58 protein-coding genes and 1 other RNA gene (2 of these 59 cut by a window edge) are annotated in these 57,671 nt (G+C 35.0%); 31 read left to right on the top strand and 28 right to left on the bottom strand.

What is annotated here, in order from left to right:
* The 10 genes from DNG35_RS01985 to DNG35_RS01940 form a co-directional block, all read right to left on the bottom strand.
* Positions 1–137 carry the 5' portion of a DUF2975 domain-containing protein gene (locus DNG35_RS01985; protein WP_199489084.1) on the bottom strand. 349 nt of this gene lie to the left of the window's left edge, so the window shows 137 of its 486 coding nt (coding positions 1–137); it begins with the start codon at positions 135–137; its stop codon lies off the left edge, out of view.
* 89 nt (positions 138–226) lie between these two features.
* Positions 227–685, bottom strand: a complete 459-nt coding sequence (locus tag DNG35_RS01980; protein ID WP_111126081.1) for a hypothetical protein — start codon at positions 683–685, stop codon at positions 227–229.
* A 4-nt stretch (positions 686–689) separates the two neighbouring features.
* A complete protein-coding gene (locus tag DNG35_RS01975; RefSeq protein ID WP_111126080.1) occupies positions 690–1,190 on the bottom strand; it encodes a DUF1572 domain-containing protein in 501 nt (166 codons plus the stop codon).
* Positions 1,191–1,302: 112 nt separating this feature from the next.
* On the bottom strand, positions 1,303–2,007 hold the full coding sequence (locus DNG35_RS01970; protein ID WP_111126079.1) for a CPBP family intramembrane glutamic endopeptidase: 705 nt from the start codon (positions 2,005–2,007) through the stop codon (positions 1,303–1,305).
* A gap of 172 nt (positions 2,008–2,179) precedes the next feature.
* Entirely contained in the window at positions 2,180–2,704 is a 525-nt protein-coding gene (locus DNG35_RS01965) for a hypothetical protein (protein ID WP_111126078.1), read from the bottom strand.
* 12 nt (positions 2,705–2,716) lie between these two features.
* The gene (locus tag DNG35_RS01960; protein WP_111126077.1) at positions 2,717–3,310 is read right to left on the bottom strand and encodes a hypothetical protein; all 594 of its coding nucleotides are present in this window, start codon (positions 3,308–3,310) and stop codon (positions 2,717–2,719) included.
* A gap of 151 nt (positions 3,311–3,461) precedes the next feature.
* A complete protein-coding gene (locus tag DNG35_RS01955; RefSeq protein ID WP_111126076.1) occupies positions 3,462–3,905 on the bottom strand; it encodes a DUF4262 domain-containing protein in 444 nt (147 codons plus the stop codon).
* Positions 3,906–3,951: 46 nt separating this feature from the next.
* Positions 3,952–4,743, bottom strand: a complete 792-nt coding sequence (locus tag DNG35_RS01950) for a TerC family protein (RefSeq protein WP_111126075.1) — start codon at positions 4,741–4,743, stop codon at positions 3,952–3,954.
* Positions 4,743–5,111 carry a DNA topoisomerase IV gene (locus tag DNG35_RS01945; RefSeq protein WP_111126074.1) on the bottom strand — a complete coding sequence of 123 codons (369 nt, stop codon included), beginning with the start codon at positions 5,109–5,111 and terminating at the stop codon, positions 4,743–4,745. Before DNG35_RS01945 ends, DNG35_RS01950 begins: the two co-directional genes overlap by 1 nt.
* Positions 5,112–5,144: 33 nt before the next feature.
* The gene (locus tag DNG35_RS01940) at positions 5,145–5,546 is read right to left on the bottom strand and encodes a helix-turn-helix transcriptional regulator (protein ID WP_111126073.1); all 402 of its coding nucleotides are present in this window, start codon (positions 5,544–5,546) and stop codon (positions 5,145–5,147) included.
* 266 nt (positions 5,547–5,812) lie between these two features.
* On the opposite strand from DNG35_RS01940, the gene DNG35_RS01935 reads away from it, so the two are divergent.
* Both DNG35_RS01935 and DNG35_RS01930 read left to right on the top strand, forming a co-directional pair.
* A complete protein-coding gene (locus DNG35_RS01935; RefSeq protein ID WP_111126072.1) occupies positions 5,813–6,958 on the top strand; it encodes a M14 family zinc carboxypeptidase in 1,146 nt (381 codons plus the stop codon).
* A 72-nt stretch (positions 6,959–7,030) separates the two neighbouring features.
* Positions 7,031–7,510: an Lrp/AsnC family transcriptional regulator gene (locus DNG35_RS01930; protein ID WP_111126071.1), complete on the top strand. Its 480-nt coding sequence runs from the start codon at positions 7,031–7,033 to the stop codon at positions 7,508–7,510.
* Between the two features lie 138 nt (positions 7,511–7,648).
* On the opposite strand, the gene DNG35_RS01925 is transcribed toward DNG35_RS01930, so the two are convergent.
* The 4 genes from DNG35_RS01925 to gcvT all read right to left on the bottom strand — a co-directional run bounded on the left by DNG35_RS01925 (position 7,649) and on the right by gcvT (position 10,667).
* Positions 7,649–8,359 carry a YebC/PmpR family DNA-binding transcriptional regulator gene (locus DNG35_RS01925; protein WP_111126070.1) on the bottom strand — a complete coding sequence of 237 codons (711 nt, stop codon included), beginning with the start codon at positions 8,357–8,359 and terminating at the stop codon, positions 7,649–7,651.
* Between the two features lie 45 nt (positions 8,360–8,404).
* Positions 8,405–8,692: a 4a-hydroxytetrahydrobiopterin dehydratase gene (locus DNG35_RS01920; protein ID WP_111126069.1), complete on the bottom strand. Its 288-nt coding sequence runs from the start codon at positions 8,690–8,692 to the stop codon at positions 8,405–8,407.
* A 1-nt stretch (position 8,693) separates the two neighbouring features.
* Complete coding sequence (locus tag DNG35_RS01915; protein ID WP_111126068.1) at positions 8,694–9,509, bottom strand: sugar nucleotide-binding protein; 816 nt, start codon at positions 9,507–9,509, stop codon at positions 8,694–8,696.
* Between the two features lie 75 nt (positions 9,510–9,584).
* Entirely contained in the window at positions 9,585–10,667 is a 1,083-nt protein-coding gene (gene gcvT / locus DNG35_RS01910; RefSeq protein ID WP_111126067.1) for a glycine cleavage system aminomethyltransferase GcvT, read from the bottom strand.
* A gap of 113 nt (positions 10,668–10,780) precedes the next feature.
* On the opposite strand from gcvT, the gene DNG35_RS01905 reads away from it, so the two are divergent.
* Entirely contained in the window at positions 10,781–12,337 is a 1,557-nt protein-coding gene (locus DNG35_RS01905; protein ID WP_111126066.1) for an NAD(P)H-hydrate dehydratase, read from the top strand.
* A gap of 15 nt (positions 12,338–12,352) precedes the next feature.
* A complete protein-coding gene (hutH, locus tag DNG35_RS01900) occupies positions 12,353–13,864 on the top strand; it encodes a histidine ammonia-lyase (RefSeq protein WP_111126065.1) in 1,512 nt (503 codons plus the stop codon).
* A gap of 74 nt (positions 13,865–13,938) precedes the next feature.
* Here hutH and DNG35_RS01895 read toward each other — a convergent pair whose 3' ends face one another.
* Complete coding sequence (locus DNG35_RS01895; RefSeq protein ID WP_111126064.1) at positions 13,939–16,512, bottom strand: ATP-dependent Clp protease ATP-binding subunit; 2,574 nt, start codon at positions 16,510–16,512, stop codon at positions 13,939–13,941.
* Positions 16,513–16,746: 234 nt separating this feature from the next.
* Between DNG35_RS01895 and gyrA the strand changes: the two genes are divergently transcribed.
* Together gyrA and DNG35_RS01885 are read left to right on the top strand one after the other, a co-directional pair.
* Positions 16,747–19,245 (top strand): DNA gyrase subunit A, encoded by a 2,499-nt coding sequence (gene gyrA / locus DNG35_RS01890; protein WP_111126063.1) that lies wholly within the window; start codon positions 16,747–16,749, stop codon positions 19,243–19,245.
* Positions 19,246–19,265: 20 nt separating this feature from the next.
* Entirely contained in the window at positions 19,266–20,504 is a 1,239-nt protein-coding gene (locus DNG35_RS01885) for a lipopolysaccharide assembly protein LapB (RefSeq protein ID WP_111126062.1), read from the top strand.
* A gap of 53 nt (positions 20,505–20,557) precedes the next feature.
* Here the strand turns inward: DNG35_RS01885 and DNG35_RS01880 are convergent, their stop codons facing one another.
* Positions 20,558–21,157: an ACP phosphodiesterase gene (locus DNG35_RS01880; RefSeq protein ID WP_111126214.1), complete on the bottom strand. Its 600-nt coding sequence runs from the start codon at positions 21,155–21,157 to the stop codon at positions 20,558–20,560.
* Positions 21,158–21,248: 91 nt separating this feature from the next.
* Here DNG35_RS01880 and glmM point away from each other — a divergent pair, with 91 nt between their 5' ends.
* Positions 21,249–22,637, top strand: a complete 1,389-nt coding sequence (gene glmM / locus DNG35_RS01875; protein WP_111126061.1) for a phosphoglucosamine mutase — start codon at positions 21,249–21,251, stop codon at positions 22,635–22,637.
* Here the strand turns inward: glmM and DNG35_RS01870 are convergent.
* Positions 22,634–23,509, bottom strand: a complete 876-nt coding sequence (locus DNG35_RS01870; RefSeq protein ID WP_111126060.1) for a lysophospholipid acyltransferase family protein — start codon at positions 23,507–23,509, stop codon at positions 22,634–22,636. The genes glmM and DNG35_RS01870 overlap by 4 nt on opposite strands.
* Positions 23,510–23,568: 59 nt before the next feature.
* Here DNG35_RS01870 and DNG35_RS01865 point away from each other — a divergent pair, with 59 nt between their 5' ends.
* Positions 23,569–24,216, top strand: a complete 648-nt coding sequence (locus DNG35_RS01865; protein WP_111126059.1) for a rhomboid family intramembrane serine protease — start codon at positions 23,569–23,571, stop codon at positions 24,214–24,216.
* 45 nt (positions 24,217–24,261) lie between these two features.
* On the top strand, positions 24,262–24,954 hold the full coding sequence (locus DNG35_RS01860) for an SIMPL domain-containing protein (protein ID WP_111126058.1): 693 nt from the start codon (positions 24,262–24,264) through the stop codon (positions 24,952–24,954).
* A 69-nt stretch (positions 24,955–25,023) separates the two neighbouring features.
* On the opposite strand, the gene DNG35_RS01855 is transcribed toward DNG35_RS01860, so the two are convergent.
* Positions 25,024–26,130: a TlpA disulfide reductase family protein gene (locus DNG35_RS01855; RefSeq protein WP_111126057.1), complete on the bottom strand. Its 1,107-nt coding sequence runs from the start codon at positions 26,128–26,130 to the stop codon at positions 25,024–25,026.
* A gap of 145 nt (positions 26,131–26,275) precedes the next feature.
* Here DNG35_RS01855 and DNG35_RS01850 point away from each other — a divergent pair, with 145 nt between their 5' ends.
* The 4 genes from DNG35_RS01850 to DNG35_RS01835 all read left to right on the top strand — a co-directional run bounded on the left by DNG35_RS01850 (position 26,276) and on the right by DNG35_RS01835 (position 30,557).
* Entirely contained in the window at positions 26,276–28,663 is a 2,388-nt protein-coding gene (locus tag DNG35_RS01850; RefSeq protein WP_111126056.1) for a GAF domain-containing protein, read from the top strand.
* Positions 28,664–28,760: 97 nt separating this feature from the next.
* Positions 28,761–29,363: an SET domain-containing protein gene (locus tag DNG35_RS01845; RefSeq protein ID WP_111126055.1), complete on the top strand. Its 603-nt coding sequence runs from the start codon at positions 28,761–28,763 to the stop codon at positions 29,361–29,363.
* A 39-nt stretch (positions 29,364–29,402) separates the two neighbouring features.
* On the top strand, positions 29,403–29,897 hold the full coding sequence (locus DNG35_RS01840) for a TlpA disulfide reductase family protein (RefSeq protein WP_111126054.1): 495 nt from the start codon (positions 29,403–29,405) through the stop codon (positions 29,895–29,897).
* Between the two features lie 18 nt (positions 29,898–29,915).
* Positions 29,916–30,557: a thioredoxin family protein gene (locus tag DNG35_RS01835; RefSeq protein ID WP_111126053.1), complete on the top strand. Its 642-nt coding sequence runs from the start codon at positions 29,916–29,918 to the stop codon at positions 30,555–30,557.
* A 66-nt stretch (positions 30,558–30,623) separates the two neighbouring features.
* Here the strand turns inward: DNG35_RS01835 and DNG35_RS01830 are convergent, their stop codons facing one another.
* Positions 30,624–31,808, bottom strand: a complete 1,185-nt coding sequence (locus DNG35_RS01830) for a Pycsar system effector family protein (RefSeq protein ID WP_111126052.1) — start codon at positions 31,806–31,808, stop codon at positions 30,624–30,626.
* A 54-nt stretch (positions 31,809–31,862) separates the two neighbouring features.
* Here DNG35_RS01830 and DNG35_RS01825 point away from each other — a divergent pair, with 54 nt between their 5' ends.
* Complete coding sequence (locus DNG35_RS01825) at positions 31,863–35,612, top strand: metallophosphoesterase (protein ID WP_111126051.1); 3,750 nt, start codon at positions 31,863–31,865, stop codon at positions 35,610–35,612.
* 25 nt (positions 35,613–35,637) lie between these two features.
* Complete coding sequence (locus DNG35_RS01820) at positions 35,638–36,162, top strand: GNAT family N-acetyltransferase (RefSeq protein WP_111126050.1); 525 nt, start codon at positions 35,638–35,640, stop codon at positions 36,160–36,162.
* Between the two features lie 36 nt (positions 36,163–36,198).
* Here DNG35_RS01820 and DNG35_RS01815 read toward each other — a convergent pair whose 3' ends face one another.
* The 3 genes from DNG35_RS01815 to dnaN form a co-directional block, all read right to left on the bottom strand.
* On the bottom strand, positions 36,199–37,152 hold the full coding sequence (locus tag DNG35_RS01815) for a mechanosensitive ion channel family protein (RefSeq protein ID WP_233494433.1): 954 nt from the start codon (positions 37,150–37,152) through the stop codon (positions 36,199–36,201).
* A gap of 12 nt (positions 37,153–37,164) precedes the next feature.
* Positions 37,165–37,662, bottom strand: a complete 498-nt coding sequence (locus DNG35_RS01810) for a Dps family protein (RefSeq protein WP_111126049.1) — start codon at positions 37,660–37,662, stop codon at positions 37,165–37,167.
* Positions 37,663–37,841: 179 nt separating this feature from the next.
* Entirely contained in the window at positions 37,842–38,960 is a 1,119-nt protein-coding gene (gene dnaN / locus DNG35_RS01805) for a DNA polymerase III subunit beta (protein WP_111126048.1), read from the bottom strand.
* Between the two features lie 220 nt (positions 38,961–39,180).
* Between dnaN and pyrR the strand changes: the two genes are divergently transcribed.
* The 13 genes from pyrR to DNG35_RS01740 all read left to right on the top strand — a co-directional run bounded on the left by pyrR (position 39,181) and on the right by DNG35_RS01740 (position 49,884).
* A complete protein-coding gene (gene pyrR, locus DNG35_RS01800) occupies positions 39,181–39,720 on the top strand; it encodes a bifunctional pyr operon transcriptional regulator/uracil phosphoribosyltransferase PyrR (protein ID WP_111126047.1) in 540 nt (179 codons plus the stop codon).
* A 9-nt stretch (positions 39,721–39,729) separates the two neighbouring features.
* The gene (locus DNG35_RS01795) at positions 39,730–40,662 is read left to right on the top strand and encodes an aspartate carbamoyltransferase catalytic subunit (RefSeq protein ID WP_111126046.1); all 933 of its coding nucleotides are present in this window, start codon (positions 39,730–39,732) and stop codon (positions 40,660–40,662) included.
* 122 nt (positions 40,663–40,784) lie between these two features.
* Complete coding sequence (locus DNG35_RS01790; protein WP_111126045.1) at positions 40,785–41,123, top strand: ribonuclease Z; 339 nt, start codon at positions 40,785–40,787, stop codon at positions 41,121–41,123.
* Between the two features lie 10 nt (positions 41,124–41,133).
* Positions 41,134–42,042: a ribonuclease Z gene (locus DNG35_RS01785; protein WP_111126044.1), complete on the top strand. Its 909-nt coding sequence runs from the start codon at positions 41,134–41,136 to the stop codon at positions 42,040–42,042.
* A 59-nt stretch (positions 42,043–42,101) separates the two neighbouring features.
* Positions 42,102–42,740, top strand: a complete 639-nt coding sequence (gene pdxH, locus DNG35_RS01780) for a pyridoxamine 5'-phosphate oxidase (protein ID WP_111126043.1) — start codon at positions 42,102–42,104, stop codon at positions 42,738–42,740.
* A gap of 11 nt (positions 42,741–42,751) precedes the next feature.
* Entirely contained in the window at positions 42,752–43,240 is a 489-nt protein-coding gene (locus tag DNG35_RS01775) for a histidine phosphatase family protein (protein WP_111126042.1), read from the top strand.
* Positions 43,234–45,336 carry a polyphosphate kinase 1 gene (ppk1, locus tag DNG35_RS01770; protein ID WP_111126041.1) on the top strand — a complete coding sequence of 701 codons (2,103 nt, stop codon included), beginning with the start codon at positions 43,234–43,236 and terminating at the stop codon, positions 45,334–45,336. The genes DNG35_RS01775 and ppk1 overlap by 7 nt, the downstream gene beginning before the upstream one ends.
* A gap of 10 nt (positions 45,337–45,346) precedes the next feature.
* Positions 45,347–46,246 (top strand): Ppx/GppA phosphatase family protein, encoded by a 900-nt coding sequence (locus tag DNG35_RS01765; RefSeq protein WP_111126040.1) that lies wholly within the window; start codon positions 45,347–45,349, stop codon positions 46,244–46,246.
* A 12-nt stretch (positions 46,247–46,258) separates the two neighbouring features.
* Positions 46,259–46,651, top strand: a complete 393-nt coding sequence (locus DNG35_RS01760) for a DUF1801 domain-containing protein (protein ID WP_111126039.1) — start codon at positions 46,259–46,261, stop codon at positions 46,649–46,651.
* A gap of 14 nt (positions 46,652–46,665) precedes the next feature.
* On the top strand, positions 46,666–47,478 hold the full coding sequence (locus DNG35_RS01755; protein ID WP_199489083.1) for a helix-turn-helix domain-containing protein: 813 nt from the start codon (positions 46,666–46,668) through the stop codon (positions 47,476–47,478).
* Positions 47,479–47,615: 137 nt separating this feature from the next.
* Entirely contained in the window at positions 47,616–47,996 is a 381-nt protein-coding gene (locus DNG35_RS01750; protein ID WP_111126211.1) for a VOC family protein, read from the top strand.
* 230 nt (positions 47,997–48,226) lie between these two features.
* Entirely contained in the window at positions 48,227–49,312 is a 1,086-nt protein-coding gene (locus tag DNG35_RS01745) for a hypothetical protein (protein WP_111126038.1), read from the top strand.
* 74 nt (positions 49,313–49,386) lie between these two features.
* Positions 49,387–49,884 carry a TlpA disulfide reductase family protein gene (locus DNG35_RS01740; RefSeq protein WP_111126037.1) on the top strand — a complete coding sequence of 166 codons (498 nt, stop codon included), beginning with the start codon at positions 49,387–49,389 and terminating at the stop codon, positions 49,882–49,884.
* 1 nt (position 49,885) lies between these two features.
* Here DNG35_RS01740 and DNG35_RS01735 read toward each other — a convergent pair whose 3' ends face one another.
* Genes DNG35_RS01735 through DNG35_RS01725 form a run of 3 tightly spaced genes read right to left on the bottom strand, consistent with a single transcriptional unit; the run spans position 49,886 to position 53,035 of the window.
* On the bottom strand, positions 49,886–50,467 hold the full coding sequence (locus DNG35_RS01735; protein ID WP_111126210.1) for a tRNA-(ms[2]io[6]A)-hydroxylase: 582 nt from the start codon (positions 50,465–50,467) through the stop codon (positions 49,886–49,888).
* Positions 50,467–52,203, bottom strand: a complete 1,737-nt coding sequence (locus tag DNG35_RS01730) for a DNA polymerase III subunit gamma/tau (RefSeq protein ID WP_111126036.1) — start codon at positions 52,201–52,203, stop codon at positions 50,467–50,469. The genes DNG35_RS01735 and DNG35_RS01730 overlap by 1 nt, the downstream gene beginning before the upstream one ends.
* Before the next feature lie 40 nt (positions 52,204–52,243).
* Positions 52,244–53,035 (bottom strand): family 16 glycosylhydrolase, encoded by a 792-nt coding sequence (locus tag DNG35_RS01725; RefSeq protein WP_111126209.1) that lies wholly within the window; start codon positions 53,033–53,035, stop codon positions 52,244–52,246.
* A 122-nt stretch (positions 53,036–53,157) separates the two neighbouring features.
* Here DNG35_RS01725 and rnpB point away from each other — a divergent pair.
* Together rnpB and DNG35_RS01715 are read left to right on the top strand one after the other, a co-directional pair.
* Positions 53,158–53,476: RNase P RNA component class A (gene rnpB, locus DNG35_RS01720), an RNA gene on the top strand.
* A 14-nt stretch (positions 53,477–53,490) separates the two neighbouring features.
* A complete protein-coding gene (locus tag DNG35_RS01715) occupies positions 53,491–55,473 on the top strand; it encodes an O-antigen ligase family protein (protein WP_111126035.1) in 1,983 nt (660 codons plus the stop codon).
* A gap of 1 nt (position 55,474) precedes the next feature.
* Here DNG35_RS01715 and rsmD read toward each other — a convergent pair whose 3' ends face one another.
* Genes rsmD through DNG35_RS01700 form a run of 3 tightly spaced genes read right to left on the bottom strand, consistent with a single transcriptional unit; the run spans position 55,475 to position 57,466 of the window.
* Positions 55,475–56,017: a 16S rRNA (guanine(966)-N(2))-methyltransferase RsmD gene (rsmD, locus tag DNG35_RS01710; protein ID WP_111126034.1), complete on the bottom strand. Its 543-nt coding sequence runs from the start codon at positions 56,015–56,017 to the stop codon at positions 55,475–55,477.
* Entirely contained in the window at positions 56,014–56,811 is a 798-nt protein-coding gene (locus DNG35_RS01705) for a DUF3822 family protein (RefSeq protein ID WP_158524863.1), read from the bottom strand. The genes rsmD and DNG35_RS01705 overlap by 4 nt, the downstream gene beginning before the upstream one ends.
* 1 nt (position 56,812) lies before the next feature.
* Positions 56,813–57,466 (bottom strand): hypothetical protein, encoded by a 654-nt coding sequence (locus DNG35_RS01700; RefSeq protein WP_111126032.1) that lies wholly within the window; start codon positions 57,464–57,466, stop codon positions 56,813–56,815.
* A gap of 110 nt (positions 57,467–57,576) precedes the next feature.
* Between DNG35_RS01700 and DNG35_RS01695 the strand changes: the two genes are divergently transcribed.
* A protein-coding gene (locus tag DNG35_RS01695; RefSeq protein ID WP_111126031.1) for an ATP-dependent RecD-like DNA helicase crosses the window boundary here: on the top strand, positions 57,577–57,671 show its beginning. 1,327 nt of this gene lie beyond the right edge of the window; only the first 95 of its 1,422 coding nucleotides appear in the window; its start codon is at positions 57,577–57,579; the stop codon falls past the right edge of the window.

The following is a 57,671-nucleotide window of genomic DNA, read 5'->3' as shown; positions in this document are numbered from 1 at the left end:
GCACCTACATCATCAGAGGTGATGATAAGGTAGGATAATAGTCCACAAACACCAATCGCCGCAATTGCGATCAACACAATAGTAGCTTTCAAGAATAGGGTAGATCCACGTCGGATTAAATTTGAATTTGTCTTCATTTGATAGGTTTTAAAATTACTCTACAAATATAATTTATTTATTGAAAAACAATAAATAAATATTAAAAAACAATAAATATTTTTTATTTCTAGTTAATTTTATTTTCTGGTATTGTGTCTTTTTTAATTGCATTGTAAATGTAATCAGGTATTTTTTTCTTTGTCTTATTTATCTCATTTTGGAAATGGTTTTTTAAAAACTCTTTTTCCTTATCATTCAGATTATCAAGAATTCCAACTCTGCCATAAAAACTTATATTTTCATCATCTTTATGTACTAAAACGATTAATGGGTATCCCTTTTTTGCTTCAAACATTTCCAAGTCTTTTTCAATTCCAGTTTTTGGATTTGGTCGGTCTAAAAAGTAGGTGAAACTGATATTTTTTTCAGTCGGACTGTCGAAGGGGTCATTTGTCGGATTCGCATAATTAATAATTCCTTGAACTTCATAAAAGTCGGATTCATTAAAGTCCGAATATTCCTTTTCAGATTTACAGGAAATAAGCCCGTAACTTAATACAATTAATATGTTTAGTGTTTTTCTCATATTATTATAGCAGTTTCGTAAAACCGTTAGTGACGGTATTATAGTTCATAAATTTCTTTATCAATACAATTTGTCCTAAATGATAATAACTGTGTTCTATCATTCCATCAATGTTACGCAAATAACTTCCGTATTTTTTCTCAACGAAATCTTCATAAAGCTGTTTCTCACTCAGCCCTTCAATTAGTTCGGCAAGTTTTTCTGTATCATTGTAAAATCTGGTTTGAAATTTCTCCCATTCTGTTTGGGGGTTAATAGAGGGAAAGTCAAAACTATATTTATCTTTAATTTCGAGTTTTCCGGTTGTAAATACGTTTGTTATCCCGGCAATATAATAATGGATATGTTGTGCTAGAACTGAAATTGTATTCAGCGATTGGTATTTTTTGGTTGCCATTTTCCAATCTAAACCCTCCAATTGGTTTTTAAAATTGGTATTTGCAATCCAAGTCCCGTTTAATATTACTTCTCGAAGACGGTTTGCTAGTTGTTTACTCTTTGTCATTTTAAATTCTGTTTAGACATATTTCATCAAAAGGCGCTGCAAATTAGTGATTTCCTTTAGCTAAGCAACTAATCACTTATTATTTAGGTGTTTATAATGTTAAGCAAGGATTTTATTCAGCTGTTGTTCTCAGTTGGGTTTCTTTGTTTACAAAATATCTAATGAAAATTAGCACTAAAATAGGAACAATAATTAATCCGCTCATAAAATTTAGTGATGAAACCCAACCGGTTAATTCGCTTCCGTCTTTTTGAATTAGTAACAAATTGCCTAATGGACCATTTGAAAATATGGTGTTGTAAACAAAATTCCAACCCAAATGAAGTCCAAAAGGTAGCATGATTGATTTTGTTTTTGAAAAAGCCCAAGCCCAAGCATAACCCATAAGGCCAGTTCCGATAAATATTAAAATCATGGCCGTTATGTTACCTAAAACTCCGTATGAGAACCAATGATAAATTCCGAATGCGATTGCAGAAATCAAGGTACTTTTTTTCGAACCTATTTTCTGGATGAGGATATATAACAAGGCTCCACGAAAAATAAGCTCTTCTGTCAATACAGATTTAAAGTCCCACCAAAATGATTTCAGTATCGTTTTGCAGGTAATATCATTATTTAAGGTCCAAGTAGAGGATTTGAGGTATGATTCTAAAAATTGAACAAGAATACAAAGTACGCTAGTGATTAAAAATCCGATTAAGAATTGTTTTAACCTTTTGTTAATAGGAAGAAATCCTAATGCTAAAATATTCTTTTTTTCAATCAGAAATAAAAGCAACCACGAAATGGCAATTGCTACTAAAATCCCTATCATCTATTTGGTTGGTTTATGGTCTGCTATAACCGTCAATTACAAATTTAAAGATAATGTTTTTAGTAAATCAAAGACGTTTGCAATTCTGCCTGATAGCTTGAGCTAGGATGCGGGCGTAGTTTCCGACACGGTAATTGGAGTTATATATTATAGTGTGTTCGTACTTTTTTCTTCATCTAATTGTTTTTCGTATTCCAGGGTACATTTTTCCATTGAAAATAGTACTTTCTTCTTCTGGATGAAAATAATAGATTTTCTTTTTTTTCGAATCTTTTATTACATAGCAATTATCAAATAAGATTATTCCATTGTTTTTATTCCGCCAATATTCCGATTTTGGAAACCATTCTGGGGTAATATCTTTCACTAATTCAATTTGTGAGTGAAAAATTTTAATGTATGTGTTGTCAATATAATGATCCGCTTTAAAAATAGACTTATATCGTTCTTCATCTTTGTAATCAAAAACTCCAAATACGCATTTAGTACCTAAATATGATACATTTTTGATGTTATAAGCATCTGCTTTTATCAATTCGACTGGAAACCAACCCATCAATCTTGTGTTTTCAATCTTACTGAATTCATTATAATTGTTATATTCTTGTAAATAATATCCGTTGTTACAAGACGTAAATAATGATAAAAAGGATATTCCTAAAAGAGGTAAAATTAGATTGAAATTATTTAAGCTCATTAAGCTACTTTTTTATTCTATTATTTTTATAAATGAAGGAAATTTTTCTGAATACACAATATTAATTTTTCTTCCTTTAATTTTATTCACAACAATTCCATTGCCTGTTATTTTAAAGTTTTTACTCTGATTATTATTATCCCAATCTGAATACTCAATTAATAGGCCTTTATTAATTAATTTTTGCCCATTATTAAATTGAATGAGATAGAAGTCTTCCTTTCCAGCTTTAGACAAATCAATTCTAACGAAATCAATTATAATTCCTGTTGTTATTTTTGAGTCAGAATTTATAAAGTAATTTCTCAAATTGTAATTTAAATATTTTCCACTTTTTTCAAGTCCAATCATCATTAAGAGTATTAATCCTAATGAGAAAATATTCTTTAAATAGTATAAAATCCGATTAATAGGCTTTTGCTTGAAGTTTTTAATTGGCTTTCGGTTCCATTTTTCCCATAGAGGAAATAACAAGGTTGAAAGTCCGAGTAAAAATAGAAAGAGTGAACAGTATTTAATAAGTTCCCAATATTCTAGATTATGGTTAAAAAGCGATTTTAAAATAAGTCCAATAACCAATAAAATAACCCCAATAGTAATATTCATTTTTTTCAAAGCAGTAAAATGATCTTTTATAACCGTCAATTACGAATTTAAAGATAGAGCTTTTTAGTGAATTAAAGACGTTTGTACTTCTGCCCCGATAGCTTGAGGGAGGACGCAGTAATTGCGGTTATATATCGTTGTGTGCAGTTTTTCATTCTCCTAAAATTTCTTGATCATAGTTATACTCCGATTCATTTGGAAAAAAACCATTTAAGTCAGGAAATATTAACTGTAAATATTTAAATACCGAATTCTCATAAAATTTAAACGAACTCAATGTGTGTTCAGTCAGTTTATTATTTTCCACTTCAATGAAGTAAACAGGAAAGCGGTCAATTAAATCATTTATTTTTTGATTCAGCGGTACTTTTTTAAATTTAAATCTCTCTGCATAATTCACAATCAATTCAGTAGTGAGTCCATTTGGAAGTCCAGAAATGAAAAGTTCAGGAATCCCAAAACTTTTATAGATACCTGTTGAGTATCCAAAAGGGGTGAATCCAGTTTCCTCCAATACATAAGTAATATGAAATCCAAATTTTTCAATATTTGTATTAACTTTTTTAAAATATTTTTCTTTTCTCTCGTCGGTCATTCTTTAGCTTTCTCTATTTGGCTACAACTTCAGTATCAAAGCCTCTTTACACCGTCGCTTTCTTTCTTAATTTCATATTTAAGAATTCTACAAGAAGCGAAAACGCAATCGCAAAATATAAATAACCCTTAGGAATCGCACCGATATGTTGGTTAAAAATAACCGTTTCCGACAAGTGAGCGGCTTCGGTAATGAGCATAAAACCAATTAAAATCAAGAAAGATAAGGCCAATAACTGCATCGATGGGTGTTTGTTGATAAACTCTCGAATCGGGTTGGCAAAAGCCATCATAATAATAATCGAAACCACTACGGCAATAATCATCAAAATAAGCGCATCATTGTGATTGTCTCCAATTCCGTTGGTCATACCTATTGCGGTTAGAATAGAGTCGATAGAGAAGATAAAATCGATCAAAATAATTTGCCCGATAGCACTCGACAACGAAGTAGAAGCGTTTTTTTTGAGTTCTTTTTCTTCTTGTCCAGGCGTATCTATTTTGTGGTTGATTTCAGAAGTACTCTTGTAGAGGAGAAAAAGACCTCCAGCAAACAAAATCAAGGCTTGCCAACTCATTGCAAAGCTAATCCATGAGTTATTTACTTCCCAAAAAGGTTCTTTAAGACTTACCAACCAAGATACCAAAAACAACAGAATAATACGTTGTACCATGGCGAGAAGAAGTCCCCAATTGGTAGCTTTTTTTTGTTGTTCTTTAGGTAGTTTGTTCGCAATTATAGAGATAAAGACAATATTATCGATACCTAATACGATTTCTAAAAAAGTAAGGGTGAGTAAGGCTACCCAAGCATCTGGAGAGGTTAAAATTTCAAACATTATTTTGTTTTTTTAGCAGTTCCTTTTTGTTTTTTTGTTCCACCAACCATAGAAAACTCAAAAGTATACGTTTCTTTTTCGGTGGTTAATATTTTGATGTGTACGGGTTTTTCTTCGGCTCTGTTTTCTGGATTCAAATTCGTCAAAATATACTCACACTCGTTGATCCAACGTATCGAAGAAGTGTCAACTTTTTGTTGAAAATATTCAATTTCGATACTATCATTTCTGACAAAAGTGGTTTTTGCCAATTCACCATTCAAATAGGTTTCGAACTCAAAAGTACCTGTTTTAAAATGTTCGCAATTGCGTTCTGGGGCATAGCAACTTACAAAAGCGATAAAAACAACAGCGTATAAAATTCTCATCTGTAAAAAATATAAACACAAAAATAAGAAAGTTTAGTTGTCATACACCTCAAAATTTCCATCTTCATAAAGTAAAATGATTTTTTTTAGCTTTCGCGAAATATTTTCCTTGGAAGACTCCTTCGGAATTTGAATTTCTGGTGTTGGTCGACTAGGAGTTGCCGAATTCTGAATTGGAGTTTCTGAAATTATCTCTTCCTGAAAATTTGAAGTAGGGAAGTTGCCTTTTCCGTAAACCAACCAGTTAAAATTTACTTCGGGAAATTGCTCTAATATTTTCATGATAAAATCTAAACTCGGTTTATTTCTTCCCGAAATAATATGCGAAATCGAAGAGCGACCTACCTCTATTTTTTCTGCAAAAGAGGTAGCGTTGAGTTCATAATAATCTAAAATTTTGTCGATTCGTTTTGTAAAATCTTTTGAGTTTAACATTGTAAACAATTTAAAGCACTATTGCTATTTTACAAATGTAAAAAGAATATTTTAGATTCCAAAAAGCAATATATTAGCAAACTTTCACTTTAAATAAATACATTTAAAATATTGAAAACATATAATTTAAGTATTTTACAATTGAAGCATGGAAATATTCCGCAATAAACGTTCACAAGTTGAAAACAATTATTTACAGATGTAAACATTTGATTGAAAAATATTGTTTACAAATGTAATTTTATGATTGTTTACTTTTGTAAAACATGGAACATTCATTAGAAATCTCACTACATCAAAATTTTAAAGAAGCCCAGCTTGCTGGCAGGTATTTACCCATCGAAGTTTTAGAAAGTTTGGTCATAAACCTACCTTCAGTATTCGAAGTTCGAGAGCTTGGAAAATCTGTGGAGGGCAGAAATATTTATACTGTAAAAGTTGGCTCTGGTAAAACCAAGATTTTAGTCTGGTCGCAAATGCACGGAAACGAATCGACAACCACCAAAGCTGTTTTCGATTTTTTCAACTTTTTGGCAAATGCAGAGGAAGCAAAAGAAATCCTAGATCACACTACTTTTTTGGTCATTCCTTACCTTAATCCTGATGGTATAAAAGCGTATACCCGCGAAAATGCTAACGTTATCGATCTAAACCGTGATGCGCGGGATTTATCGCAGCCAGAGAGTATACTCTTTAAGCAAGTTTATGAAGGCTTTCAACCTGAATATGCCTTCAATTTACACGATCAGCGAACGATTTACGGAACAAAGAATTATAACAAAACTTCGAGTTTATCGTTTTTGGCTCCGGCGTATAATTCTGATAGGGAAATCAACAAAAATAGGGAAGAAGCAATGCAAATTATTGCCTTGATGAACCAAAAACTATCTAAATACATTCCTGAACAAATTGGTCGATACGACGATGGTTTTAACCTGAATTGTGTTGGTGATACGTTGCAAAGCCTAAACATTCCTACCATTTTGTTTGAAGCGGGACATTTTCCAGAAGATTATGATCGGGAAGAAACCAGAAAGCTCATTTTTATGGCACTTTACCATAGTGTAAAAGGAATTATGGGTGAAACACAGTATAATTTTTCTATCGAAGACTATTACTTGATTCCTGAAATAGAGAAATCTTTTGTAGATGTTGTTTTGAGAAATCTTGCTATTGGAAATAAAATAGTGGATGTTGCTGTACTTTATCAAGAAAAATTAGTTGGCAATAGAATTGAATTTTTACCGTTTATTGAAAAGATAGAAACTAATATCTCGTTGTTTGGTCACCGGGAAATCGATTTTACCCATAAAAAAATAGAAAATGCTGTGGCAGATTTTAAGGTTGGAAACCTATTAAATTCGGTGAAGACAGAAACTGAAATATTTAGTTTAAAATTAACAAATTATTAATTTATTTCAATCAAAATAGCGAAAGATTGTACTATTTTTGCATAATTTTCAATAAATAACATAAAGACCACTATGGCAAAGTATAAATTAGATGACATCGATCACCAAATTTTAGACATTTTAATAGACAACACCAGAACTCCGTTTACAGACATCGCCAAAAAATTGAATATTTCTGCTGGAACCGTTCACGTTAGGGTAAAGAAGATGGAAGAGGCGGGAATAATTACCGGTTCTACACTTTCGGTAGATTATAAAAAATTAGGGTATGCGTTTATCGCTTATGTAGGTATATTTTTACAGAAAACTTCACAAACCAAGTTTGTTTTAGAGCGCATCAATGAGATTCCTTATGTAACGGTTGCACACGTAACAACTGGAAAATTCAATATTTTCTGTAAAATTAGAGCAAAAGATACCGATCACGCCAAGCAGGTCATTTTTGATATTGATGATATAGAAGGCGTTTACCGTACCGAAACGATGATTTCTTTAGAAGAGTCGCTCAACGACAAAAAACGTCTGATGCATTCTATTTTTAAGGATATGTAATCAAATAAGTATAATGAACAAAAAAAGCCCGAGATATTCGGGCTTTTTTTGTCTTATTTTGGAAAGTCAATATTTGATGGAAACAGGTATGCAGAAATTCACCCATTGTTGGCATAATTTCTATAAGTAACTGTTTTTTTAATCCTCTAAATTGTGAAAGACATTTTGAACGTCATCATCATCTTCAATTTTTTCGAGTAACTTTTCTACATCTTCTTTCTCAGCTTCAGAAAGTTTTTTGGTTACGGTAGGAATTCGTTCAAAACCAGAAGAAATAATTTCGATGTTACGGTCTTCCAACTCTTTCTGAATGGCACCAAAACTCTCGAAAGGAGCGTAGATTAGAATACCATCTTCGTCTTCAAAAACCTCTTCTGCACCAAAATCTATCATTTCTAATTCTAACTCTTCTGGATCTATGCCTTCGCCGTTGATTTTAAAGTTACAGGTATGGTCAAACATAAACTCTACGGAGCCTGAAGTGCCTAAACTACCATCACATTTGTTAAAATAAGATCGGATGTTGGCAACGGTTCTCGTATTGTTATCGGTAGCGGTTTCAATTAGAATTGCGATGCCGTGTGGCGCATATCCTTCAAACAAAACTTCTTTATAATCACCTTGAGACTTATCACTCGCTCTTTTAATGGCTCTCTCGATGTTGTCTTTGGGCATATTTACTGCTTTGGCGTTTTGTATCACCGCTCGCAGTTTAGAATTGGCATCGGGATCGGGACCTCCTTCTTTTACAGCCATTACTATATCTTTTCCTATTCGCGTAAACGCTTTAGACATTGCTGCCCAGCGTTTCATCTTTCTTGCTTTTCTAAATTCAAAAGCTCTTCCCATTAGTTGTTTTTTAATTTTTTAATAAACAAAAATAATAAAATCAAATTATTTGTTGTCGATAATTTTATCGATTGCTTTTGCCAAATCGAAATCTTTTTGGGTAATACCATTGGCATCGTGTGTAGAGAGCGAAATTTCTACTTCGTTAAACACATTTTTCCAGTCGGGATGATGATTTAAGGCTTCGGCTTCAATGGCAATTTGCGTCATTACCGCAAAGGCTTCTTTAAAATCTTTCAACTTAAACTTAGCGTGAAGTACCTCGTTTTTATATTCCCAATTTTCTAACTTTTCCAGTTTTTGTAGAATTTCCTTTTCGCTTAGCTTTTTCATATCATACAATTAAATCGTCTATAATTTCTTGAACAGTATACTGTAAATTTTTCGGTAATTTGTTGTATTTGGGCAACAAAGCAATATACCTGTCTTCGTTAGCATCAAATACGTTTTTGAAAATTACATGATTCAAATCAAATTTTCTACAGATTTCATAAATAAAATCTTTGTGGTGGGTAAGATCATTGCTGCCGAGATGAAAAATCCCACTTTTAGCACGATTGATTATATAGTGTATTTGTTGCGTCAAGCGCGAAATATCACAAAAATTCATCACCACATTTGGGAAAACTTCAATTGCCGACTTAGCTTCGTAAGAACTTGTGATTTCTTGAAACCTCGGCGAATTATTTCCGAAAACCATCGGTAGTCTCACTAAAACATATTTTTCATCAGAAAGACTTAATAAAGCATTTTCTATTTTAATTTTAAATTTTCCATAATTACTGGTCGAAAAAGTTTTATCATATTCATACGAAGGATAGTTGGTAAAGGCATCAAATACATTGGCCGAAGAAAAATAAATGATTTTACTGGTTCTTTTCTTCACATATTTAATGATTTGCTGCATCGCAAAAAGTTCGGCATCAAAATCACAGCGAATAGCCGTAATGATGACATTAGGTTTGAGTTGCTCTAATAAAATAGAAATGTTTTCTCTTTCGGCATCCCATTGATGGAATTGCTGGTTTTTCTCATAAATTTGGTTGTCTTGGCAAAAAGTAGCGTGTACCTCAAAATAGGGAAGCAGCTCTTTGTAAAGAGCATTTCCTATAAAACCGCTTCCGCCTAATATGAGAATTCTGTTTGCCAAATTTCTATTTTATTAAAAACAAAAAACTAGTACTCGGGTAAAGTACTAGTTTTATAACAAATTATCGTATTAATTTCACTTTTTGTAAAAGGGCAACTTCACCACTTTAGCAGCGATTTGCTTATTTCTTATGGCTACAAAAACTTCTGTGTCAATGTCTTTATACGCTGTTTTTACATAACCTAAACCAATTGCTTTTCCGGTGCTTGGTGACATAGTTCCCGAAGTAACGTGGCCAATTTCTTCACCTTCAGCATTGTTGATTTTATAATCCTTTCGGGGAATTCCTTTTTCGGTGAGTTCAAAAGCAACCAACTTTCTTTTTGGCCCTTCCTTTTTTTCCTTTTTCAGGTTTTCTGAATTGATAAAGTCTTTAGTAAACTTGGTTACCCAACCCAAACCAGCTTCGATAGGAGAGGTAGTGTCATCTATATCATTTCCGTAGAGGCAATAACCCATTTCCAAGCGTAAGGTATCTCTAGCGGCTAGACCAATCGGTTTGATGCCAAAACTTTCTCCGGCTTTCATTATTTTGTTCCAAACTTGTTCGGCATCTTCGTTTTTACAGTAGATTTCAAAACCTCCACTTCCGGTATAACCCGTTGCAGAAATAATTACTTTTTCAGCGTCAGCGAACTTGTCTACTTCAAAATGATAAAATTTGATTGCCGATAAATCAACCTCGGTGAGTGATTGCATAGCTTCAACCGCTTTTGGGCCTTGTACTGCAAAAAGAGAATAGTTGTCTGAAAGATCCCTCAAATCGGCTCCAAAAGTATTGTTTTCAGAAATCCAGTTCCAATCTTTTTCGATATTAGAAGCGTTTACAACCAAAAGATATTTTTCTTTGTTTATTCGGTAAACAATCAGATCGTCTACAATGCCATCGGTTTGGTTAGGCATACAGGTGTATTGTGCTTGACCGTCAACCAATTTAGAGGCGTCATTAGAAGTCACTTTTTGAATTAAATCTAAAGCCTTGGGACCCGAAACTAAAAATTCGCCCATATGCGAAACATCAAAAACACCAACACCATTTCTAACGGTTTCGTGTTCTGCATTTACGCCTTCATAAGAAACAGGCATTAGAAATCCTGCAAAAGGTATCATCTTTGCTCCTAAGGCTTGATGAATAGCTGTAAGTTGAGTGTTTTTCATCGTCGATTTTAAATTTTGCCAAAGGTAAAGTTTTGAATCTATTTTGCCAAGTTGAATGCGAGTTTAAAATAATTCTAATGAAAGAATAGTATCTTTGCGGAAAACAAATTTTTATGAAAATATTTTCAGCCAAACAATTACTTGAAGCTGATAAGATTACCCAAAAAAATCAGAAGATTACTTCTTTAGAATTGATGGAGCGTGCTTCTCAGAAGATTTTTTCAGAAATCAATCACCGTTTAAATGGGGCTCAGATTCCGATTAAAGTTTTTTGCGGAATCGGAAATAATGGAGGTGATGGGTTGGTAGTTGCCCGAAAACTCATCAATCAAGGTTATAAAGACGTGAAGGTTTTTATCGTTAATTATAGTGATAAACGTAGCAAAGGTTTTTTAGAAAACTATAGTGCAATAAAAGATATTACTAAAGATTGGCCGGTTTTATTGGCAGAAGGAGATGATTTTCCCGAAATCACACCCAATGATTTTGTAGTGGATGCTATTTTTGGAATAGGCTTGAACAGACCTTTGCCTAAATGGGTTTCCAATCTTATTGATCATATTAATAAATCACAAGCTTTTGTGGTTGCTATCGATATGCCTTCAGGAATGATGGCAAACGATAGAATGGACAATCAATCGATAATAGAAGCTAATTACACCTTGACTTTTCAGGCGCCAAAGTTGGCTTTTTTCTTGCCAGAAACAGCTCCTTTTGCCGGAAATGTACAAGTCATCGATATTGGTATCGATCAACAATATATAGCCGAGACCCAACCCGAAGCAACGATTATCGGCAAAGAGCAAGTACTTAATTTATACCAGCCCAGAACAAAATTTAGCCACAAAGGTAGTTTTGGTCATCTGCTAATGATTGGCGGAAGCTACGGAATGATGGGAAGTATCACTTTAGCAACCAAAGCTGGTTATAGAATTGGTACAGGAAAAGTTACTGCGGTTGTTCCAAAATGTGGTTATCAGATAGTGCAGACCAATGTTCCGGAAGCCTTGGTAAAAACTTCAGAAGATGGGCAAATTCTCACTTCCGTGGATTTGGAAATTGAACAAAACCAAACCGTTTGTTTTGGCCCAGGAGCAGGAACTGATGCAAAAACCATCCAATTTTTTGATGAAGTTTTAGGAAAAACCAAAAAGTCGATGCTTATCGATGCAGACGGGATTAATATGCTGGGTATAAATAAAGATTTGATTCAGAAAATTCCACATCAATCGGTATTAACGCCGCACCCGAAAGAGTTGGAACAACTTATCGGACCCTGGAAAAATGATTTCGAAAAGATAATGAAAACCAAAGAGTTTTCTACAAAATACAATTTAGTTGTGGTGATAAAAGATGCTTACACCATAACTGTTGCAGGCGAAAATTTATTTATCAACGTAAATGGAAACCCTGGCTTAGCAACCGCTGGAAGCGGCGATGTACTTTCGGGAATTATTGCAGGGCTAATGGCGCAAAATTACGACCCGACAGTTGCAGCTGTTTTTGGAGTTTACCTCCACGCCAACACTGCAGATATTATCATCAACCAACATATGCCAGAATATGTGATTGCTAGTGATTTGATAGATTATTTAGGACTTTCACTACGAAGCGTTTTCGAAAAACCAAAGCAACAACCTCAACAAGCCCAACAACCATCAGAAAATTAAAAAAAGCTAATTTAAATGAAAAATATACATTATATCAGTCGAGATATTTTAGATATCCAAACTATAAATACGATTATAACCAACCATTATACAATCGAATTAAGTGAAGAAGCTAGAGTAAACATCAATAGTGCAAGAAAGTATTTGGACGACAAAATTGCTAACTCAGATACGCCATTTTACGGAATAAATACAGGTTTTGGCTCACTATATAATGTAAAAATCAACAGACAAGAGTTAGCTCAATTACAAGAGAATTTGGTGATTTCCCATGCTTGTGGTGTTGGCGAAAAAGTTGATGATACGATTGTGAAAATTATGCTATTGCTGAAAATTCAATCTTTAAGTTATGGAAATTCAGGAGTTGACTTAGCTACGGTAGAACGGTTGGTCGATTTTTTTAATCATGATATTTTACCAGTAGTTTATAGTCAAGGTTCACTAGGCGCTTCAGGTGATTTGGCACCGTTAGCTCATTTGTCTTTACCGCTTTTAGGTAGAGGGGAAGTGATTTATAAAGGAAAAAGAGTAGAGGCAAAAAAAGTTTTAAAAGAGAGGAACTGGGAGGCTCTAACTTTAAAATCTAAAGAAGGTTTAGCTCTACTTAATGGAACCCAATTTATGAGCGCTCATGCGGTTTTTGCGTTAATAGAAACTTATAAATTATTTTATCTTGCAGATGCTATAGGTGCAGTTTCTGTCGATGCATTTGATTGCAATTTGTCACCTTTCGACCCGTTGGTACACGAAATAAGACCACATCGCGGACAAATAAGCACGGCGCAAAGAATAATGGAATTTTTGCAAGGAAGTGAAATTGCAAAACAAGTAAAAGAGCATGTGCAAGACCCGTACTCGTTTAGGTGTATTCCGCAAGTTCATGGTGCTTCTAAAGATGCCTTGGATTTTGTTTGCAAAACCGTTAAAACGGAAATTAATAGTGTGACCGACAATCCAAATATCTTTATAGATGAAGATAAAATTATTTCAGCAGGAAACTTTCACGGGCAACCTTTGGCATTAGCCTTAGATTATTTAGCTATTGCTGTCGCGGAAATAGGAAATATTTCAGAAAGAAGGACTTTCCAATTGGTCTCAGGATTACGAAAACTTCCTATGTTTTTAGTAGATAACCCAGGTTTAAATAGCGGATTTATGATTCCGCAATATACCGCAGCAAGTATTGTGAGTCAGAACAAACAGTTGTGTTCACCCGCGAGTGTCGACTCCATTGTGTCGTCAAATGGGCAAGAAGACCACGTGAGTATGGGTGCAAATGCAGCTACCAAGCTCATAAAAGTGGTTGAAAATTTAAAATCTATTTTAGCAATAGAATTATTCAACGCATCGCAAGCAATTAAATACAGAGAGCCCTTAAAATCCTCTGAATTTATTGAGAGTTTTGTTAATGCTTTTAGGGCAGAAGTGCCATTTGTCGAAAAAGACAAACTGATGGCTGATGAGATCCACAAAGCCATTGATTTTCTTAATCGCTTTTCGATAGACGAAGAGCTTTTGTATGAGTAGAAAATAATAAAAAAAAACCTCAGAAAATTTTCTGAGGTTTTTATCTAACTATCTATACTTTTAATTATCTAAATCTAAGATTCTTCTTCCTCTTTTTTAGGAGGTGTTCCTTTTTTGATCTCCACCACCAATTCGGTTCTGTCTTTATTCAAATCCATTTTAACGGTATCACCTTCTTCAAGTTTAGAAGTAATGATTTCTTCCGCTAAAGCGTCCTCAATATACTTCTGAATAGCTCTTTTGAGAGGTCTTGCGCCATATTCAGCATCAAAACCTTTATCGGCAATAAAGTCCTTTGCGTCTTTGGTTAAAGTGAGGTTGTAACCTAAATCATCAATTCTGTCAAAAAGCTTTTCGAGTTCGATATCAATAATTTTATGAATATCCTCTTTATCAAGCGGATTGAATATTACGACATCGTCTATACGGTTTAAGAATTCTGGAGCAAAAGCTTTTTTCAAAGCATTTTCAATCACACCCTTAGAGTATTCGTCAGCTTGTGTTTTTTTGGCTTGTGTTCCAAAACCAACACCTTGACCAAACTCTTTTAGCTTACGCGAACCAATATTCGAAGTCATAATAATAATCGTATTTCTAAAATCGATCTTACGACCTAAACTATCGTTTAAGTAACCATCATCTAAAACCTGAAGCAACATATTGAAAACGTCAGGATGTGCTTTTTCCACCTCATCTAATAAAACTACTGCGTAAGGTTTGCGTCTTACTTTTTCGGTCAGTTGGCCGCCTTCTTCATAGCCTACATAACCTGGAGGCGCACCAATCAATCTCGATACGGCAAACTTTTCCATATATTCACTCATATCGATGCGAATGAGTGTATCTTCGTTATCAAATAATTCTTTTGCTAACACTTTAGCTAACTGTGTTTTACCAACACCGGTTTGACCTAAAAATATAAACGAACCAATCGGTTTATTTGGGTCTTTTAATCCAGCTCTATTGCGTTGAATTGCTTTCACAACCTTGCCTACTGCTTCGTCTTGCCCAATTACCTTTCCTTTGATATTGGTAGGTAGTTCGGCTAACTTATTGCTTTCGGTTTGTGCAATTCGGTTAACAGGAATACCTGTCATCATCGAAACCACATCGGCCACATGATCATCGGTTACTACAATTTTATGCTGTTTAGACTCTTCTTCCCATTTTTCTTGGGCAATGCTCAGTTCTTTCTCAATATTTTTTTCATCATCGCGAAGTTTAGCCGCTTCTTCGTATTTCTGTTTTTTAACCACCGTGTTTTTGGTTTCGCGAACTTCCTCCAGTTTTTTCTCTAAATCTAAAATCTTTTTAGGAACATTGATATTGGTGATATGTACACGCGAGCCAGCTTCGTCTAAAGCGTCAATGGCTTTATCAGGTAAAAAGCGTTCGGTCATATAACGATTGGTCAACTTTACACAAGCTTCTATCGCTTCGTCAGTATAATCTACGTTGTGATGATTTTCGTATTTTTCTTTGATATTGTTGAGGATTTCAATTGTTTCGGTAACACTTGTCGGCTCAACAATAACTTTTTGAAATCTTCTTTCCAGTGCACCATCTTTTTCGATATGCTGTCTGTACTCGTCTAATGTTGTGGCGCCAATACATTGTAATTCGCCACGAGCGAGCGCAGGCTTAAACATATTGCTGGCGTCTAAACTGCCTGTTGCTCCACCTGCACCAACAATGGTGTGAATTTCGTCGATGAACAAAATGATATCATCATTTTTTTCGAGTTCGTTCATTACCGCTTTCATGCGTTCTTCAAACTGGCCGCGATACTTGGTGCCTGCAACCAAACTAGCCAAGTCAAGAGTAACGACTCGTTTATCGAAAAGAATTCGAGAAACCTTGCGCTGTACAATTCTCAAGGCTAAGCCTTCGGCGATGGCACTTTTCCCAACGCCAGGTTCACCAATAAGCAAAGGGTTGTTTTTTTTCCTTCTGCTTAAAATTTGTGAAACCCGCTCAATTTCCTTCTCACGACCAACTACAGGATCTAACTTACCTTCATCGGCCAATGTTGTAAGATCTCTACCAAAGTTATCTAAAACAGGTGTTTTCGATTTTTTGTTTGCTTTTCCCGAACCAGGTTTATTTCCACCGAAAGGGTTGTTTTTTGAACTATCACCAGCAGTAGCATCTTCATCAGAAAAAGAAGACTCTGAGGTTGGTGACTCTAAATAGTCGTTATCTTGTATAATCATCGATTTGAATTCGTCTTTTACATTGTCATAATCTACTTTAAGTTTATGAAAGAGCTTAGTGGTAGGGTCGTTTTCATTTCTTAAAATACACAGCAGTAAGTGTGCGGTGTTGATTGACGAAGATTGAAAAAGTTTTGCTTCTAAAAAAGTAGTTTTAAGTGCTCTTTCAGCTTGTCTTGTAAGGTGTAGGTTTTTTTTGGTGTTCGATTGCATCGCATTTTCAGGATTTGCCGGACTTAAAATCTCGACTTTCCTACGCAAGTGATCCAAATCTACATTTAAAGTTTCTAATATATCTATAGCTTTTCCGCTACCATCGCGTAAAAGACCTAAAACTAAATGTTCTGTGCCAATAAAATCGTGCCCCAACCTAAGCGCTTCTTCCTTGCTGTAGGTTATGACATCTTTTACTCTTGGCGAAAAATTATCATCCATATAAATCTCCTCTTTTTAAGGATTAAAGGTTTCAAAAACCATACCTTATTCTTTACTCCTTGCTAATTGACAAAATAATACTGAAAAATCAAAATTTATGAGGTTTATTTTGTTAACGAAATAAATGTAAAAAATTGTTAATAAAAATATAGCTAAAAAACGTGAAGCTAACCGTGAAATAAGCCCAAAATGCTTAAATTGCCACGTTAGAATTATTATATAAAAAAAATATTTATGGCGGAAGGAGAAAAGTTAATTCCTATCAATATAGAAGATGAGATGAAATCGGCTTATATCGATTATTCGATGTCGGTCATTGTGTCACGTGCCTTACCCGATGTGCGTGATGGTCTAAAGCCTGTTCACCGTAGAGTTTTATTCGGTATGTACGAATTAGGTGTTTTATCTAATAGAGCGTATAAAAAATCTGCAAGAATTGTAGGAGAGGTTCTTGGTAAGTATCACCCGCATGGTGATACTTCGGTTTACGATACGATGGTAAGAATGGCCCAAGAATGGAGTTTGAGGTATATGTTGGTTGATGGGCAAGGTAACTTTGGATCTATCGATGGAGATAGTCCAGCAGCCATGCGTTATACCGAAGCAAGAATGCGTAAGCTTAGTGAAGAAATGCTTGCTGATATTGATAAAGAAACGGTAGACCATAAACTTAATTTTGACGATTCGCTTCAGGAGCCAACGGTTTTACCTACTCGAATTCCTAATTTATTGGTAAATGGGGCAAGTGGTATTGCGGTAGGTATGGCGACCAATATGCCGCCACATAATTTATCTGAAGTAGTAGACGGAACTGTGGCTTACATCGATAATCATGATATCGAAGTAGATGAACTGATACAGCATATAAAAGCACCAGATTTCCCTACAGGGGGAATTATTTATGGTTACGATGGCGTAAGAGAAGCCTTTAAAACGGGTCGTGGGCGTGTTGTGATGCGTGCTAAAGCTTCTTTTGAAGAAGTAGACGGTAGAGAATGTATTATCGTTACCGAAATTCCTTATCAGGTGAATAAAGCCGATATGATTAAGAAGACGGCTGATTTGGTGAACGAAAAGAAAATTGAAGGAATTTCACTTATCCGTGACGAATCTGACAGAAATGGAATGCGTATTGTTTATATCTTAAAAAGAGATGCGATTCCTAATATTGTGTTGAACATGCTATACAAGCATACTGCTTTGCAATCTTCTTTTAGTGTCAACAATATTGCTTTGGTAAAAGGTAGACCAGAAATGCTCAATCTAAAAGATATGATTGTGCATTTTGTAGATCACCGTCACGAAGTTGTAGTTAGAAGAACAGAATACGAGCTTAAAAAAGCAGAAGAAAGAGCGCATATTCTAGAAGGTTTAATTATTGCTTCCGATAATATCGATGAAGTGATTGCGCTCATTAGAGCTTCGAGTAATGCTGATGAAGCTCGCCAAAAACTTATCGATAGATTTGAGCTTTCTGAAGTTCAGTCGAAAGCCATTGTAGAAATGCGTTTAAGACAGCTTACAGGTCTTGAGCAGGATAAACTACGTGCAGAGTACGAAGAGCTAATGAAGACGATTGAAGACTTGAAGGATATTCTTGCAAGCAAAGAGCGTAGAATGACCATCATCAAAGAAGAGCTTCTCGAGGTAAAAGAAAAATACGGTGATGAGCGTCGTTCAGAAATAAATTTTGCAGGAGGAGATTTAAGTATTGAAGATATGATCCCAGATGAGCAAGTAGTTATTTCTATTTCACATGCAGGTTATATCAAAAGAACTCCTCTTACCGAATATAAAACACAAAATAGAGGAGGAGTTGGCTCAAAAGCATCAACGACACGTAATGAAGATTTCTTAGAATACCTTTTTGTAGGTACCAATCACCAATACATGTTGTTCTTTACCCAAGAAGGAAAGTGCTATTGGATGCGTGTGTACGAAATTCCTGAAGGAACCAAAACCTCTAAAGGTAGGGCAATTATCAATTTGATAAATATAGATCCAAACGATAAGGTAAAAGCATTTATCTGTACCGAAGATTTAAAAAACGAAGAGTATATCAATAGCCATTATGTAATTATGGCAACTAAAAAAGGTCAGGTAAAGAAAACTTCTTTAGAAAGATATTCTCGTCCGCGTGTAAACGGTATTAATGCAATTACTATAAAAGACGGTGATGAGTTGTTGTCTGCCAAACTTACGACAGGAGATAGTCAGGTAATGTTGGCGCTTAAAAGCGGAAAATGTATTCGTTTTGAAGAAAGCAAAACACGACCTATGGGAAGAAACGCCTCAGGTGTTCGTGGGATAACATTGGCCAGCGAAAAAGATGAAGTGATAGGCTTAGTTTCTGTGAATGACACCGAAACAGATATATTGGTAGTATCAGAAAACGGTTACGGTAAACGTTCGAGTTTAGATGATTATCGAATTACTAACCGTGGTGGAAAAGGTGTAAAAACCATTTCGATTACTCCAAAAACAGGGCAGTTAGTTGCCATTAAAAATGTTTCCGATAAGGACGACTTAATGATCATCAATAAATCGGGTATCGCCATAAGAATTGCAGTTGAAAACCTTAGAGTAATGGGTAGAGCAACGCAAGGTGTTCGATTAATTAATTTAAAAGGTGACGACTCTATAGCTGCTGTAGCCAAAGTTCTAAATGAAGATGAAGATGCTGAAGATCAGATTAACGATGGCACGGATGTTGTTTCAAACGAGGAAGAATAAAAACTAAACATTTATAAAAAATGAAAACAAAACTTTTTACCATAGCTATTGCGTTGAGTTCAGTTGTTGCAATGGCTCAAAAAAAAGAAATTAAAAATGCCGAAAAAGCTATTGAAGATGGTAATTATGCAGAAGCCAAAGCGCTGCTCAACAGTGTAGAAAGTATGATTGCTGGAGAAAAAGAAAAAGTACAAGCAGATTTTTATTATGTCAAAGGGATAGCCCTTGTTGGTAATAACAATAAAAACAACCAAGAAATTATTGCGGGGGCAGAAGCTTTAAATAAAGCGGCCGCTTTAGGGCATGATGAAGCTCAGAATAAAATTGATGATTTAGTTATTGATGTCTATAATTCTGCAGTACAAAATAGTAAAGCAAAAAGATTTAAAGAAGCTTCAGATGAACTATATATATCATACCAATTAGATAAAAAGGATACTTTAAAATTGTTTTTAGCTGCTGGAACAGCTCTAAACGCTAAAGAGTATGATAAATCTTTGGAGTATTATCAAGAGTTAAATAGGTTAGGGTATGATGGTAGAAAATTAGTTTACACAGCTGTTAATAAAACAACTCAAGAAGTTGAAAGTTTTGCGACAGCTAATCAGCGCGATGTGTATATTAGAGTAGGCAGTCACTCAAACCCAAGTGTAGAAAGGGAGGAGTCTAAACGTCCAGAAATTGTAAAAAATATAGCAATCATCTATTTTCAAAAAGGAGATAATGATAAAGCATTTGATGCAATACAGCAAGCAAGAAAACAAAACCCTAAAGATATTGGATTGATGTTAGCTGAAGCTGAAATTTACTCTAGAGCAAATGATTTAGAGAAGTATAATTCAATCTTACAAGAAATTATAAAATTAGAGCCTAATAATGCTGATTTATATTATAATTTAGGAATTTCTACTTCAAAATCTGGAGATAATGAAGCCGCTGCAAAATTTTATAAAAAAGCTATAGAGATTAATCCAGAGCACACAGATGCATACATTAATTTAGCTTCTATTGTTTTAGCAAAAGAAAAACCAATTATAGAAGAGATGAATAATCTAGGGATGTCTGCTGCTGATAACAAACGTTATGAGGCTTTACAAAATGAAAGAAAAGAAATCTACCGATCTTCATTAGAATATCTGGAAGCTGCAAAGAAAAGAAGCAAGGAAGGAACTGATAGCTATAAAGGTGTTGTACAAACTTTATATCAAATTTATAGTTTCTTAGGAGAGGAAGAAAAAGCCAAAGCTTTAAAAAATTAAAAATCAAAAAAGAAAATTATATCCCATAAAAAATCCGCTAAAAGGCGGATTTTTTATACTGTACCAATATCTATTTGGTACAACTCCTCTTTCGAGAAAGCCTGTAACTCTTCAAAAAAAGCAATAAACTCTTCTTCGTATTTGGCGTAATTTTCCCGAAGTGAATTTACCGATTTATCCAATTGGGTTCTACCTTTTACACGACTGTTCATTTGAAAAAGAATATGCTCAATACCTTCAATTTTAGCGTAACTCAACAGCCAATTATACTCCATCATAATCGGGTAAAACCGTTGCACACGTTTTGGTAAAATGTCATGATTACGCTTTAATGAACTGTAAAATTCTTGCACATATGCGTCAAGCGGAATAGCACTATAGTTTTTCCAATTTTTTGCTAAAAAATGATCGTAAAAAATATCTACAATCACGGTGCTGTAATGTCTGAACTCATCAAAGAGGCGATGAGCACTTTTATAAACTATCGGATGCGAGTCGGTATAATAATCTATTTTTCGATGCAAGAGAATACCTTTTTGCATTTCCAGCGGAAAGCGACTAAAGTCCTTTCCTTTGATAGAATCGGCAGCAAAATTTCCAATTTCGACCAGTTTTCTTCCTTGAGAGAGGTAAATGTGTGCGAGGTAATTCATCTTCAACGAAGTTAAACTTTCTGTGAAGTTTTTCCAACAAATTTGTTTCAAAACCGAATGCGTGTATCTTTGTTATCAAAACAGACTAACAATGACACTAATCAAATCTATTTCAGGAATCAGGGGAACTATCGGCGGAAAAGTAGGCGACAATCTTACGCCAATCGATGCTGTGAAATTTGCTTCGGCTTACGGAGCCTGGCTCAAGCAACAGCGTGACAAAGAAAACTACCGTGTGGTGGTTGGCCGTGACGCCCGTATTTCTGGAGAGATGATTCAACAACTGGTGATGCAAACTTTGGTGGGAATGGGCATTCACGTCATCGATTTAGGTTTGTCAACCACCCCAACGGTTGAGGTTGCCGTGCCTCTAGAACATGCTGACGGCGGGATCATTCTTACCGCAAGCCACAATCCCAAACAGTGGAACGCTTTAAAATTGCTTAATGCCAAGGGAGAGTTTCTTAATGGTGAAGATGGAGCAAAAATCCTCAAAATTGCCAGTAGTAACGCTATCGCTTTTGCGGAAGTAGATGATCTTGGAAAAATCACAGTAAACGACGCTTATATCGATTTACATATCGATGAGATTATGGAACTCGATTTGGTAGAAGCCGATAAAATAAAAAACGCCAACTTTAAAGTGGTTGTTGATGGTGTCAACTCTACAGGAGGAATCGCAGTACCTAGAATTCTACAAAGATTAGGTGTAGATTGTATCAAATTGTATTGTGAACCTACAGGGCATTTTCCGCACAACCCAGAACCTTTAAAGGAGCATCTAACCGACATTTGCGAAAAAGTAAAAACAGAAAATGCAGACTTGGGTATTGTGGTCGATCCCGACGTCGATCGTTTGGCATTTATCGACGAAAACGGAAATATGTTTGGTGAAGAATATACCTTAGTCGCCGTTGCCGATTATGTGCTATCTAAAAGAAAAGGAAATACAGTCAGTAATCTTTCTTCGTCAAGAGCTTTAAGGGATGTGACCCAAAAACACGGCGGAAGTTACCAAGCGAGCGCGGTAGGTGAAGTCAATGTGGTGCAACTGATGAAAGATACCAATGCTGTGATTGGAGGTGAAGGAAATGGCGGAATTATTTATCCTGAATTACATTACGGAAGAGATAGTTTGGTAGGGATTGCCTTATTTTTATCACATTTAGCAGAAAAAAGCATTTTGGTATCCCAATTAAGAGACGAATACCCAAGCTATTTTATGAGTAAAAATAAAATAGAATTGACTCCAGAACTAAATGTCGATGAGATTTTAAAAAGAGTAGAAGAGAAGTACCAAAACGAAGAAGTATCAACAGTTGACGGTGTAAAAATAGATTTCCTGGAAAATTGGGTGCATTTAAGAAAATCGAATACCGAACCGATTATTAGAATTTATACCGAAGCTAAATCTCAAGAAGAAGCAGACCATCTTGCACAAGAAATGATAAAGGAAATAAAATCGATTGCAGGAATCTAAATTCTTTTATGCTTCCAACGTTTGTGTGTCCATAAATAATACTCAGGATTGGCTCTAATCTGTGCTTCGAGTAATTCGTAATATTTATCGGTAATCTTAAAATCTTCAACCTCTTTCGGATGTTCGGTAAGTGTAATCATTTCGGCTTCGTAGTAACCGCGCTTTATCTTATTAATTTTCAGGTAAGTAACGGGTAGATCAAACTTTTTGGCCAAAAACTCGGGTCCTACAAAAACAGGCACTTCATACCCAAAAAAAGGATAAGTATGTTTGCTGTCTTTAAGTCTGGGTGATTGGTCGGCAATAAAAGCATAAGTTGCTTTGATGTTGTTTCTTTTGTGAAGTAAGAGGGTTTTTGCCACTTCTTTCATCGGAATCATTTCACTGTTATTTTTAGACCGTATATCACGTATCATTTTGTCAAAATACGGATTGCTAATGGGTTTATAAACCGCATAACTTCTATAAGACAAATCATAGAAATTCATGGCGTTTGTCCATTCGTAAGTCGCGTAATGAGCAAAAAGAGCGATGTAATTTCTATCTAAGTTTTCTAGCCTTCGAGCTTCTTCCGGATTTTTAAAGTAAAATCTCTTTTTAAATTCCGTATCACTTATCGACATCGGTTTGATCATTTCTAAAAACATATCGCAAAAATGCTGATATGACTTTTTTTCGATTCTTTTTATCTCTTTTTCGGACTTTTCGGGAAAAGCCAATTTAAGATTGTTGCGTACAACCTCTCTTCTGTAGCGGACTATATGATAAACTAAAAAATAGACAACATCAGAAATTAGGTAGAGTATAGAAAACGGAAGTTTAGAGATTATCCATAAAAATGGGTAAGCGAGGTAAAAAATTAATTTCTGCATTCAGTGACTAAATTTCCGCAAAGATAAGGTATATTTGGAAGTAAATCAAAGTAAAAATAATGGGCAACATCGCAATGGTAACCATCGTCATTATCGCCATCACAAGTATCATTTCTTACAAAGGCTTTCAGGATTTATCCTTTTTCGAGAAATTTAAGTTTAACATTAGGGGAATTCAAAACAAAGAACACATCAGGTATTTAAGTTCAGGTTTTTTGCATGTCGATATTTCACATTTGTTTGTGAATATGCTTACGCTTTACTTTTTTGCAAATGTGGTGATTCGAGATATTAGTGTTTTGGGTTTTTTGGTGGTATATGTAGGCAGTTTACTGATAGGTAATCTTTTTGCGTATTTCTTTCATAAAGACGAACCACAGTACAGTGCTGTTGGAGCAAGTGGAGCTGTGATGGGCATTTTATATTCGGCAATTTTATTACGACCCGATATGACTTTGGGTTTGTTTTTTGTGATACCAATTCCTGCTTATATATTCGGAGTCGGTTACTTGTTATACACCATTTACGGCATGAAAAGCAGAACAGATAACATCGGGCATGATGCACATTTTGGTGGCGCGATGGGCGGTTATTTATTGACGATACTGCTTCAACCTAGAGTTTTAACCGAAAGTTTGATGATGGTATTTTTATTATTAATACCTATTGTCGTCTTATTTTTTCTTAAAAAATTCGATAAAATATAAACTTTGGTATTTTTATTGAATTACTTCTCTAAAATTTAAAAAACTATGAAAAAACTAATTGTATTATTAAGTGTAATTATGACAGGATTATCTAGTACCAACCTTAGTGCTCAAGAAGTAGGAACTGTTTCAGTAAGTGGAGAAGGAATTGTAAATGTAGTTCCCGATCAAGTAATCATAAGAGCAAGAGTAGAACACGAAGGTTCAACCGCCCAAGAAGTAAAACAACAGGTAGATACTGATGTTCAAAAAATATTTCAATACCTAAAAAAGAATGGTATAGATGATAAACATGTAAAAACAGAATACCTCAATCTAAACAAACAATATAATTACCAAACGAAGCAATCGCGTTACCATGCAAATCAATCGATAAGCATCAAATTGGTAAATATTAAAGATTATGAGAAAATTATTGCTGGTTTGATGGAATCGGGTCTAAATCGTTTAGACGGTATTAGTTTCACCTCCTCTAAAGAGAAAGAATTGTTAGCGGAAGCGAGAAAAAAAGCCATGCTTGACGCCAAACAAAAAGCAACGGAATACGCATCTGCTTTAGGACAAAAGATAGGAAAAGCGGTGAGTATATATGAAGATATGAACGCTGGTGGTCATTACCCAATGTATAAAACCTCGATGATGAATGCAGAAGCAGATGGTGCAGGAGGCCCGACAATAGCTTTGGGAGAAATGCAGATTTCTACAAAAATAAATGTAAAGTTTGCCCTTTTAGATTAAAAATAAACAAGCTTATAAAAACAAAAATCCGCTATATGCGGATTTTTTTATGCGTGAAAATTTGAATTCTTAATCTAACAATTCAGCAATTTTATCTTCCAAAGCCTTACCTCTGAGGTTTTTGGCGATAATCACACCATTTTCATCCAGAATAAAGGTAGCAGGAATAGAACGAACGTTGTATAGTTTTGCGATAGGATCATTCCAGAATTGTAAATTAGAAACGTGTTGCCAAGTAAGTTTGTCGTCTTCTATAGCTTGTATCCATCTATCTTTTTGGTTAGCTTTATCTAAAGAAACCCCTAAAATATTTAAGCCTTTATCATGGTATTTATTATACAGTCTTACCACATTTGGGTTCTCTATTCTACAGGGCTTACACCAAGATGCCCAAAAATCGATAATAGTTACTTTTCCTAAAGCATTTTCTAAAGCTAGTTCTTTACCTTCTGGCGTTTTAGCTGAAAAACTAGGTGCTTTAGAACCAATTGCTGTGGATTGGTTAAGGCTTAAATGCTCTTTAATTTTTTTACCAGGAGCAGAGTTTTGAACTTCAGGAGATAGCTTGTTATAAAGTTCAGAAAAATTTTCTGTTAATTGCATCGAAATCATATCAGAAAGGATAAGTGCAGAAACAATGGATTCAGAATTTTTTGATATAAAATCTTTTCTAAAAGTGATCTCTTCAGCTCTCATACTTTTTGCTTCTTCTTGCAAACTTTTCATTCCGAGTGTATCTTGTTGTGAAAAAGCAGTTCTCATTTTTTGGTTTAACTCGTTTTGCTCTTTCCCGCTTGTCATCATATGTGAAACATAATCATCTAATAACTCTTGGTTCTTACCACCATCTAATTGTGAACTTCTTAGACTGTCTTTATAGAAAGTACCGTCTATCTTAGCATTTTCGTTAATGAACAACACATTTCCAGGAACTTGATCTATAGTTGCAATATTCAAGGTTTGATTTTCAACCGTTGGTAATTCAAAAGTAAACTTACCTTCTTTAACCACAGCTGTATCAATAGGCTTTGGAGTGCCATTTTCACCAAGTTCGGAGATGAATATTTTGGTGTTATCCTCAACATCAATTTTTGCGGTAAAAGTATTTGCATTGTTAGCGTCGTCTTTACAAGCAAAAACAGCAGCCAACACAAGTAAAAAAGCAATTTTTCTCATTATTTTAAATTTAATTTCCCACAAAAATACACAAGTGTTTAGATATGTGAAGTTATTTACACTAAAATATTGTTAATTTTAAACTATAAATTTTCCTATGAAAGTATAGATTTATAATTTGTCAAGTCAATTTATGAAATAGAAAATGGATTCAAAAAATAATGATTTTGTTTTTAGTGTAGAGTTTGGTTTTAAGAAGGTGATCGATGCTTTTCGCGAAAGGTTGAAAATTGAAGAAAACCAATTATCTAAAGAATATATAGAAGACCTTCTAAAATATTTAGATAAGTTTCCCGCCTTAGAGTCGGGAATAAAAAACTTGAACGACTTGCCCAAATATAAAGAGCCAATAGATTTATTGCTAGATGATTTATTTCCTTCGGTCTTAACCGAAAACGAAATTAAAATTGCTATGGCAATTCCTTCTGGTCCTTTTCCGGAAATATTCTTAAAAACTACTAAACGTTTTGACAATATTCTAAAAGACGCAGGGGAAGACTATAAATTAGAACTCAGAAACCACACCAAAGCAGATAATTACATCAATGGATGCTTGGCGATTCTAAACAGCTATTATGGTTTTAATGTAGATACTTCTCGACCGCTGTACTTTGATATTCCTGATGAAAATGGCATTGTAAAAAATTACCGTTTGGCTATCAATGCCGATTTTATTGAGTTTTTTCCAACCAAAAAAGCGAAAGAAATAAAAGATGAAGATATCGATGATTTAATTCAGAATCTAGATGATATCGATATGTGGAAAGAAAAATTTCCTCCAAATAGCTGGATATTTAGAGGCTTCTTTTTGATCAATCTCACCGACGTAACCGTAGATGATGGTATTTCTGATTTAAAAACAGAGCTGCTCAACAATCAGATTTTAATGGACAATGAAAATCTAGGGGAAGACATGTTAGAGATTTTTAGGTCTATTTATCGTATTCCGGATTTAGAGATTGGTTTTACACTTTTTGATAAGAACATCAAAGAATTTTTTAAAGTTCCAAAAAGTAAAATAAGTAGCTACTTGCTCGGTGATTTAAACAGTGCTCACTACAAGAAGGTTTTAAATCGTGACGAAAGAGAAATTATATTTGAAGATTCAAACTACTTATCGATTCCTAATACAGCTGTTTATTTAAAGAAACATGAAAAATCTGTTTTAGCAAAACACCTTGTAAATGCCGGAGTAAAAAGTTATATCATGGCTCCGATAGATAAAAACAAGCGACTTTTAGGAGTTTTGGAGTTATCATCTACAAGAAAAAATGAATTAAGCAACATCAATGCAATAAAGTTAGAAGATATAATTCCTTACATCGAGACCGCAGTAGAACGTTACCAAACCGAGCATGAAAACCGTATCAAGGCAGTTATACAAAGTGAATGTACTTCAATTCACCCAAGTGTATTATGGGTCTTTGAAGAAGAAGCCAATCGTTACATCAACGATTTAGATGCTGACGGAATTGCTTCATTTAGAGATATTTCGTTCAATAACATCTATCCGCTTTACGGACAAATAGATATTGTAGGTTCTTCTGATGAAAGAAATAATGCGATTCAGCAAGATTTGCTCAATCAATTAAGTGCTATTACTCAGATTATAGATGAAGCTTACGAAATTGATGCCATACCTATCTATGAGCAAATTAAGTTTAGAATAGAAGAGTTTAGTGAAGAATTACATGAAAACCTGAATGCATCGAGTGAACAAAAAATCATTCAGTTTATACAGTCAGAATTAGACCCTATTATAGACCATATCAATGACAATAGTACTAAACTTAGAAAAAAGGTAGCTGCATACAAAGAATCTATTGATCAAGAAACAGGAGTGGTGTATAATTACCGAAAAAACTTTGATGATTCTGTACAGCGTATCAATAGAACCTTAGCTAGATATATCGATAGAAAGCAAGTAGATGCACAAAAGATTTACCCACATTATTTTGAAAGGTACAAAACTGATGGTGTAGACCACAACATGTATATTGGTGGTGAAATGGTAAAAAATAGACCATTTAACAAAGTATATCTCTACAACTTAAGATTGTGGCAATTACAAGTAATGTGTGAGATGGAAAACAAGTTTTATATGGTGCAAAAAAATGCTCCGTTACAATTAGATGGCGCTTCGCTTATTTTGGTATTCAGCTCTACACTTTCTATCCGTTACCGTATGGATGAAAAGAAATTTGATGTAGATGGCACTTACAATGCACGTTTCGAAATAATTAAAAAACGTATCGATAAGGCTTTTATAAAAGATACAGAAGAACGAATTACCCAAAAAGGTAAAATAGTAATTGTGTATTCGCAAAAAGAAGACGAACTTGAATATTTGCGATACATCAAATATTTACAGAAGAAAAACTACCTTGGTGAAGAAGTAGAGCTACTCGAGCTCGAAGATGTACAAGGTGTGGTAGGCCTGAAAGCGATACGCGTAAATGTTTTATACCATACTTCAGACAACCAAGAGGATAACACTTTTACCTATGATGATTTGATGAAAGAACTGCACTAAAATCAGTAGTAAAAATTCTTAATAGATTTTTTTTAGAATTAATTTCATATTGAATTTCTTGTTATCTTAGGATGAAAATATTTGTCTATAAAAACATATGATTCATCCAGATACAGAACTAAAATTCATTAGTAAAGAAATAGGTTACGGCGTTGTAGCCACTAAATTTATTCCTGCGGGAACAATTACTTGGGTGTTAGATAAATTAGATAGGGAGTTTAAGCTTTCAGAATACCAAAACTTAGAAGAGGTTTACCAATCTATTTTAGATACTTATTCTTATCGCAACAACAAAGGAAATTTGGTCTTATGCTGGGATATTGGCAGATTTGTAAATCATAGCTTCAAGTCCAACTGTCTTTCTACGGCCTACGATTTTGAAATTGCTATCAGAGATATACAACCAGGCGAACAACTTACCGACGATTATGGTTACCTAAATGTTTCAGAGCCTTTTCAGGGAATTGATGAAGGTACCGAAAGAAAAATAGTCTATCCAGACGATCTTTTAAATTTCCACCAGATTTGGGATGAAAAAATCAATGAAGTTTTTCATCTTATAACTCAGTTAAATCAGCCTTTAAAAAAAGTGATGCCCACTGCAACATGGTCTAAAATTGAAGCAATCACCAAAGGAGAGCAAAAAATAGTCTCAACACTGGTAAATTATTTTGACGAAAGCCATGCAACGAAATTCTAAAAATTTAGTCTAAATACCATATCCTAAACTTTATTTTCCATGCCTAAGTTTTCTTACTTACTACTATTGCTCTTCATCCTTTCTATAAGTGTAAAAGCACAAATACAAAAAGAAGTACCCGTTTTAACTTACGAAGAAGTAGAGCAGATCATTCAGCAAGAAGATGATAAAATTTTGGTAGTAAATTTTTGGGCAACGACTTGTGCGCCATGCATCAAAGAGCTTCCGCACTTTATGGAAGTGAACCAGAGATTTAAATCGAACCCGAAATATAAAATGCTTTTAGTATCTTTAGATAGAACAAAAGATATGAGTCGCGTGCTTAACTTTATGAAAGCTAAAAATATAGAAACAGAAGTTGTCTTACTAAACGACAACAAACGAATGAATGTTTGGATACCACGTTACGATGAAAATTGGGGTGGAGAAATTCCGGTAACGGTTTTTTATAAAAAAGGTCAAAAAGTAGAATTTCATAACGGGGTAATCAGTAAAGAAGAATTGACCAACAAAATCAATAAATATTTAAATTAAATTATAAAACTATAAGCTATGAAAAAGACAATTGCATTTCTCACGCTTGCTTTGGTAAGCATTGGCTTTTACGGTTTTATATCCTTTTCGGGAATAAATCCTAAAACAGAAAAAATAGTAAAAGGTTATGAGATTGGCGATGAAGCCACAGATTTCAAACTAAAAAATGTCGACGGTAGGTATGTTTCGCTCGCAGATTTCACAAAAGCAAAAGGCTTTATAGTGGTCTTTACCTGCAATCATTGTCCGTATGCAAAAATGTACGAAGATCGTATCATCGCACTCAACAAAAAGTATAAAGAATTGGGTTACCCCGTAATTGCGATAAACCCTAACGATCCGGATGTACAACCACAAGATTCTTTTGAAAATATGCAAAAGAGAGCGATAGAAAAAGATTACGGCTTTCCTTATTTGTTAGACGAAGGTCAAAAAATATACCCGCAATATGGAGCCACAAAAACACCGCATGTTTTTATTCTTGCAAAAGAAAAAGGTAAAAATATAGTCAAGTATATCGGAACTATTGACAATAATTACGAAGATGCCAACGATGTCTCGGAAAGATATGTAGAGGCTGCTGTAGATGCGTTGCTAAAAGGCGAAAGTATTAAAACCACCAAAACCGTCGCGATTGGTTGTTCGATAAAAACGAAATAATTCTAAATTATCTTCAAAAAAAACACCGAATTTTCTTCGGTGTTTTTTATACGTAAAAATGTTTTCTTACATCGTCCAAAAAGCAATAACAAAAAATACCACAGAAATAATAATTCCTGTCATAAAAATTGTATAAGTCCATCGCAAGAGCTTATATTTTCGGTTAAGGACAATACCCAGTAGCCACAAATCTTTGGTTAAAGCCTCATAAACATAGTCTTTATCTTTTAAAATCTCTTGAATTCCCCAATTGTATTGATCAAACTTCATTTTATGGAAATTACCGAAAAATAGAATATTTACTTCTCGTTTTTTGATTTGTTCTTTGGTAAATTCACCGCTGGTAACATTAGGTCGAGTAGACATAATCGATAAAATAATAGAAGCCACACTAAAACAAACCAAAACCAAAGTTGGCATCATGAGGTGTCGGTTGGAAGCCGCATCGAGCTTAGGGATAATATTGGCTAATGCCAATGAGATAATAATTGCATTTACCGAAAGTAAAATATTGGCTTTTGTATCGGCAATATCACTAAGTTTAATATGATTTCTTAAAGCAGTTCTATACAAAGTTTGTATTCCTCTCTCTGGGTTATCGTTTTTATATTTTGCTTTAAGTTTTGCCTTGGTTTTTTCTTTCTCAAATTTTTCTTTCGATTTTTTCTGAGCTTCTAAAAGCGTGAGCATATTCTTGTCTTTTACAGGTCGCCATTTTTCAGCCGCATAAGGCGTATAAAATCTGTGCAATTCTGTAAAAAGCTTGATGTTTTCTTCTATCCACTCGCTTGGAGAATAATTTTTTAGGTTTTGAATTTTAAGTTCTTGACGTAAAAATTCGGTCGTTTCTTCAAAATAATCTTTGCCGATATGAGAAGAGTCGGCATCTTTAATTATTTTTTCTGGAAGTGTTTCGGGAATGGTTAAAAATTTGGTGATTTCAATATACTGTTTCACCATATCGATAAGTTCTTGGTCGGCTCCTTCTTTCTTTAAAAATTCCTCTGCAATTTTTTTACTTTCTTCTTCGTGCCCCTTTACACTTACGGTATAGCCTGTGTCATGAAGCCAGGCTGCAAGCACTAAGGCCTCGGCTTCTTTAACATTAATTTCAGAATTTTCAATTAATTCTTTAGTACTTTTAACGACCCTTTGCGTATGGTTATAATTGTGATAGATAAAAGTGTTGGGTAATTTTTCAGTAAATAAATCTAGAACAAACTTGTTTGTTTTTTCAATAAGATTACTCATATTTATGGCTATTTTAAATGCAAATTACGAAAAAACTAAGTCTATTCAGATTTTATGAAAAAAAATAACATTGTTCTAACAATTTTCACCTTAGTTCTGTTGGGTTGTTCCACATACGATTTTCCGCAGTATAAAGATAAAGAAGCTCAAAAAGCAGTTGTTTACCCAACTCATAAGAAAATAGAGCATCGTTTTTTCTTGATAGGTGACGCTGGTTATATGCCAAAAGATGGCTCTTCTTTCGGAACAATCGCATTTAAAAATATTATCGATTCTTTGAGTGCTGTAGATTCAATTACCACAAAAAACGCCCATGCACTTTTTCTTGGAGATAATATTTACCCTGTTGGAATGCCTCCTGCTGGTGATAAAACCAGATCAGAATCTGAGGATATTATGAATTCTCAATTAGAAACGGTAGAAAACTTTAAAGGGAATGTGCTTTTTGTTCCGGGAAATCATGATTGGTATGGAGACAGAATAAACAGTCTAAATGAGCAGCGAGATTTTATCAGGGAACAAATGGGTAGAGAAGATGTTTGGTCTCCACCAACAGGATGTGGTATAGAAATTAGAGAAATATCAGAGGAAGTGGTGCTTGTAGTCATCGATACGCAGTGGTATCTCGAAAACTGGGATAATAATCCAACCATCAATGATAATTGTCCTAAAGTAAAGACACGTGAAGCTATGCTTCAAGAGCTAGATAATACCTTAAGAAAATACGAAACCAAGAACGTGGTAGTTGCGATGCACCATCCTTTATTGACTAACGGTGTTCATGGAGGTAATTATCATATCTCAAGGCACTTATTTCCTTCGTCAAGAAGCATTCCTTTACCCGTTTTGGGTTCCTTAGCAACACTTGTAAGAACAACAGGCGGAGTTTCTATACAGGATGCACAAAACCAACGCTATAAAAATATGGTCGATCGTATTAAAGCCATGGCTTCTGGGTATACACACGTCATGTTTGTAGCAGGGCACGAACATAATTTACAGTACAATATCGAAGAAAATATTCATCAGATTGTTTCGGGTTCTGGCTCTAAAGTTAGTTATACAAGCTTAAGAAAGAACGGTATCTTTGGTTATGCAGGTCAAGGTTTTGCCATTTACGATGTTTTTAAAGACGGCTCTACTTGGGTGCAGTTCTATAAAAATGAGAACAACAAAGCTAAACTGATGTTTCAACAAGAGGTTTTTGAAGCAAAAGTAGAGTACGATTTAACACCTTATTCAAAAGATAAAATACAACAACAAACCATTTTAGCCTCTATTTATGATAGAGACAGTACTCAAGAAAGTAAAGTTTACAAAAGTCTTTTTGGTTCGCATTACAACGATTTATATGGTGTAAAAATTGAAGTTCCGGTGGCTTATTTAGATACCCTTCATGGCGGTTTGGAAGTCATGGAAAGTGGTGGAGGAAGACAGTCACGATCTTTACGTTTACGAGACAAAGAAGGTAAGCAATATACACTTACCGCATTAAAAAAGAGTGCAATAGATTTTTTAAAAGCACAAGCTTATAAAGATGAGTCTATTGGTGAAAATTTTGAGAACACCCTAGTTGATAGTGCTGTAGAGGATTTTTATACCGCAGCACACCCTTATGCTTTTTCTACCATTCCGCATCTTTCGAATGCGATTAATCTAAAAAATACCGACATCAAAATTTATTATATTCCCAAACAAGAATCGCTTGGAAGGTTTAATGATGAGTTTGGTAACGAACTTTTTACCTTGGAGAAAAGAGCAGAAGACAACTGGTTGGCATCAAAAGCATTTGGTGAAGATTTAATAAGCATAGAAACCACCAACTCAATGTTTGAACATATTCGTCGTGACGAAAAATTTAGAATAGACGAAACCACTTATATCAAAGCTAGAATTTTTGATATGCTTATTGGTGATTGGGACAGGCATCAAGACCAATGGCGTTGGGCTGAACATATAGAAAGTAATGGTGATCATATTTTTGAACCAATTCCACAAGATAGAGACCAAGTTTTTTCTAATTTTGATGGTGCTTTTTTTGGTACTTTACGCGGGGTTGTAGGTTTTGGAAATCAATTTGGTTCTTACGGTGAAAACATCAATGACATTGCTTGGTTTAACCTTAGTGCAACTGGTTTAGATAGGTCTGTCCTTCAAAACACGGGTAAAACAGAATGGATGCAGCAAGCAAAATACATTCAAGAAAATATTACAGACCAAGTAATCGAAGAAGCTTTCTTAAAATTGCCTCAAGAAATATATGAGCAAGAGTCTACCAAACTAATTATCGAAAACTTAAAGAAACGCCGAGGTAATATTGTTGAAATAGCAGAGCGTTATTACAATCATATGGCAAAACTGGCCATTATTACCGCAACAGACAAAGATGATTTTATAGATATAGAGCGGCTTCCCGAGGGAAAAACCCGTGTAAAAATTTATAGAAATATAGAAGGCAAACGCTCATCTATGGTGAGTGATAAAATCTATTCTTTAGAGGAAACGAATGATATTTGGATTTACGGCTTACGAGATAAGGATCAGTTTTTAATTACAGGAAGCTCCAAAGATTATATCCCAATTAAAATAATAGGAGGTAAAGAAAATGATACCTATGAAGCTCAAAATGGTGAACGTATAAAAATCTATGACTTTCAATCGATGCCAAATACTTTTGACAAAATAGGTGATGCCAAGTTAAGATTAACAGATCAATACGATATCAACACCTATGATAAAGATAAACGTATTTACGAATCTACTTCATATTTGCCTGGTTTCGGATACAATCCTGACGATGGTATTAGATTAGGGGTACAAACAACCTTCAATAAATATAAATTCAAAAGAAATCCCTATACCTCACAGCTGCGCTTAGGAGTAGGTTACTATTTTGCTACAGACGCTTTCGATTTAAATTTAGAAACACAATTTGCAAACTTTATAGGTAATTATAATTTCGCTGCAGACGCTTATTATACGAGTCCGAGTTATACGATGAACTTTTTTGGTTATGGAAACGAAACCAATAATGACGAAATAGATGGTGAATCGATGGATTATAACCGAATGCGAATCAATAAATATGGTTTTAAAGCTGGTTTGAAAAAGGCTACTCCTTTTGGAAGCTATTTTGAATATTTACTGACTTTAGAATCGGTGAGAATAAGAGAAGATCATGATAGGTTTTTAGACGAACAGTTTTTTACAACCGATGACAAGTTTTACGATAGAAAGTATTTTGCTGGTGTAGAAGGAACTTATCGTTATGAGAGCTATGACAATCGTCTTATCCCAACAAGAGGTATGGATTTTAAGGTCACTCTTGGTGGAAATATAAACACAGCAGATACCAATAAATTTTATGGGTATCTTGAGCCCTCACTAGAATTTTATAATGCGATTTCCCGAAATAGAAAATGGGTAATCAATACGCATGCAGATTCTAAATTTAACTTTAGTGATGATTTTGAAATCTACCAAGCCGCATGGATTGGTGGTGATAATGGTTTGCGAGGCTACCGAAACGAACGTTTTATGGGTGAATCCTCTCTTGCAACAGGAGCAGATCTTCGCTATACCTTTAACCAGTTTAGAACCCGAATTGTCCCCATAAAAATTGGTCTTTTTGCTGGGGCAGATTTAGGTCGGGTTTGGTTAGGTGACGAAGACAGTAAAAGATGGCACAACGATTTTGGCGGCGGACTATACATAGTCGGAGCACAATCAATCAACGGAAAGTTTAATATGTTCAGAGGAGAAGATGGGTGGCGATTTAGTTTTGATTTTGGATTTAGGTTCTAAATAATGCATAACTTTTTTTGTTAAATTGAAAATTTATAAAACCTTTGAAACCGAACGGCTTTTTCTAAGGCCAACTTCTATAGAAGATTCCCAGTTTATTTTTGATTTGCTCAATTCACCCAAATGGATTAAATATATTGGTCAACGCAATATCAATTCTCCAAAAGAAGCTGAAAATTACATCAAAGTAAAAATGATACCACAGTTAGAAAAAATGGGGTTTTCAAACTATACAGTGATTAGAAAAGAAGATCAGCAGAAAATGGGTACTTGTGGTTTGTACAATCGCAAGGGGATCGATGGGGTTGACATCGGTTTTGCATTTTTACCCGATTACGAGAAAAAAGTTTATGCTTACGAAGCCGCTTTTCAGATTAAACAAGCTGCTTTCGAAGATTTTGGTTTAAAAAAGCTGAATGCCATCACGATAAAAGAGAACCTTTCCTCACGAAAATTGATTGAAAAATTAGGTTTGACTTTTGTACAAAACATTAGAATACCTGGCGATGAAGAAGAATTGATGCTGTATGTGATTGAAGCGAAGAAATAAACTTCAAAACCCTATTTGTATAGGTAAGCTAATCTCTTAATTTTCGCTTTCGCTGGATTTATTTGCTTGCATTTTGTTCTCGATCGTGATCACATCAGAACGAAATTTATTTTTTCCAAAATCCAGTGTTCTTATTGGGAAAGGTATGTTGATATCATTTTTATTAAAAGCTTTTTTGACAGCTAAAATCGCTTGGTGCTTAGCCATTAAGATATCTTTTTGCCTGCCAACATTGGTCCAGAAACGAACCACAAAATTGATAGAACTGTCTCCAAATTCAGTATAAGCAAATTCGATTTCTTCATCTTCGCGTTGCTCAAATAAAGGTGCTATGGCTTCTTTGGTCACTTTTTCTACAAACTCTAGGTCACTTTCATAACCAATACCACAAGACAAAATGATGCGTGAGCGCGAAGTCCTGGTAAAGTTTTTAAAAGTATCGTCAGCGATTTTTGAGTTAGGAATCATCACCAAGTTATTGTCGTTCTCTTTCAGTACGATAGAGCGCAAATTAATTTCGGTTACTTCTCCAGCAAAACCGTGGGTTTCTATCCAGTCGCCAATGCGTATTTCTGGCAAAAAACTAAGAATTACCCCCGAGAAAGTATTGCTAAGTGGACCTTGTAGAGCTAAACCAACCGCCATTGCCAATAATCCAGCACCGGTCAATAAAGTGGTCAATAAACTATTAAGTCCTAAAGCACTAAGTGCTACAAAAAAACCAATAGAAATAATGATGACGGTGCTGAGTTTTACAATAATCGACCTTACCGAAACCTGAAGATTTCGGCGTTGTAACAGTCGATTTAAAAACTTACTGAAGAAATTAGAAAAAATCAGAAATATGACAAAAACGATAATTGCCATCACAATATTAGGAAGGTTGACTATAAGGGCTTCTAGCCAACCATCTAACTTGGTGTAAATTTTCTCGATAGGAGTTGTGACTACTTCCATTTCTTCAGGAAGCTTATCGGTGAGTTTTTGCATGGGTATAATATTTTACTCATCAAGCTCTTTGTGCGTATCAGAAGACTTCATCGTCCATGCATCGAGCATCCAGCTTACTTTTTCTAGTTCTCTAATGTATGCTCCAATTAAATCGATAGTTCCTTCGTCATTAGCTTTGTCGGCAACATCTACAACTTTACGCATTTGGGTAATAATCTTCCCGTGGTCTTTGAGTAAATCTTTGACCATTTTTACATCGGTGAGTTCACTTTTCGACTCACTAAGGTTTGATAAGTCTAAATAATCAGAATAATTGCTCACGGGTTGAAATCTTAAGGTTAAGATGCGCTCAGCAATTTCGTCTATTTTTAAAACCGCGTCATCGTACATTTCCTCAAACTTTTCGTGAAGGTCAAAAAAGTTTTTTCCTACAATATTCCAATGGAAATTTCTAAGCTTTTGATAGTATAAATGATAGTCTGCCAACAAAATATTGAGCTGTTCGACGGTTTTTTTATTTTTCTCTTCGTTTAGTTTTAAATATTCCATAGTTGTTTTTTTATTGTATTTGTCACAAAAATATAATCATTTTTTCGGATTTTCGACTACCATATTAGGGTTTAGTATTTTTTTAACCCTTTCCGGGAGAAACTTTGATAGAGCTTTCGCGAACACATAAAAAAAGTCTGCTATATGAGCAGACTTTTGGGTTTGGTTTATATATAAGCTTAGTTGTTTAGCATCACAGGCATGACCAACATCATTACTTTTTCGCCGTCGTCTAAACCGTCTTTCGGAGTTAGAATCCCAGCACGGTTGGGCAAACTCATTTCCAATTGTACATCAGTTGCGTTAAGGTTGTTGAGCATTTCTACCAAAAAGCGAGAGTTGAACCCAATTTGCATATCGTCTCCTTGATAGTCGCACGTAAGTCTTTCTTCAGCTTTGTTACTATAATCGATGTCCTCGGCAGAAATATTAAGTTCTGCACCAGCAATTTTTAAACGAACTTGGTGTGTAGTCTTGTTCGAGAAAATAGCTACCCTTTTTACAGAGTTTAAAAATTGAGAACGATCAATCATCAATTTGTTCGGGTTTTCTCTTGGAATCACCGCTTCATAATTAGGATACTTTCCGTCGATCAAACGGCAAGTAAGCTGTATTTGCTCAAAGCTAAATTTAGCGTTCGTCTCATTATATTCTATAATGACATCACTATCACTTCCTGCTAAAATTCCTTTTAAAAGATTGAGCGGTTTTTTTGGCATAATATATTCTGCAGCTTGGCTCGCAGTCACATCTTCTCGGGTATATTTTACCAGTTTATGTGCATCGGTAGCGACAAAGGTCAAGCCTTCTGGTGAAAACTGAAAGAAAACACCACTCATTACAGGACGTAAATCGTCATTACCCGAAGCAAAAATGGTTTTAGCAATTGCCGTAGAGAGAACATCTGCCGAAATAGTTGTCGAAACAGCGTCTTCTAATTCTACAGCATTCGGAAATTCGTTACCATCCGCGTAAGCGAGGGCATATTTACCATAACTAGAACTCAACTCAAGTTTATTGTTCTCTTCGGCAATAAATGTAAGTGGTTGTTCCGGAAAAGTTTTTAAGGTTTCTAACAAGAGCTTTGCAGGAACAGCAATACTTCCTTCAGAATCTGATTCTACTTCTAAAGTAGCGGTAATGGTCGACTCTAAATCGGAAGCAGAAACTTTTAGTTCGTTTTGTTTTAGTTCAAACAAAAAGTTGTCTAATATCGGTAGGGTGTTGGTGTTGTTGATGACGCCGCCAACAATCTGTAATTGCTTTAATAGATATGAACTCGAGACAATAAATTTCATATAATCGTATTTCTGTTTTTGTGTAAGGAATACAAATATATCTGATTGTCACAAAAAATAGCATTTTGCAAATATTTTTTTGTTAACAGAAAACCGTAAATTGTTAATAGCTGTGAGATTTTAGGTAGCTTTCGCGAAACAAAAATTAGGAGTGAAGTATAGGTAATCATGCAATTATTCTTTACTTTTGCTTTTAAATATAAAGTTGACTACTTCTGTAATGAGCCAAAAACGATTACTTGATGCGAAAGAAATAGAGATTATTTTACATCGTTTGGCTTGTCAGCTAATAGAAAATCACCAAGATTTTTCAGAAACTGCTCTTATAGGAATTCAACCCCGAGGTGTTTTTTTTGCCGATAGAATCATCAAAATACTTTCTGAAGATTACCAGATTCAAAACCTAAAATACGGGAAATTAGACATTACTTTTTACCGTGACGATTTCAGAAGAAGCGAAAAACCATTAGAAGCCAACAAAACCAAAATCGATTTTTTGGTAGAAGATAAAAAAGTAGTATTTATCGATGATGTATTGTTTACCGGAAGAAGTATTCGTTCGGCACTTACAGCTATACAATCTTACGGAAGACCAAAAAGTATCGAATTGCTAACGCTTATCGACAGAAGGTTCAGCAGACATTTACCCATTCAGCCCGATTATAACGGCAGACAAGTAGATGCAATCAACGAAGAAAAAGTGATTGTAAATTGGCTGGAAAATGCCAAAGAAGATAGTGTATATTTAGTTAAAAAATAAAATTAGAAAATGGCAGAACTAAGTGTAAATCACTTGTTGGGAATAAAATACCTCAAAAAAGAGGATATCGAACTTATTTTTGAAACTGCAGATCACTTTAAAGAAGTTATCAACCGACCGATAAAAAAAGTACCTTCGTTACGAGATATTACCATTGCCAATCTATTTTTTGAAAACAGTACGCGCACCAAACTTTCTTTCGAACTTGCTGAAAAACGTTTAAGTGCCGATGTGATCAACTTCTCAGCGGCTTCATCTTCTGTAAAAAAGGGAGAGACCCTTATAGACACGGTCAACAATATCTTAGCGATGAAAGTAGATATGGTGGTGATGCGCCATCCAAATCCAGGAGCTTCAGTGTTTTTGTCACAACATGTCGATGCAAGTATCATCAATGCTGGTGATGGAGCACACGAACATCCGACACAAGCATTGTTGGATTCTTATTCCATTAGGGAAAAATTAGGGGAAGTCAAAGGAAAAAAAGTGCTGATTGTAGGAGATATTTTACATAGCCGAGTTGCGTTGAGCAATATTTTCGCTTTAAAACTACAAGGAGCAGAAGTAAAAGTTTGCGGACCAAACACCTTAATGCCCAAATATATCGAAAGTCTTGGAGTAGAAGTAGAGCATAACTTAATAAAAGGTCTACAATGGTGCGATGTGGCAAATATGCTTCGCGTGCAGAACGAACGTATGGAAATCAGTTATTTTCCATCAACTCGTGAATATGTACAACAATTTGGACTCAATAAAAAAATATTAGATAGTTTAAAGAAAGAAATCGTCATAATGCATCCAGGACCAATCAACCGAGGTGTAGAAATCACGAGCGATATTGCAGACTCTAAAAATGCCATTATTCTAGATCAAGTGCAAAACGGAGTAGCCGTTAGAATGGCAGTAATTTACCTTCTGGCATCAAAAATTAAACAGGAATGAAATGAGCATAAATAAATTTCATCATTGCACCAACCGATATGATTAAATTTTTCATGCGAATTCCTGAATGTGAAAAAATTTTTAGTTTTTTCAATTTCAGTAAACTATAAAATTTTAAACAGATGAAAATAACCGATAAAGATTTTTACATCATCGTTCAAGACGAAAAAAGTGATATCAAGGGTTTTGCCAATTACTTGGAAAATGTTGCGTACGGTAAAATAGAAGGCAAGAATGTAGTAGTTGATATTTTAAACTACGGTGAACTTTCGCTCGAAGAGCTGCTTTCATTTCTTAGACTTTCGAATAAGCATCGTGAGAAAAAAAAATCTTTTGTGATTGCAAACGATGCGATTATGATCGATCAAGTTCCAGACGAATTGATGGTTGTTCCCACACTGCAAGAAGCAGAAGATGTTATCCAAATGGAAGAAATTGAGCGCGACTTAGAAGCTTTTTAATCTTTTTGTGATGCAAGTGCATATTCTTGGCTGTTACTCGGCAACACCACAAACCAATCATCACCCAACAGCTCAGGTTTTAAATATAGCCAACCATTTGTTCCTTATCGATTGCGGCGAAGGTACGCAAGTACAATTACGAAAACAGCGCATCAAATTCAACCAAATAAAACATATTTTTATTTCGCACTTACACGGCGATCATTTTTTTGGGCTTATCGGATTGATTTCTACCTTCAATCTTCTGGGAAGACAAGCCGATTTGACCATTTACGGGCCAAAAGGCATTAAAGAGATCATTGCGCTGCAACTCAAGCTTTCAAAATCATGGACGAGCTTTAACCTTTTTTTTAAGGAATTGAACAGTAAAACTAGCGAACTCATTTTTGAAGACGAACGCGTTACTGTAAAAACCATTCCGTTAAAACATCGAGTGTATACCAATGGTTTTTTGTTTGAAGAAAAACCAGGCGATAGAAAATTACTCATCGGTAAGGCGTTAGAATATAATATTGACAAGGCTTATTACCGAAGTATCAAAAAAGGAAAAGATGTTGTGTTGGACGATGGTTCGGTTGTTCCTAACCATTTATTGACCGATGAGCCAAAACCAACGAAAAGTTATGCTTTTTGCAGCGATACGTTTTACCATCCAGAAATTATTCCGCTCATAAACGGTGTGAATGCCCTTTATCACGAAGCTACTTTCTTAGAAAGCCATAAACATTTATGTAAAGACACGCGGCACAGTACGGCTAAAGAAGCCGCGATGATTGCCAAGGCAGCCAAGGTTAAAAAGCTTATTTTAGGGCATTATTCTACACGTTACGGAAACATTAAGAGTTTTCAAGAGGAGGCAAAAACTGTTTTTGATCATGTAGAGTTGGCTGATGACGGAAAGGTGATTGGCATCGAATAAAATTTTATAAACTTTCTTTAAAGTATTTTCCAATCCTTAGGAAACTTGTAACTTGCAGTATGGAGAAAAAGTTGCAAGACTACCGAAAATCTTACCAGAAAGGAGAGCTTACGCGGAAAGCGCTGCACCATGATCCGTTGGTGCAATTTAAAAATTGGTTTGAAGAAACCGAGCAAAATAAATGGGTGGAAGAAGTAAATGCGATGACGCTTTCTACCCTTGGCAAAAACGGATATCCCCAAAGTAGAGTAGTGCTGTTAAAAGAATTTTCTGAAGAAGGCTTTATTTTTTATACCAATTATAACAGTCAAAAAGGAAAGGCAATAGAAAAACATCCAAAAGTTTCGCTTTCGTTTTTCTGGCCAAAGGCTGAGCGCCAAATTATTATTCAAGGTGATGCCAAAAAAGTTTCAAAGCAAAAGTCTGATGAGTATTTTTATTCACGCCCGAAGGGAAGTCAGATAGGAGCGATTGTTTCTAATCAAAGCCAGATTGTTGAAAGTAGGCAAATTATTGAAAATAAATTAGTTGAATTAAATAATCTAAATGAAAACTTAAAAAGACCAGAGTCTTGGGGTGGCTATTTGGTAAAGCCAATTTCTTATGAATTTTGGCAAGGGAGAACCAATCGTTTACACGATAGGTTTCGGTATCATTTGGAAGCAGGTAAATGGATGATAGACCGTTTATCTCCCTAAAATTTTAAACTATGAAAACTTTATATTTAGTTAGACACGGTAAATCCTCTTGGGAGTATGATTTGCCAGATCACAAAAGACCTTTGGAAAAGCGTGCTTATAACGATGCAGAATTGGTGCTTAGTGCTTTGCAGAAACATCTTACACACGAGGTGAAAATGTATAGCAGCAAAGCCGTGAGAGCATTAGAAACCGCAAAAATGTTTAAAAAAGAACTTCAGGTAAAAGATAGTGATTTCACTGTTTTAGAAGATTTGTACGCCTTTAATGTACAGCATCTTATGCAAGTTATCCAAGGTTTTGATGATAGAGAGAACAATATCATGATTTTTGGGCACAACCCAGCATTTACTAGCGTTGCTAATTACTTAGGTGATGATTTTATCGATAATGTGCCGACAACAGGTTTGGTCTGTATTTCTTTTCAGCAAAAGTCCTGGAAAGAGATTTCCGACGGAAAAACCTTGTTTAAACTTTTCCCTAAAATGTTTCGATCGTGAAAAACAAATATATCAATAGAGAAATCAGTTGGTTACAATTTAATGCACGTGTGTTGCAAGAAGCAGCAGACGAAAGCGTTCCGCTTATCGAGCGTTTGCGATTTCTCGGAATTTTCTCTAACAACTTAGACGAATTCTTTCGTGTGCGTTATGCTACCATTAGACGTATTGCTCAAGCTGGAAAAGGCGGTAAAAAAGTGCTCGGAGGTTTTAAGGCGAGCAGTTTACTCAAAGAGATCACGCAAATTGTAATTGATCAGCAAGCAAGAAGTTTGGAAATTTTAGATGATATTCACCGTCAATTGGAAGAACATCATATTTACATTATTAAAGAAGACGAAGTATCCGAAAAACAAGCACAATTTGTTAAAGATTATTACTTACAAAAAGTAAGTCCTGCTTTGGTGACGATTATTCTCAATGACCTGGAAGAAATACCTCGACTTAAAGACAGTGCAGCTTATTTGGCAGTAAAAATGATTTTAAATGAAGAAGAGGGAAGCAAGTCCAAGCAATATATTTTAATTGAAATACCTCGTGGTATCGAACGTTTTGTAGAAATTCCTTCGGAAGAAGATGAGCAAGAAAAGTATATCATTCTGTTGGATGATTTGATTCGTTTTAACCTACACAGTATTTTCAATATTTTTGATTATAAAAGTCTTTCTGCTCATATGATAAAAATCACGCGTGATGCAGAACTCGATATGGCTGGAGATATCGATAAAAGTTATATCGAAAAGTTGTTGTCAAGCATCAAAGATCGAGTAGAAGGCGAACCCGTTCGTTTTGTTTACGACAAAAATATAGATGACGACACCTTGCAATTTTTGTTGAAAAAGATGGGAATAGACGATGCCGATAGTATCATTCCAGGAGGAAGATACCACAATCGAAAAGATTACATGAAATTCCCTAGAATTGGTCCAGAAGAATTGTTTTACAGGCAATACAATCCGTTACCGGTACAGGACTGGAGTTTGCAAGGAAGTTTGCTCGGGAAAATAGCCGAAAAAGATTATTTACAATATACACCTTACCATACCTTTTCGTATACCGTTAAGTTTTTACGCGAATCGGCTCTAGACCCAAAAGTACAAAGCATTAAGATTACCATTTACCGTCTAGCGGAAATTTCGCACATCGCAAGTTCGTTGATTAATGCAGTAAAAAACGGGAAAAGAGTCACGGTTTCGATAGAATTACGAGCGCGATTTGACGAAGAAAATAACATCCGTTATGCCGAACAAATGCAGCGTGAAGGCGTGAAACTTATTTTTGGTGTTTCAGGACTAAAAGTTCACTGTAAAGCTTGCGTAATTGAGCGTTTAGAAGATCACAAAGTCAAACGTTACGGGTTTATCAGTACGGGTAATTTTAATGAAACCACCGCAAAGGTGTATACAGATTATACGTTATTCACCACCAATCAGGCAATTTTAAAGGATGTCGAAAAAGTATTTGATTTTTTTGAAATCAACTACAAAGTAAAAAAATACAAACACCTGATTGTTTCGCCGCATTATTCTAGAAATGCTTTTGAGCGACTCATCGATGTCGAAATCAAAAATGCGATCAAAGGTTTACCTTCAGGAATTCGCTTAAAGCTAAATAGCTTATCCGATTATAAAATGATTGATAAACTTTACGAAGCGAGTAGAGCTGGTGTTAAAATTCAGTTGATTGTGAGAGGAATCTGCTGTTTGGTTCCTGGAGTACAAGGAATGAGCGAAAACATCGAAGCCATAAGTATTGTCGATAAATACTTAGAGCATCCAAGGTTGTTTATTTTTGAAAACGGCGGTGATAGAAAAACTTACATTTCCTCTGCGGACTGGATGACCAGGAACCTCGATTATCGAGTAGAAATCACATGTCCGATTTTGCAAGAAGACATTCAGCAAGAGCTGTTAGATACTTTTAATATCTGTTGGAATGACAATGTAAAAGCACGTGTTTTTAAAGAAAACAGTGAAAACGAATATGTACAGAGCAAGAACCCAAAATTGCGTAGTCAATTTGCAACGTACCAATATTATTTACAAAAACTTGACGAAACTCAAGACGAAACCCAAAAACTAAAATTAACCACCTAAAACCAACAATTTGTTAGGAATAAAAAAATATGCCGCCATCGATGTCGGATCAAATGCTGTAAGGTTACTTGTTTCGACGATTATTGAACCTAAAGGTGAAGAACCGATTTTTAAAAAGACTTCTTTAGTGCGAGTGCCAATTCGTTTGGGAGAAGATGTATTTTTACGCGGAAGAATTTCCAAAGCCAACGCCAATCGTATGTTGGAAGCGATGAAAGCATACGATTTACTGATGAAAGTACACAAAATAGAGCGTTTTAAAGCATGTGCAACTTCAGCAATGCGAAGTGCCAAAAATGGGGTGGAGCTTTCTAAAAAAATACTGGAAGAAACAGGTATCGAAATCGAAATTATCGATGGAAAACACGAAGCTGCCATTATTGCCACGACCGATCTGCACGAACTCATCAAAGACGATCAAACCTATTTGTATGTTGATGTGGGTGGCGGAAGTACCGAGTTTACGCTTTTTGCGGAAGGAAAAACGGTGACTTCGCGGTCGTTTAAACTGGGGACAGTGCGATTGCTCAATGATATGGTGGACAAAAATGCTTGGAAAGAAGTAGAAGATTGGGTAAAAAATGTGACCAAAAAATACCAACACATTCAGATGATAGGTTCGGGTGGTAACATCAACAATATATTTAAAACGAGTGGGCGTAAACCAGGAAAACCTCTATCATATAAATACATTCACGATTATTACCAATTGCTCACTTCGATGACTTATGAAGAACGTATTTCAAAACTCATTCTGAATACCGATCGGGCCGATGTAATTGTACCGGCAACCAAAATCTACCTTTCGGCAATGCGCTGGAGCAAAGCCACCAAGATTTTTGTACCTAAAATTGGTTTGGTCGACGGGATTGTCAAATCGATGTATAACGATGCGAAAGCAGAAGAGTAAGATGATATAAAAATGAAACAAGAAATCCAAACCTATAACGACCAACAAACTTCTATAGATCAAGAGATTTGTGATCTGTTGGCAAATACCATTAGACTTGAACTTCCCGAAGCCGAAAGTAAAATCTGGCATGCGCATCCGGTTTGGTTTTTAGACGGCAATCCTATTGTGGGGTACAGCAAACAGAAAAAAGGCATCCGTCTGATGTTTTGGAGTGGTGCCGATTTCGATGAAGAAAAGCTAAATGTAAGAGGAGAAAAGTTCAAAGACGCGTCTGTTTTTTATAATGCTGTTGATGAAATAGAAACCGAAGAACTAAAATACTGGCTGAAGAAGTCACAAGAAATTCAGTGGGATTATAAAAATTTGGTTAAACGAAAAGGAAAGTTGGAACGATTGAAATAGTGATATCGTGAATCGTGAAAGAACTGTACCACATAAGAGAATTTTATCGCCCCATTCAGCCCACAATCAAGCAGGGAGATAAAGAAATTATCTACCAAGAAACATTACCCAACAAAAGAATAGAAAAATTTGTTTATTGCTTTTGGCAGTTAAAAACCACAAAAAAATTAAAACAAGATTATGTTTATCGGGTAGTTTCAGACTGTTGCATCGATATTTTTTTTGAACCTCACCAAACCAAGAACAACTTCGTTATGGGTTTTTGTCGAAAATATACAGAATTTCCCATAGGTAAAAGTTTTGATTACATCGGCATCAGGTTTTTACCTGCGGCTTTTCCTATACTATTTGAAATAGATGCTAAAAAACTAAGCAACCAATCGCAAGAACTCAAAAATGTCTTACCAGAATTTTCAGATTGGATAGTCTCTAAGCTTTCCTCTTCCTTATCATTTCAAGAAATGGTCAATCGTTTCAGTAAAAAAATAGAAAATATCATTCTTGAAAAAGAACGAAATTATGATAATCGTTTTTTTAAAGCACTGCACTTTATTTTTCAAAACAATGGGTTTTTAGATACCGAAAAAGATTTACAAACGGGTTTGAGTTCGCGACAACTTCGCAGGATTTTCAATTACTATATCGGAACGACACCAAAAGCCTTTGCCAATGTGGTTCGATTTCAGTATATTTTGTCATCAAAACCATCTAAACAGAGCCTTAAAGAAAGTAAACTTTATTTTGATGTAGGTTTTTTTGACCAAGCGCATTTTATTAAAAATTTCAAAACCTTTTATGGGGTGACACCTTCAGAAGCCTTCCGCTAGACTTTGTCCGTTTTTTACAATATTCATACTTGTGTTCACAATACATTTGTGGGTATAATACATTTATAATGAAAACATTTACCATCATTGCATGTTGTTTTTTCTTTGGATTGACAGCGGCACAAAACACAAAAACCATGAAACTAAACGCAGGAATTATTACTGAAAAGCTGGAAGAAACCAAAAAATTTTATACCGAAACCTTAGGTTTTGGTGTCAGCTTTGAAAACGAATTTTACTTATTGTTACACACGCCCGATCATTCTTCGGAAATTAGTTTTCTAAAACCGAACCACCCGAGCCAAAAATCGATTTTTCAACCTGCATTTCAAGGAAAAGGAGTTTATATCACTATTGAAGTTGAGAATGTAGATGAAATTTACAATGAACTCCATAAAAAAGGTGTTCCTATGGTAGTAGAGCTTCGAGATGAAGTTTGGGGCGATAGGCATTTTGCTATTGTAGACCCAAACGGAATTGGGATTGATATCGTTACTTACGCACCACCTGAAAATTAGAAGATAAAAATAAGTTCTCGATAACTTGTCAATACTATAATCAATAGATCAACCATTGTTTTGAAGTAAATATAAAACCTTGGTTCTGGAGTTGGGATTGTCCCAAAAAGACTTTTAGTTATAGAAAATCAACTTGCTTTCAACTTGCCAATATCCCTTATAGAGGGTATTTGATGAAGCTGTTTTTATCGTTACTATTGTAGGAGATCCACTACAAAATTATAAATCAGATGAAAAAAATATCAAAAATAGGATTGATAGGTTGTATTTTAGTTCTTGGGACAATTAGTTTAAACGCACAAGTGTTGTACTACGATGAAAAATCTGATGTAGAATATGAGATTAATCCAAATACTCCTAAAAAGCAACTCAAAGCTTTTCTGAAAAGTTATAAAGCCACCGCTATAGAGTTTAATTCCAATTTAAGTAGTCAATTTCCCTTTCGTTTAAAGCTTAAAAAAGGAAATTGGGTATTATACGATCTAGAAGAGGAGCAGGTTTTCTTAGAAAAAAAAACAAATAGGTATAGTTTTGAACTTCCTACAGTTTTAATGGAAGAGAATAGGTTTACTATAGCAAAAAGCAAAGAAAAGACCTTTTTGGTAAATCTTGACGAAAATAAAATTGAGGCTAAAATAAAGTTTGACGAAGTAGTAGTACAAACCAAAAAAGATACTTTGTACGACTATATTCAAACTTATAGTGAAAATGGCAATTTTGATTATAAAGAAGAAGAAAGTGTAAGAAAAGTAATCGATAAAATTGCGGTGCGTTCAGGTAAGAAATGGGGTTTGATTGAGGTGGTTTACGGAGAGGATATGTATTACCTCAGTCATGATTTTCTATATGATTCTATAGAAGAAGTTCCTCAAACTAGAGGTTTTGAAAGTTACCAATTAGCGATGATGGAGAGCATTCGAGAAAATTATAAGGTAGATTTACTCATTGCTTTAGACGAATTTGGATACTATTTTAAAGGTCGGAATAAACAAACAAAATTATGGGGCGTATTTATGGGCGAAGCAGAAGTTCTGGAAAGTATTCCTACAAAATATGACAGTATTACCAGACATAGACATCCATTGGGGTATGAAGTATGGAAAGATGGAAAAGTAGGTTATTACAACGGAAATTCAGAAATGGTTTTCGATACTAATTTTGATGATTACAAGCGAGTGCATTTAGATTACACGTACGGCTCTGCTTTTAAACGCCAAGGAAAATGGGAATTGTACGACACTTATCAACCAGAAAAATTAGTAGATGGTAGTGCAGACACCATAGAAGAGCTTATTGAATTGTGGTTAGCGAGATAAACCATAATTTTAATTAAGCTGAAAAAGTAGCATTAAGCAAATATTTTTTATATTGAAAATTAAATCAAGAAGTGATGAAAAATATACGCCTAACATTTTTGTTATTATTCTGTTTTATTGGAATTTCACAAGCACAAGAAAAAAAGATTTGGGCAAAATCCATTATCAATCAACCAGCACCAGAATTAGTGGTTGAAAAGTGGCTTACAGAAGAGCCAAACACAGAAGGGAAATTTGTTTTAATAGATTTTTGGGCAACTTGGTGTGGTCCTTGCAAAAAAGCTATTCCAGAAATGAATGCTTATCAAGAAGAATTTAAAGATAATTTGGTAGTGATCGGCATAAGTGATGAGCCAGAATTTAAAGTAAAAAGACTTCATCGACCAAAAATTAATTATTACAGCGCGATAGATACAAAAGAGGTAATGAAAAATTACTTGCAAGTGAGGGGAATTCCGCATGTAATTATAATAGATCCTAACGGAATTGTACGTTGGGAAGGTTTTCCTAGTTTACCAGGGCATGAGTTGACTTCCGAAGTGATTCATCAAATTATTGAAAGGTATAAATAACCTACCCATGTATGCTTTTACCCTTGCTTAGGCTTTTCATCAATTCACCTTCATAAGTGAGTAAATCTTTCCATTTTTGATCGACTTCCTCACGATCACCATATTTTCTAGCAAAATTCAGAAACATGGTATAATGATTGGCTTCACTTATCATGAGCTTTTTGTAGAAAACGCGTAATTTTGGATCTTCCAATTCGTTTGATAAAAGCTTAAAACGCTCGCAGCTTCGGGCTTCTATCAAGGCTGCGTATAATAAACGATGTACTAATTGTGTGGTTCTGCTTCCGCCTTTCGGAAAAAATTTGGTCACCGCAATAACGTATTCGTCTTTACGGTCTCGTCCCATTTGGTAACCACGCTCCAAAATAAGATCGTGCACCATTTTAAAATGGCTCATTTCTTCTTCCACCAAAGCAATCATTTCTTGTACCAGCTCGGTATATTCCGGGAAGCTCACAATCAAAGAAATCGCGGTAGAAGCTGCTTTTTGTTCGCAATAAGCGTGATCGATCAAAATATCTTCGATATTCTTTTCGGCAATATTTGCCCAACGCGGATCGGTAGGAAGTTTGAGGCCTAGCATCATTTTATATCTAAATCAAAAGTTTTTCTGAGTTTATCCAATAATGGATTTTTCTCTTTTAGCTTTTCGTATTTTTCCCGGCTCGTAAACGCATATTTTTTAGAAGTTTCTTCGTTGACGACTATTTTCAGTTCGATATACGAATTAAGTAATTTCTTCCGTAAAAATTTAATGAGCTTATTTTTAGCCATACTAAGCTCACTTTTCATCGTCGAGTTTGGCAAAACAATCTGTATGGTTTTGTCATGCAACTTAGGCGTATCGGTTTCCAAAATAGAAGCCAAGATTTTTTCCCCATTCTTTTTCAGAATCTTGACATAGTCGTTCCAAGCCAATTGCATGTCGTTTTCAGAAAAGTCGCTATCAAGTTTTACCTCAATTTCCCTAGCTTTTTGTTCGTTGAGCTTCTGCGTGAGTTCTTTTTTTCTAGCAATACTTTTTAGCGAAAGTCCAGAACTTGGCTTTTGCATTCCAACTTTGTCAATTGTAGATGTTTTTATGTTTTCCGTCGTAGCGGAATTTTTATCGGGAGTATCGTACGTTTCTTGCTTTTCACTAACAAGTTCAGGTATTTTTTCAAGAACCTTAGACTGATTTACTTGTGGCGTTGTAGCCACCGATTTTTTGTGGTAAAAACTCGCAGGAATTAAGAAAGGTTTATCCTTTTTTTTTTCTCCATCATAAGTGATAGAGGCCAATTGCATCAAACAAAGTTCGACAAGTAAACGTTGATTATGACTGGTTTTGTAGCGTAAGTCGCAATCGTTGGCCAGTTTTAAAGCTTCGGTTAAAAAGGCTTCATCGGTTTTTTGTGACTGTTCAAAATATTTGGCTTTGGTTTGTTCACCAACTTCTAACAAGCTGATGGTCGATTGGTTTTTGCAAACCCACAAATCCCTAAAATGTGAAGCCAAACCAGCGATATAATGTTGTCCGTCAAAACCTTTGCCTAAAATCTCATTGAAGTAGAGGAGAAGCTCCGGGATTTTATTTTCCAACATATATGCTGTTGAAGTAAAATAAACGTCATAATCCAGCACGTTTAGATTCTCGGCAACCGCTTCTTTAGTAAGTTTTTTCCCGCTATAACTAATCACACGATCGTAAATAGATAGCGCATCACGCATCGCTCCGTCTGCTTTTTGTGCGATGATATGCAAAGCATCATCTTCGGCTTGCACACCTTCATTTTCGGCAATCCTTGCGAGGTAAGCTTTTGCATCAGCTACCCGAATACGTTTAAAATCAAAAATCTGGCAACGCGATAAAATGGTTGGGATGATTTTGTGCTTTTCAGTAGTTGCTAAAATAAAAATAGCATGCTTTGGTGGTTCTTCTAAGGTTTTTAAAAAGGCATTAAAAGCTGCAGAAGAAAGCATATGCACCTCGTCGATGATGTAAACTTTATATTTTCCGGTTTGTGGTGGTATGCGAACCTGGTCGATAAGATTTCTAATGTCGTCGACCGAATTGTTAGAAGCCGCATCCAGCTCAAAAATATTAAAGGCAAAGTCACTATCGGTTTTTTCCTCTAAAGCTTCTTGGTTAATTTTCTTAGCGAGAATTCTAGCGCAGGTTGTTTTTCCAACACCACGCGGACCCGTAAACAGTAATGCTTGAGCCAAGTGATTATTTTTTATAGCATTCTCTAAAGTTTTGGTAATCGCCTGTTGTCCAACCACATCTTCAAAGGTGTTTGGGCGATACTTGCGAGCTGATACTATAAAGTGTTCCATCGTTAACAAAGATAAAAATTGCCACCAAAAAACAAGGAGCTTAATCTACTTTTTTATACACTTTTACATAATCGATGATAAACTCCTGAGGGAAAATACTTTTGTCGATTTTTCCAGGCCAGTTTCCGCCAAGAGCAAGGTTGATAATCAGATAAAATGGACGACGGAAAGGATGGTTTTCTTCACTAATTTCAGCTAAATTAAACGAAAAATAGCTGTTGGAATCGACCATAAAATCTATTTTTTCTGCGTCCCAAACAATGGTATAGGTGTGAAAATCTTCGGTGAGATTTTCGAGGTCTATTTTTCCTCCTTTAGAGGCGTAACCCAAAAAGTTTTCCCAAGGATAATGCACCGTGCTGTGAATGGTATTGGGTTCTTTACCGACATATTCCATAATATCTATTTCACCGGCATTGGGCCAACCTAAAGTTTCGAGATCGATACTCATCATCCAAATGGCCGCCCAAATACCATTGCCTTTGGGTAATTTGGCTCGAACTTCTATTTTTCCGTACTGAATATGAAATTTTTTAAAAGTATTGATGCTTCCCGAAGTGTATTCGGCAATTTCTTTGTTGTGACGCCAATTGGTCGAATCTTTGTCGAAGGCTTTGTTTTTGTATGCTTCTTTGCGAGCAGTAATGATGAGTTTACCATCTTTTACGCGTACATTTTTTTTTCGTTTGGTATAATATTGGTGTTCTTGGTTTCGGATATAGCCAGTTTCGTAATTCCATTTTGCCGGATCAGGTTTACCCGAATAATTAAAACTTTCGTCCCAAACGAGTTCAAATTTTTGGGCTGTCGACTCGTTGGTAAAATTTATCATGATACATAAAATAAGCAATATGGTTTTCTGAATGCGGCTCATAATTCCGTGTAAACGAAAGCAAATTTAGTTCCATTTTAAATGAATTAGGAAAAACAAATGAATAAACTTTATCTTTGCAGCGAGCAGATGGCCTTATCGTTCCGTCTCGATAGCTATCGGGATTCGGGAAGGAAAGTCCGGACACCACAGAGAAGCATAGCGGCTAACGGCCGTCTGCCGTGAGGTAAGGACAAGTGCAACAGAAAGAATGTACAGGTAATGCTGTAGTGAAATCAGGTAAACTCTATGCGGTGAAATGTCATGTAAACCAACGTTTGAGGTTGCTCGACCGATGTTGGAGGGTAGACAGCTAAAGGTTTTTGGCAACAAAAACCGTAGATAAATGATAAGGGTTTTCGCAAGAAAATACAGAATCCGGCTTATACATCTGCTCTTTTTTTTAAATTTATGGAATGAAAAACACGGCTAATCAACCCATTTTTAAAAACGAAAACTTATTCCCACTTCTTATTTTAACTTCTTATTTTCTAGTAGAATTATTTTCTGCGGACTATCTGATAGATTATAAAGGTTTACATTGGTTGTTGATTTCGGTCATCAACACGATTGCTTTGGGATATATCATCACCAAACAAAAGACCTTACTTCGTTTTTCTCTTTTTAAGTATAATATTTTAATTGGTTTACTTACAGTCTTTTTGGCGTTAAGTAGTGTTTCTATTTTTTTTGCGATTAATATTCCGCAGAGCATAAGTACGTTGGTAACACACCTGACTACTTGGGTTATGGCGATTGTGTTTTTCTTGTTGCTTTATAAGCGTTTAGCTTTATTAAAAACTTTAGCGGTTATTGTTACAGTTATTACTTTTTTTGAGGTTTCTTCTGAAGTTTTCACTGTTTTTAAAAATTTATATAGCGATAATATTAGAGGAATTTGGTCTGGAATAAAAGGAAATTTAGGAAACAAAAACGTATTTGCTTTTTCGTTGGTGATGAAACTTCCATTGGTAATCTACACGTTGTTCCATCCTAAACTTCTACTTAAGGTATTAGCTTCTATCACGTTATTATTAAGCTTGATATGTATTATGGCTATTAACTCTAAAGCTAGCTTTCTGGCGTTAATAATCATCGTTTTGGTTTTACTTTTTTATTTATTTAAAACCGCTGAAAATAGAAAAAAGTTAGGAATAAAAATTGGCATCTTCTGTGGATTGCTAATTCTTTCTTTTTTAGCTTTCAATATGCTCGATAGCAGTATAAAAACTAGAAATCTAAAGAAAGGAACTCAACCAACAAGTTTTGTTGAAAGTATTGTACGTAAACCTATCAAAAAGCATATTCGCTTAAAGTATTGGGACAATACCTTAGGTTTTATTGCAGATAAACCTATTACGGGTTACGGTTTAGGAAATTACGAGTTGTATATTCCGCAATATTACAATACACTCACCAACGGAAATAAAGTATCGAGACATCCGCACAACGAGTTTTTACATATTGCAGCAGAAACAGGTCTTGTCAATATGCTGGTTTATCTAGCATTGATAGGTATCGCTGTATTCTTTTGCATCAAAATATTTTTAAGTAAAGATAAATCTACAAGTGGAGAAAAGTGGTTCTCAGTATTGTTCTTATGTGTGCTGATTGCTTATTTCTTTGACTGTATGTTTAATTTTCCGATGAGTCGACCACCTATTCAGGTTTTCTTTGTTTTCGCTCTCGGCGGAATAGCTTCACTACACTATTCAGAGAAGGAAACTTTGTTGCAGAGTGGTTCTAAAAACTATGTTTTACCTATAATTATTTCCGCTTTAAGCGTAACAACCGTTTATGGTAATTATAAAATCTATCAGTCTTTTGAATTCCAGCAACTCATGAGTTCAGAAAAAGCTCATATTACCAAAGGAGCACCACTTAACCCCAAATACAGTTATCATCAAATCTCAGAAAAAATGCCTTCTTTTCCTTCGATTGCGGAAGATACAGAACCAATTGGTGTAAAAATGGCTAATTACTTAATTTATTTTAAAAAATACAATAAAGCGTTAAAGGTTTTAGATAGCGTGCAACAATATAGTCCTTATACAGCGTATGTTGCACACACCAAAAGTATTATTTACTTTAAAACCAAAGCAATAGACAGTGCCAATGCATATGCCAAAAAAGCTTTTATGATGAAACCTAGGTATATGCTTTATTATAAAAATGCAATTGCTGCTGCCGGACAAGCAGGCAAACCTGAGGAAGTAAAGGAAATTTATAAAGCGTTTAGTCAATACAACGAAAGTAATGGCGATGCTTATTATGAATACATCACGGCACTTATTCGTTTAAAATATAACCGACAAGAACTAAACACCTTGGTTATAGATGGATTCAAAAAATTCCCTAACCATCAAAAAATACAAGCTTTACGTACGAAAAAAGAGTAGATTATGCTTTTTTCTGAAAGAAACTAAATACCGAACCGCCATATTTTCGGTCTTCTACAAAGTTTTCGGTGGTGTTGAGTTGGGTATGCTTGGCGTGCTCGATGATAAGTGTACCTTCTTCTGCTAATAAATCACTCTCGAAAACCAATTGTGCAATTTGTTGAAACTGTTCGTCGGTGAAATCATAAGGAGGATCGGCAAAAATAATATCGTATGAACCTGAATGGTGCTCTAAAAACCTATATACATCACTTTTGATGGTATGGATATTGAACTCTAATTCTTGTGCTGTTTTATTGATGAATTGTAAACAACCCACGTGATTATCGACAGCGGTGATTTCTTCGACACCTCTCGAAGCAAATTCATAAGCGATGTTACCCGAACCCGAAAATAAATCCAAAACCCTGATTTCGTCAAAATAATAACGGTTGCGCAAAATGTTGAACAAGCCTTCTTTGGCGATATCTGTGGTGGGTCTTATCGGTAATTTTTTAGGTGCGATAAGTCGTTTACCTTTATATTTTCCTGAAATAATTCTCACGCGAAATGTCTAAAAATAAGTTGGTTGGGATAATTGATTTTTGGGCGCAAAGTTTCAGCAATTTCTGCTGGAGCTACCAATTTTACATTTCTAATGTACCTGTAGAGTAAACTGTAGATTTCGTCATTTTCTTTTATTTTTCCACTTAAACTTACTGCTAATGTGTTGGGGTCGAGGTGAAGTTGCTCAAAAGTAAACAATACATAATACAACAGATCTTCTTTGGTTTGGTAGTTGAAGCTATTGAGTAAAATTAGTTTTTTATTTTCGGAAACACGCAGGTAAAAATGGGTTTCAAAAATTTCTAAATGCGCTTTTTTATCTTCATTATTTTCTTCCGCTTCTAGCGAATTGAGAAGTAAGGTTGCCAAATGTTGGTAGTCGAACTCCCCAAATTTTTCAAACAAGTAGTTATTGATGTTTACATACGGAATATAAACGGTTTTTGCATCACCTGTTTGGGTTTCGTCGTAAGTCACAAAGTCGGTCGCAAGGAGTTTGGTGTTAAATTTAAGGTAGTCGGTCAGGTGGTTTTCATCGAAATAAGACTCAGGAACAATCGTAAAAAGTGAGTTGGAGTAGGTAACCCTTAATTGTAAATCTTGCACAGCATATTTTTTGAAAACCTCTTTTTCCAACAAAAGACTCATCTCTTGCAATAACTTGTCAGGGTTTTGAGGTTTTTTAAAATATTTGCTTTGGTAATCGGTAATGCTATTTTCATTTCCGATAGAAAAAGAAAATCCATCCTGAGTGACCAGAATGGATAGTTTTTTTGGTGTGTCAGAACTCATATTATTCGTCGTTTGCACCATATATTTTCGGCCAGTTTCCGCTGGTGTTTACTTCTTCCATAGAACCTACTTTGATGTATGCTCCGTTTACACCTTCTACCGACTGTACTTGATTTTCCTGAATCACCAATTCTCTATCTTGGTCTTCTAAAAGTACCTCTTTTCTAACTTTTACTTCAAACACAGGAATATTTATATCTTTCTTTTTGATGGTTCCTGCTTTGATCTCAAACTTTTCTTGCTTGTCTGTAGTAGGAACAAACATTAATTCTTTGTAGCGACTTGAGTTTTTAAATAAAGAATCTTTTACAGGGACGTAGCCTAAAGTATCTATGATAATCTCACTTTTATACTGATCTACACCGTATCTTTTTGTCATCTCTTCATCTAAAACGGTAGTATCTCTACGTTGGGTAATGGTAAATTGTGCAGTATCTATAAATTTAATCAACGAGTTAAAATCGTTAGCAAAAACACCACTCACTTCTTTGTGCGCCAATTGCGAACTTCTGATGTCTTTTAGTCTTTCAATAACTTCAGCATACCTAGCTTTTTTAACCTTGTTAAACTGTATTGGCTCATAAATAGAGTTAAAGGTCAAATAAGCTAAACCAGCAATAACAACCCAAAGAACTAATTGTATAACAAATCTCATAATTTTTTATTTATAAACAGTTGCGTAGCAAATCTACAATTTTTTTTTAATGCTAAAAGTTTCGAAAGCCAAAAAAGCATCTTTATATTTGAAATTCTTAAAAATTTACTATGAATTCATCAGAATTTTACAAACGTTTAAAGTTAGATTTTCCATACGAACCCACAGTTCAGCAGAATATCGCTTTAGACAAAATTGCAAAATT

The sequence above is a fragment of the Mesonia sp. K7 genome, assembly GCF_003233725.1.
Taxonomy (GTDB): Bacteria; Bacteroidota; Bacteroidia; order Flavobacteriales; family Flavobacteriaceae; genus Mesonia.
The sequence above is the reverse complement of the archived record's forward strand: the minus strand, read 5'-3'. Positions and strand labels throughout refer to the sequence as shown.

Coding starts and splice junctions, on each gene's coding strand:
- DNG35_RS01980 (WP_111126081.1), bottom strand. CDS start 685: ATGAGAAAAACACTAAACATATTAATTGTATTAAGTTACGGGCTTATT.
- DNG35_RS01975 (WP_111126080.1), bottom strand. CDS start 1,190: ATGACAAAGAGTAAACAACTAGCAAACCGTCTTCGAGAAGTAATATTA.
- DNG35_RS01970 (WP_111126079.1), bottom strand. CDS start 2,007: ATGATAGGGATTTTAGTAGCAATTGCCATTTCGTGGTTGCTTTTATTT.
- DNG35_RS01965 (WP_111126078.1), bottom strand. CDS start 2,704: ATGAGCTTAAATAATTTCAATCTAATTTTACCTCTTTTAGGAATATCC.
- DNG35_RS01960 (WP_111126077.1), bottom strand. CDS start 3,310: ATGAATATTACTATTGGGGTTATTTTATTGGTTATTGGACTTATTTTA.
- DNG35_RS01955 (WP_111126076.1), bottom strand. CDS start 3,905: ATGACCGACGAGAGAAAAGAAAAATATTTTAAAAAAGTTAATACAAAT.
- DNG35_RS01950 (WP_111126075.1), bottom strand. CDS start 4,743: ATGTTTGAAATTTTAACCTCTCCAGATGCTTGGGTAGCCTTACTCACC.
- DNG35_RS01945 (WP_111126074.1), bottom strand. CDS start 5,111: ATGAGAATTTTATACGCTGTTGTTTTTATCGCTTTTGTAAGTTGCTAT.
- DNG35_RS01940 (WP_111126073.1), bottom strand. CDS start 5,546: ATGTTAAACTCAAAAGATTTTACAAAACGAATCGACAAAATTTTAGAT.
- DNG35_RS01935 (WP_111126072.1), top strand. CDS start 5,813: ATGGAACATTCATTAGAAATCTCACTACATCAAAATTTTAAAGAAGCC.
- DNG35_RS01930 (WP_111126071.1), top strand. CDS start 7,031: ATGGCAAAGTATAAATTAGATGACATCGATCACCAAATTTTAGACATT.
- DNG35_RS01925 (WP_111126070.1), bottom strand. CDS start 8,359: ATGGGAAGAGCTTTTGAATTTAGAAAAGCAAGAAAGATGAAACGCTGG.
- DNG35_RS01920 (WP_111126069.1), bottom strand. CDS start 8,692: ATGAAAAAGCTAAGCGAAAAGGAAATTCTACAAAAACTGGAAAAGTTA.
- gcvT (WP_111126067.1), bottom strand. CDS start 10,667: ATGAAAAACACTCAACTTACAGCTATTCATCAAGCCTTAGGAGCAAAG.
- DNG35_RS01905 (WP_111126066.1), top strand. CDS start 10,781: ATGAAAATATTTTCAGCCAAACAATTACTTGAAGCTGATAAGATTACC.
- hutH (WP_111126065.1), top strand. CDS start 12,353: ATGAAAAATATACATTATATCAGTCGAGATATTTTAGATATCCAAACT.
- DNG35_RS01895 (WP_111126064.1), bottom strand. CDS start 16,512: ATGGATGATAATTTTTCGCCAAGAGTAAAAGATGTCATAACCTACAGC.
- gyrA (WP_111126063.1), top strand. CDS start 16,747: ATGGCGGAAGGAGAAAAGTTAATTCCTATCAATATAGAAGATGAGATG.
- DNG35_RS01885 (WP_111126062.1), top strand. CDS start 19,266: ATGAAAACAAAACTTTTTACCATAGCTATTGCGTTGAGTTCAGTTGTT.
- DNG35_RS01880 (WP_111126214.1), bottom strand. CDS start 21,157: ATGAATTACCTCGCACACATTTACCTCTCTCAAGGAAGAAAACTGGTC.
- glmM (WP_111126061.1), top strand. CDS start 21,249: ATGACACTAATCAAATCTATTTCAGGAATCAGGGGAACTATCGGCGGA.
- DNG35_RS01870 (WP_111126060.1), bottom strand. CDS start 23,509: ATGCAGAAATTAATTTTTTACCTCGCTTACCCATTTTTATGGATAATC.
- DNG35_RS01865 (WP_111126059.1), top strand. CDS start 23,569: ATGGGCAACATCGCAATGGTAACCATCGTCATTATCGCCATCACAAGT.
- DNG35_RS01860 (WP_111126058.1), top strand. CDS start 24,262: ATGAAAAAACTAATTGTATTATTAAGTGTAATTATGACAGGATTATCT.
- DNG35_RS01855 (WP_111126057.1), bottom strand. CDS start 26,130: ATGAGAAAAATTGCTTTTTTACTTGTGTTGGCTGCTGTTTTTGCTTGT.
- DNG35_RS01850 (WP_111126056.1), top strand. CDS start 26,276: ATGGATTCAAAAAATAATGATTTTGTTTTTAGTGTAGAGTTTGGTTTT.
- DNG35_RS01845 (WP_111126055.1), top strand. CDS start 28,761: ATGATTCATCCAGATACAGAACTAAAATTCATTAGTAAAGAAATAGGT.
- DNG35_RS01840 (WP_111126054.1), top strand. CDS start 29,403: ATGCCTAAGTTTTCTTACTTACTACTATTGCTCTTCATCCTTTCTATA.
- DNG35_RS01835 (WP_111126053.1), top strand. CDS start 29,916: ATGAAAAAGACAATTGCATTTCTCACGCTTGCTTTGGTAAGCATTGGC.
- DNG35_RS01830 (WP_111126052.1), bottom strand. CDS start 31,808: ATGAGTAATCTTATTGAAAAAACAAACAAGTTTGTTCTAGATTTATTT.
- DNG35_RS01825 (WP_111126051.1), top strand. CDS start 31,863: ATGAAAAAAAATAACATTGTTCTAACAATTTTCACCTTAGTTCTGTTG.
- DNG35_RS01815 (WP_233494433.1), bottom strand. CDS start 37,152: ATGCAAAAACTCACCGATAAGCTTCCTGAAGAAATGGAAGTAGTCACA.
- DNG35_RS01810 (WP_111126049.1), bottom strand. CDS start 37,662: ATGGAATATTTAAAACTAAACGAAGAGAAAAATAAAAAAACCGTCGAA.
- dnaN (WP_111126048.1), bottom strand. CDS start 38,960: ATGAAATTTATTGTCTCGAGTTCATATCTATTAAAGCAATTACAGATT.
- pyrR (WP_111126047.1), top strand. CDS start 39,181: ATGAGCCAAAAACGATTACTTGATGCGAAAGAAATAGAGATTATTTTA.
- DNG35_RS01795 (WP_111126046.1), top strand. CDS start 39,730: ATGGCAGAACTAAGTGTAAATCACTTGTTGGGAATAAAATACCTCAAA.
- DNG35_RS01790 (WP_111126045.1), top strand. CDS start 40,785: ATGAAAATAACCGATAAAGATTTTTACATCATCGTTCAAGACGAAAAA.
- DNG35_RS01785 (WP_111126044.1), top strand. CDS start 41,134: ATGCAAGTGCATATTCTTGGCTGTTACTCGGCAACACCACAAACCAAT.
- pdxH (WP_111126043.1), top strand. CDS start 42,102: ATGGAGAAAAAGTTGCAAGACTACCGAAAATCTTACCAGAAAGGAGAG.
- DNG35_RS01775 (WP_111126042.1), top strand. CDS start 42,752: ATGAAAACTTTATATTTAGTTAGACACGGTAAATCCTCTTGGGAGTAT.
- DNG35_RS01760 (WP_111126039.1), top strand. CDS start 46,259: ATGAAACAAGAAATCCAAACCTATAACGACCAACAAACTTCTATAGAT.
- DNG35_RS01750 (WP_111126211.1), top strand. CDS start 47,616: ATGAAACTAAACGCAGGAATTATTACTGAAAAGCTGGAAGAAACCAAA.
- DNG35_RS01745 (WP_111126038.1), top strand. CDS start 48,227: ATGAAAAAAATATCAAAAATAGGATTGATAGGTTGTATTTTAGTTCTT.
- DNG35_RS01740 (WP_111126037.1), top strand. CDS start 49,387: ATGAAAAATATACGCCTAACATTTTTGTTATTATTCTGTTTTATTGGA.
- DNG35_RS01735 (WP_111126210.1), bottom strand. CDS start 50,467: ATGCTAGGCCTCAAACTTCCTACCGATCCGCGTTGGGCAAATATTGCC.
- DNG35_RS01730 (WP_111126036.1), bottom strand. CDS start 52,203: ATGGAACACTTTATAGTATCAGCTCGCAAGTATCGCCCAAACACCTTT.
- DNG35_RS01725 (WP_111126209.1), bottom strand. CDS start 53,035: ATGATAAATTTTACCAACGAGTCGACAGCCCAAAAATTTGAACTCGTT.
- DNG35_RS01715 (WP_111126035.1), top strand. CDS start 53,491: ATGAAAAACACGGCTAATCAACCCATTTTTAAAAACGAAAACTTATTC.
- DNG35_RS01705 (WP_158524863.1), bottom strand. CDS start 56,811: ATGAGTTCTGACACACCAAAAAAACTATCCATTCTGGTCACTCAGGAT.
- DNG35_RS01700 (WP_111126032.1), bottom strand. CDS start 57,466: ATGAGATTTGTTATACAATTAGTTCTTTGGGTTGTTATTGCTGGTTTA.